The organism is Pseudomonas sp. R1-1 (assembly GCF_051132135.1).
GTDB lineage: Bacteria > Pseudomonadota > Gammaproteobacteria > Pseudomonadales > Pseudomonadaceae > Aquipseudomonas.
In genome coordinates this window covers 2,585,697-2,638,944 of sequence record NZ_CP071663.1, presented here as the reverse complement: position 1 = coordinate 2,638,944, position 53,248 = coordinate 2,585,697, and the positions used below count along the sequence as shown (strand labels likewise).

Here is a 53,248-nt window from a genome sequence, read left to right as displayed (position 1 = left end):
AATACGTCGCCCGACTCAGCGACTGCGTGGCCTGCCACAGCGTGCCGGGCGGCGCGCCGTTTGCCGGTGGCCTGGAAATGGCCACACCGCTGGGCGTGATCCATGCGACCAATATCACCCCGGATGCGGACACCGGGATTGGCCGCTACAGCCTCGCCGACTTCGACCGTGCGGTGCGCCATGGCGTGGCGCCGGGCGGCCGGCGTTTGTACCCGGCGATGCCGTACCCCTCGTATGCCAAGCTGAGTGATGACGACGTGCGTGCGTTGTATGGGTTTTTCATGAAAGGCGTGGCGCCGGTCAAGCAAGCCAACCAGCCGAGTTCGATCCCCTGGCCGCTGAACCTGCGCTGGCCGATTGCGATGTGGAACGGCGTGTTTGTCGACGCCGAACCTTACGCCAGCAAACCCTCACAGGATGCACAGTGGAACCGCGGCGCCTATCTGGTCCAGGGCGCCGGGCATTGCGGCAGCTGCCACACGCCACGCGGCTTGGCGTTCAACGAGAAAGCGCTCGATGAATCGGGCCAACCGTACCTCGCCGGTGCACTGCTCGACGGCTGGTATGCGCCGAGCCTGCGCGACGATCACAACACCGGACTGGGCCGCTGGAACGAGGCGGAAATCGTCCTGTTTCTCAAAACGGGGCGCAACCGCCATGCGGTGGTTTACGGCTCGATGACCGAAGCCTTCAACAACTCCACGCAGTTCATGAGCGACGAGGATCTGAGCGCCATCGCCCATTACCTGAAATCGCTGCCCGGCGACCCGCAACGTGATGGTCCGCCCTGGCAATACCAGCAAGCGTCTGCCGCGCCAAGCCTGGACAGCCCCGGCGCGCATACGTACGTCACGCGCTGCGCGTCTTGCCACGGTGTCGACGGCAAGGGGCAGGCCGAATGGATGCCGCCGCTGGCGGGTGCCACTTCGGCGCTGGCGAAGGAACAGGCATCCGCGATCAACATCACTCTTAACGGCTCGCAACGGGTCGTCGCAGCAGGCGTCCCAGACGCTTATCGGATGCCGGCGTTCCGCGAACAACTGTCGGATCAGCAGATCGCTGAGGTGCTGAGTTTCATGCGCAGTACCTGGGGCAATCAGGCCAGCGCGGTCGATGCCGCGTCGGTCGGCAAGCTGCGCGAACACACCGATCCGGCGAGCAGCAGTCCGATTATTTTGCAGATGCGTTAGCAGCGCTGAGACAGCAATTGCCGGTCCCGCGTGGGACCGGCATTTTACTGTCAATGAGAACGTCACAGGCTTTGTAAACCGGCGACTTGTCTCAATCCATCAATGCGGACTGGCCACCGGCCGCACGACAATCTCACTGACATCGACATCGTCAGGCTGATCAATCGCGTAAACCAGCGCGCGCGCAATCGCATCGGCACCCAGCGCTACGCTGCGGAACGCTCTCATTTCCTCACGCGCGACCTCATCGGAAATCGAATCGGCCAGCTCGGACTCGACCACACCCGGGCAAACCACGGTCACACGGATCTTGTCCGTTTCCTGACGCAGGCCATCGGAGATGGCCCTGACTGCGAATTTGGTGGCGCAATACACCGCTGCGGTCGGTGATACCGAGAGGCCGCCAATTGAAGAGATATTGATCACCTGTCCGAAGCCTTGCGCTTGCATTCCCGGCAGCACCGCGGCGATGCCGTGCAGCACGCCGCGCACGTTGACGTCGAGCATCTGATTCCATTCATCGACCTTCAGCGCAGCGAGTGGCGACAGCGGCATGACCCCGGCGTTGTTGATGATCACGTCGACTTTGCCGTGCTGCGCCTTGGCGAATTCAACGAAGGCCTGCATCGAGTTCATATCGGTCACGTCGAGTGCACGAGCGCTGGCCGAGCCGCCTTCGCTGCGGATTTCGCCGACCAGTTTTTCCAGGCGTTCGGTGCGGCGGGCACCGAGTACCACATGCGCGCCTTTGGCAGCGATCAGCCGTGCGGCAGCTTCGCCGATACCGCTGCTGGCGCCGGTGATCAGTACGACTTTGTTGTGGATGTTCGACATATCCGTTTCTCCTGCTCAGTGCATGGGAAGTCAGCCGGGCCGCAGGCTGCGGGGTGTTGGCTGGGTACGTCGAAAAGGTTAAGCGCGCAGGCGCGGTGGACGCGTGCCGAAAGCTGCGTGAGGTTTGCCTATTCGTGTCTGGGTGAGCGGTGATGGTTATCGGTGCTATTCAAGCACCGCGAAATTCGCTGGGCGTGACGCCCACTTCACGGCGGAACACCTGCGAGAAATGACTGGCGCTGGAATAGCCGACCTCCAGACCAATGTCGATCACGCTGCGCTGCGATTCGAGCAACAGTTGCCGCGCGCGGGCCATGCGCAAACGGATGAAATATTGCGAAGGCGCCAGACCGGTGGCGCGTTTGAACAGGCGACTGAAGTGGTATTCGCTGAGTTCGGCGAGCGCGGCCAATCTCGCCAGGCTGAATTCGTCGTCCATATGCGCAGTCATCGCATCGATGACTTTGCGCAGTTTGTAAGCCTGCAACGCATTGACCCGACGCCCCGCCTGAGACTCGGCCTGATAGGTGCGCAGCAGGTGCACCGCCAGCGCCTGGGCCAGCGACTGAACGAACAGTGGGCTGGGCGTGCGTTGCTCGATCAGTTCGCTGCGCAATTGCTGCATGACAAACGCAACGCGCGAATCCCGCGCGCCTGAAACATCGCGCAAACGCAGCGGCGCGCCGGCTTGCCCGGACAGCTCCCGCGAGGCACGTTCGATCAGCGGCAAGCCCAGATAAAGGTGCATGACTTCAAAGGTTTCGCCGCCGTGGGTCTGCCAGCGCATTTCATAAGGCTCCTCCGATTGAGTGAGGAAAAAGTCGCCGGCGCTGACCTCTGCCGCCTCCCACTCGCCACCCGGCGCACGCTCTTCCACTCGCGCCGCGCCGGCCAGAACCAACACCAGCAATGGCTCTACCACCGCGGGCACCGTGATCGGCTCGTTGATGCTGCGATGGCTGAACAGCTGAATCACGACATCGTCGACTTGCGGTCGCGAAGTCAGCGCGAGCGGCTCACCCGGCAGGTAATCAGCCATGGACTCGCCTGTTATGCGGATCTGAGTAGTATTCGCCATGAAACGACCCTTTCATTTCCGTGGTTGCAAAACCAGACGATAGCCCAGCCGTGAGCATATTGGGCGCAAAACTCCGATAGCCTCGGCAAGCCCGCGAAAGTTGTCACCCGCGCATTGCGAGACAGTTGAACCGTCGCCAGCGCCAAACGTTGCTGGCAAGGCAATCCTGACTGGATCACAACGTGGAGAAGATCATGAGCGAGATCAACAACAGCACGCCAAACGAAGTGATGGGCAAAGTGGCCCTGGTGACCGGCGCGGCCAGCGGCATCGGCAAGGCGATCGCCTTGTTGCTGCATGCCCGTGGCGCCAAAGTCGTTGCCGAAGACCTCAACCCCGCCGTGCAGGAACTGGCCCGCCCCGGCCTGGTGCCGCTGGTGGCCGACATCACCGAGGACGGCGCCGCCGAACGCGCGGTAGCCCTGGCCGTTGAGCAGTTCGGCCGTCTGGATATTCTGGTCAACAACGCCGGGATCATCATCAACAAACTGGTGGTCGACATGACCCGCGACGATTGGGAGCGCATTCAAGCGGTCAACGCCACCGCAGCCTTCCTGCACAGTCGCGAAGCGGTCAAAGCGATGATCCCGAACCAGTCCGGCGCGATCGTCAACATCGCCTCCTATGCATCCTATTTCGCCTTCCCGACCATCGCCGCCTACACCGCCTCAAAGGGTGCGCTGGCACAACTTACACGCACCCTGGCCCTGGAAGTGATCGGCCATGGCATTCGCGTCAATGCCGTTGGCGTCGGTGACGTGGTGACCAACATCCTCAACGACGTAGTCGACGATGGCCCCGCGTTCCTCGCGCAACACGGCGAAAACGCGCCCATCGGCCGCGCTGCGCAACCCGAGGAAATCGCTGAAGTGGTCACGTTCATCGCCTCGGATCGCGCCAGTTTCATGGTCGGCGCGGTGGTCATGGTCGACGGAGGCATGACCGTCACCGCAGGCTGACACGGCAACGGGCGCAGGCGAAAATGGCCGGCACGCGCAGCAGGATCAGGCAGATCTGCGGCAGTATCGGCCTAACACTGCGCCCTCCCCGCTGTGTAATCTGAAGATCAGCGACGGGTGCCGCTATGGCCCACGAATCTTTATGAGAGTTTGCTATGCAACCGAGCGATGCTTCCCTCTTGCAAAACACCGCCCTCTATCGCACTGAGCTGATCCGCGCACTGACCCAGCGCTTTGCCGAGCCGGGGATCTACGAAACCGCCATCGCGCCGCTGCATGTGATTCGCATGGACCAGCCTACCGAGCTGATCCACACCGTGCACAAACCGGCGCTGTGCCTGATTTTGCAGGGGCGGAAGGAAGTCGGCCTCGGCGAGGACTGCTACCGGTACGACCCGCTGAACTATTTGGTGGTCTCGGTCACGCTGCCGGTGTCCGGTCGGGTGTTGCAGGCCAGTCCGGAGTCGCCTTATCTGTGTATTCGTCTGGATTTCGAAGCCACTGACCTTGCGCAGGTGATCGCCGATGCGCCGCCGAAAGGCGTTCCGGACGAACCGGAGCGTGGGATGTTTCTGGAAACCATTGACGTGCCGCTGCTGGAAACCATGCTGCGTCTGGTGCGCCTGCTGGAGACCCCGCGCGACATCGGCATGCTCGCACCGCTGGCCCTGCGCGAGCTTTACTACCGTCTGCTGCGCGGCGTCCACGGGCGTCGGCTGTACGAACTGGCCATGGGCGATTCGCAAGCGCGCCGTGTTACGCGGGCGATCGACTGGCTGAACAGCCATTACACCCAGCCGCTGCGCATCGAAGAACTGGCGCGCATCGCCAACCTCGGCAGCTCCACCCTGCACCACCGCTTCAAAGCGATGACCGCGATGAGCCCGCTGCAATACCAGAAGCAACTGCGCCTGCAGGAAGCCCGCCGGCTGATGCTCGGCGAAGGGCTGGATGTGGCGAGTGCCTGTTATCGCGTGGGCTATGAAAGCCCCTCGCAATTTAGCCGTGAGTACAGCCGCCAGTTCGGCTCACCACCCTCGAAAGACATCAGCAGTGCGCGGCGCGTGGTTGATGCGCGAGCATGATTCGGAACATTACGAAACCGGCGACGGCAAACGCGGCATTCAGCGCGACCATTGCAAACGCTGTGTCGTCCTGCAGCCGGCTGAGCAGCAAACCGGCAACGGTCGCACCGGCCATTTGCGCGAAACCGATGAAACCTGCGGCCAGCCCGGCGCGGGTGGGATTGGGAATCACCGCGCCGGCGACGGAACCGGGCAGCACCATCCCCGCTCCCAGCGTGAGCAAGACCTGTGGCAGCATCAAACCGGTTACCGATGGGCCAGCGAATTGGTGAACGATCAACGATAGACTGGCGCCAACCGCAACCAGGCCGGTGCCGAGGGCAACGATCTTTTCCGGGCCGGACTTGATGATGGTGCGGTTGGTGTAGACAGCGCCGGCAATCAACCCGGAAACGATGCTGCCAAACACCAGCCCGTATTGCGTCGGGCTCAAGCCGAGCTGGCCCACGAATACCCGCGATGAGCCGGCGATGAAGCTGAACATCGCGCCGTAAGTGCAGGCGATGGCAACAGAGAAACTGCGCACGGACGAGCCTTTGAGCAGCGTTGCATAGTTGCCCAACAGCGTTTTCAAACGCCCGGCCTGCGGGTCACGTTGCAGGTGGGTTTCCTTGAAAAACAGCGAGGCGATCAACGCCAGTGCGCCGAACAATACCGTCGCCATGACCACCGCGCGCCAGCCGCCAGCGTGGGTGGCGATCAACCCGCCAATGACGGGTGAAAGCATGATCGCGCTGAGCATGCCGATCACCGTGATAGCCATGACCGGTCCGGCGCGCTCTTTCCACACATCGCGCACAATGCTGCGCGCCACCACCAGCGCAGCACAGGCACCCAGCCCCTGCAATGCACGACCGACGATGAACTCGTCCATGCTCTGCGCATACGCCATCCACAGCGAAGCCAGCACGTACGTCGCAACCCCGGCAAGCAGCAATGGTCGACGGCCGAGGCGGTCCGAAAGTGGCCCGAAAAACAACTGACCAATACCAAAAGCGGCGACAAACATCGACAGCGCCGCCAGCGAGGCACCCGGCGCAGCGCCCAGGCCGGACTCGAGATCGCGCAGGCTGGGAATCAGCAACTGCGTGGAAATTTCCCCGAGGCCGCAAAGCCCGATCAGGAGTGCAAGCAATACGCTGGAGCGACTGGATGTGTTCATGGCTGTGTCCAAAATGGAGGGGACGAATGCCCCGATCCATTTGGGGTCCTGGTTGTTTCAGGCGCCTTGGCCTGAACCTCCGGACAACAAACACGGACTGCACCGAAGGCGCAGCATTATGACCATAATAATTTTCGCCTGTAAATATGACGGCCGTAATTTCAGCAATTCGAAGAACACCCAGACATTCAACTCACAGGCACAGCAAACACCGCACTGGCGCGTGCCACCGTCCGCTCACCGACGTGCAGGCTGACGCCGGCGAAGGCCAACTGCCGACCTTTTTTAGAATGCTCAAGACGCACTTCCAGCCATTCATTGATCTGGACAGCTCCGAGATAATCCAGGGTCATGCTCGCCGTGATCAACGGCTGCGGAGGATCGCTGGAAAACGCCATGGCGTAACCCATACCGACATCGGCCAACGTCGCCAACACACCGCCATGCAAAGTGCCGCGGCCATTGGCGTGCCTGGCATCGGTCAATAATCCGAGTTCCAGTTGCAGACCACTGCCGCGCGCGTAGATCGGGCCGAGCAAATCGAGCAGTGGACTGCTGCGGGTGAATGGAGTGAAACCTTCGGGGATTGCTGTAGCGTTCATGCTTGCTCCCGGTGCCGGGCATTGGCCGGCTATATTGACCTGACTCGGTTTTAGGCGGAGTCAGGTCATCGAACCAGAACCATAGGTACACGGAATGTGCTGCGATAACTTGTCCGACGCTAATGGTCGATATCACTACAAGGAGTATGCGGATGGATATTCAGATTCGAAACGCGTCGGCGATAGATGCGCCAGCCATCAGTAATACAATCATCAACGCTTTGCGAGAATCCAACGCTCGGGACTACTCACCTGAAATCATCGAACAAGTGGTTCGAAGCTTTTCAGCTCCGGCGGTCATGAAAATGCTGACTGAGCGCCAAGTGATCGTCGCAACAGTCGAGGGTCATATCATCGCCACAGCGAGCCTCCAGGGGAACACCATTCGAAGCGTATTCGTCGACCACGGTTATCAAGGAAAGGGGATTGGAAGGCAGTTGATGGAGAGAATTGAATCGCTAGCCGCGAATACAGGTTTGAGCACTCTTAACGTGCCCTCCTCAATCACAGCCGAAGGCTTCTACGCTTCGCTGGGCTTCAGGAAAATCCGAGACGAATTTCACCAATCGGAGCGTACGATCATCATGGTAAAAACATTGAAGCGGCAACGCTAGCTTTTACAAGGCAGCACGATCAGCATGCAATGCCAGTGTGTCCTGGAAGATCAAACAGATGCCAAACCCAAATACCCGCCCTACCCCGGCGCCATTCCTCAAACCCGGAGAGTCCGTGGTTCTGTTCGATGGTGTCTGCAAACTCTGCAACGGCTGGGCGCGTTTCCTGATTCGTCACGATGAGCAGCGACGCGTGCGTCTGGCCGCGGTGCAGTCTCCCGAGGGCCAGGCGTTGCTGGCGTGGGCCGGGTTGCCGCTGGACCAGTTTGACACCATGGCGGTGATTCGCGATCGGCATTACTGGGAACGTTCGGATGCATTCCTCGAAGTGATCCGCCAATTGCCCGGCCGTTGGCAGCCGTTGCGCGTGCTGCGCATCTTGCCTCGCCGCCTGCGAGACTGGGCGTATGACCGCATCGCGCTGAATCGTTATCGGCTGTTCGGCAAGTACGACACCTGCCTGTTACCCAGTCCGGACCATGAGCTGCGTTTCCTTAAAATGTCCGCACTGCCATGCACCGAAAAATAGCAATCACAGGCATCGAAACTCTTCTTTTAGAAGTTCGGCAAACTTGTCTTTCGCACGATGCAACTCAACGTTTTTGTTCGATATAAAATAATTGGTAACCGGCAGCAAATCATCAAACGTGAAAGCACTAATGCTGCCGATCCTTTTGAATTGCTCAAAGATACCTTTCGGAACTAAAGACACACCGGCACCAGCACTGACACAACCGAGGATAGTGCCATAACTGGCGATACTGGTTACGGCACTTTCTACGCCATGCTTTTTCAGCCAACCAAGCAGTGCACCTCGATAAGGGCAACCTTCAGGCCACATGAATATATCGACCGCAGCCAGATCCTGCGGTTTGTTTATCCGCCCGGCAGCTGGAGAGGCAATCAGCACCAACTCTTCCTCGTATATTTCAATAACATGCAGATCCGGGTGATCGGGCCTTACCGCAACAATTGCGCCATCCAGTTCATGCTTGACTACATCGTTTGATAACTGCGACCAGTCTGCTGTGCGAAATTGCATTTGCACGGCTGGATAAAGTTGATGAAATTTCGATAACAGCCTCGGCAATCTACCCGTGGCGGAAGACTCTATAGCGCCAATTTTCAATATCCCTGAAGGCGCAGCTGATGGGTCCAGGACTCGTTGTGATTCCGCGCACAACGACAGGATCTTGTTAACGTAACCGAGAAACACACTCCCGGATGGGCTGATAACCAGCCCCCTGCCTTTCCTGATGAACAACGAAACCCCTAGCTCCCGCTCCAGTCCCTTGATCCGGTTAGTGATGTTGGAAGGGACACAGTGCAACAACTCAGCAGCGCGCACGATTCTACCTTGATCGGCAACCGTCTTGAACATCGTCAGCTGGGACAACTCCATGTCATTACTCATCAAAAGTGAATGATACGCACACTATAAGTCACTTGTAGCAAGCCCTCAAATCAGTTATTTCAATGCTTCTACAAAACCAAACGCAAGTTGGCCCATCTCGCAAAATAAAAGCATCGTACTTTAAGGAGTGCCTGCAATTGGAATTAAACAAAGTTTATTACCATGTCCATTGAGCAAGCTTTGATAGCGCTGGGTTTTTTCGCTTTCTGCGGGGGGTTGATTGATGCTGCGGTGGGTGGCGGTGGGCTCGTTCAGTTGCCAGCACTGTTGCATGCACTCCCCCAGCAAAGCCTGGCCACGGTTTTCGGCACCAATAAACTGGCTGTCCTGGCAGGAAATTTATCTTCCATATTCAGTTATGTGAAAAGAATAAAAATCCTGTGGCGATTGATGCTGCCGATCATGTGTTCGGCTTTTGTATTTGCCTTTCTTGGCGCCTTCTCCGTTTCAATCGTGCCGAAAAGACTCATGGAATTTGTTGTGTTTTTCATTCTCAGAGCCATGGCCATTTATACGTTCAGCGAAAAAAAATTAGGGCTGACGAGTTCAAATGTTAAATGTGGTCCAAGGGAAATCACATTAGGCGTTTTCTTTGGCGGCCTTATTGGTTTTTACGACGGCGTCTTTGGCCCTGGTAGCGGCAGCCTGCTTCTTTTCGTCTTCGTTAAAGTGTTTGGATTCGATTTCCTCAACGCCTCGGCCTCGGCCAAGCTGGTTAACCTGGGGACGTTCGGCGCGGCGCTGTTATTTTTTATACCGTCCGGCAATGTGTTGTGGACCGTCGGCGCTGTCGTCGCTCTGTGCAACATGCTGGGTTCTGTGACCGGCGTGTTCCTGGCCCTACGCTACGGAAGCGGATTCATCCGGATATTTTTCTTGATTCTGCTGGTTTTTTTAATCGGCAGGATGGGCTTGTCGTTATTTTCCTAGGGATCGACCGTAGCTGTTTGCCGGACCCGAATGACCAACGGCGGGGGTTCAAAACATACGTTCAAGCGCTACAGCCAATACCCCAGCAATTGAACCGGCGTCATCTTCGTCACCATCATCAGCTCGATGACAAACATCCCGGCGAATCCCATTACGCCCATCCAGAACCACGCGCGGTAAACGCTCGGATAACGCGCGTCGAGGACGGCGCCCGTCTCGCTCGCCTGCACGGCCATCTGGCACAGTCGTTTCTGCAGCAGCAGAACCGGCAGCCACAACGCCCCCACGCAGACGAAGATGATCAGCGACGTCAGCACCCATTCGGTGCTCATGCTCAGCCCGGAAAGACGCATCAGCGCATAGCCGGTAATGATCTGCACAAAGCCAGCCGGTGTGGTGATCCAGGTGTCGAAGCGCACCACCATGCGCGCGACGTGGGCGATAACCTGCGGGCTGGCCGTGCGGCTGGCGGCGATCAGGTAGAGGTAGGAACCCATGCCGAAACCGAAGAGGAAAATCGCCGCGATCACATGCAGGTATTTCAGGCAAAGATAGAGCATCAGCGTTGCCCGTCCGAGAACTGCACCGCCAGGCTCAGGTTATGCGGGTCGTTGATGGCAGTCAGGTATTCGTCGACGCTGATTTCACCCACGCAAGGGCGCGCGCCAGCGGCCGGTACATAGCCTTGGGCCATTTTGCTCGCCATAGCGACGGCGGCGCAGCTGGGGATTTCCGGGCCTTTATCGTTGAGGGCGGTGAGCTGCGCAGTCATCGACAAGGGTTGTCCGTCGAGCCCCAGCCCCTGCACATCGATGTACATCGCGCTTTTGCCATCGCCGAATCGCTCGAAACGCATGCCCAGCCGATGCAGCCGGGCCGCCCAGAGTGCATGGTCGCGGACCAGGCCGAGCTTCAATGCCTGCGCCAACAGACCATTGGCGAGGCCGCCGAGCTTGAGCCCGGCGCCGGCCTTGAAGCACAAGGTCTGCGCGCCATAGCGAGCGGCGAAGATGTCCATGTCCGGGACGTCGACGTTGGCCAGCAGGCGCGTGCCCAGTTGCGGCATCTTGCGCAAGGTCAAATCGAGCCAGCCGGAGACTTCATGAACCTTGCCGTTTTTCAATTGTTTGATCGGTTTGCCGGCGTAGGCCAACACGCCTTCGATGGTCGACAGCCCCGGCATTTTCGCCGACGAGGAAATCCCGTGCTCGATCGAGTCGATGCGCGAAAAGCGCTGGCGCTGTTCGTCGATGATCGCTGACGACAACGTCGGCACCGAACTGCAGCCGCTGAGGATCGCCACGCCCGCCTGCTTCGCCTTGGCATCGAGTACGCCGATGCCATTGACGAAGGTGCGGCAGTCGGCGAGGTCGCAGTAGTTGACGCCGGCCGCAATGCAGCTTTCGGCAACCGCGTAGGACTGCCCCTGAAACGGCCCGCCGGTGTGTACCACCAACTGAATATTCAGCGCACGCAATGCGTCGCTGAACGCCGCGCCCATCGCATCGCCGCACCAGCCCTCGCAGACCGCGCCGGACTGCGCCTGCAACTCATCGATCTTGCTGTGCAACTTGCGCGGATCACGTCCCGACAGCACCAGGCCAATGGACGGCATCGAGATCAGATGCCGGCACACGATGCTGCCAAAATTTCCGTAACCACCGACCACCATCACCCTGAACGGCATGCAATTCTTCCCTAAGTCAGTCCATTACACAGCGGGCAGGATATAGCGCCGATGATCGACGGGCCATCGCGCGGCACCATAAAACCTGTGGAGGATTGTGTCAGGTCAGGCAGATCTTGTGAGAATGACAGTGCGCCATCGCCAGCAGGCTGGCTCCACAGGGGGTTGGGTGACCCCGAAAATCTCGACTCACCACAAAACCTGTGGGAGCCAGCCTGCTGGCGATGGCGTCGGGTCAGGTAAGCCTTGGTCTCCGACAAACCGCTATCGCCAGCGGGCTGGCTCCCACAGGGGTTTAGCGTGTCATGAGGAAAATGGATTCACCGCAAATACTAAAATAAATGAACCCGACGAACCCGGCACCGCCTAACGCATAGACCATCAGGAGGTAGCCTATGCAAATCGAAACCGTGTGGATCGTACTGGCAGCAGTGCTGGTGCTGATCGAGCTGTGGGCCATCAATCGGGTGCGCAAGAGCGAGGGCAAATCGAGCAACAAAGGTGTGTGGATCGTGCTGATCGTGTTCGTGCCGCTGTTCGGTCTGATCGCCTGGGCATTGGCCGGGCCCAAGCATATTCGTCACGACACCGCGTCAAATCCGGGTCGCTGATCTTGCCAACGCTGGCCGCAAGCCTTTGGGTTTGCGGCCAGCGCGTTCAGGAATCCTGCGGGATCACCGATATCTTGCCGTTGCGTTCGATGATCGCGAACTTGATCTGATCGATCGTTTCAATGCCCTGGCTCGAGCGCGCAGCCTCCATCACATCCGCTTCCACCAGCCGCGCATGGCGCAATCGGCGATGCAATAGCTTGCCGTTCTCGACGATGATCGTCGGCTCGCCGTCGATCAGCCGTGACACCCAGCCCGAACGCTGCTTGAGCAAGGAAAAACCGACGTCGATCGCGATCAGCGAAACGATCACCAGCAGCGAATTGGTGATCGAGAAATCGTCGCCCAGCAAGGCCTGCTGCGTGGCTTCGCCGATGATCATCAGCAGTACGAAATCGAACGTGGTCAGCTCGGCCAGCGAACGCCGTCCGGCGATTTTGAACAACACCATCAGGGCCAGGTACATCGCTACTGCGCGCAACACGGAATCCATGGCGTCACCTACGGGAAGATGAATTGAACCAGCTCGACGCCTGCCGAGCCCGGCGATTCGATGCGGCTGCGGAACAGCCCGAGGCCGTCGCCGCGCAGGGTCAGGTACAACGTCGCCTGGCCCTGCCCGTCCGCCTGCAACCACAGGCGCATGCCCTGCGCCGAATTGCGCGAGCGCAGCGGTTGCGGCTGCAGGCTTTCGACACTGAAGCCTTCCAGCAGCTCGCCACCGATGTCGAGTTCCAGCGTGGCATCGGGTTTGCCGTTCAGGCTGATTTTCATCGCGTTGGTCGAGCCATTGCGATGGAACATTTCGTACTCGGCGCGCAGGTGGCCGTTGTCGCTGCTGACTTCCCGCGAACTGATGAGCCCGCGCGAAAACAACCCCAGTAGCCCGAGCACCACCAACAGCACCAGCACGTACCAGCCGCACCGCTCGAAGCGCCAGACCTTCGCTTGATAAGCCATGTCTTCGCGCACCGGGTAATCCCTGCTTTGCAAGTCCGGGTGATCGCGGTCGGTTTTCATCGGTTCAGCCTCGCTCGCCGCGCAGGGCTCGTTGATGGAAGTGCGGCAGTTGCTGCAAGGCGAATTGCGAAGCAATCTGCAGCACCTCTACACGCGAACCGGGAAACCATTGCTGACGCGTGAATACGGCGTGTTGACCGTCCAGTTGGAAGGCCCAGGCGAAACAGACGGTGCCGGCAGCGATGCCGTCGACGTCGTCAGGACCGAGAATCCCGGTGGTCGCAACGGCGACGTTGGCGGTGCTGTCACGCAACGCGCCGATGGCCATTTCCCGCGCGACTTCGACGCTGGTCAGGTTGAAGGTTTCGAGGGTGTGCGCACTGACATGCAGCAGCCGCTGCTTGGCCTGCGGTGAATACACTACATAGCCGCTCTCGATCAGTTGGCCGCTGCCCGGCACCTCCGACAGCAGCATGACAATGTTGCCGGCGGTGCACGATTCCGCCGTGGTGATGGTCAGCGAATGGTCGCGCAAATAGTCGACCGTTTCATTGGCAATGGACATGACGTTCACTCTTGGAATTATTGCCGGTTGACCGCATACCGCGGTGATCATTCCCACGTTCAGCGAGCCCGGTAGACGCCGGGCTCGCCGGTTCCCTCAAGTGGCGGGCACCCACGGTGGCGTCTCCGTGGTTTCCGCCAGCGGCACGTCGCTGCTGCCGGGCGTGAGGATCACCTTGCGGCAATTTTCCTGCTTCTTGTCGAAGAGCTTGTAGCCCTCGGCCGCCTGCTCCAGCGAGAGCCGGTGGGTGATGATCGCGTCGGGTTGCAGCGCTCCGGTTTCGATATGCCCGAGCAGCTCCGGCAGGTAGCGCTGGACATGGGTCTGGCCCATCTTGAACGTCAGGCCCTTGTCGAACGCATCGCCAAACAGGAAGCCGTGAATGAACCCGGCATACACACCGGGCACGCTGACCACCCCGCCACGCCGTACGGCGGCGATGCACTGGCGCAAGGCCTTACCGCTGCTGCCTTCGAGCTTGAGCGTGGCCAACACCGTTTCGGTGGTGCTGCCCTTGGCTTCGAACCCCACTGCATCGATCACCCCGTCGACACCACGATTACCGACCGTCTGCCGAATGATCGTGTCGGCCGGATCATCGTCCTCATCGAAGTTGATCGGGATCACGCCATAGGTGCGCTGCGCGTATTCCAGTCGATACGGGTGATGATCGACCATGAAGATTTGCTCGGCACCGAGCATTTTCGCGCACGCTGCGCTGAGCAGCCCGACCGGGCCGGCACCGTAAATGGCCACGGTCGAGCCCTTGCCGATTTGCGCATTGGTCACCGCTTGCCAAGCGGTCGGCAGAATGTCGGAAAGGAATAAAACCTTTTCGTCCGCCAGCGTGCCCGGCACCTTGAACGGCCCGGTGTTGGCCTTGGGCACGCGCACCAGCTCCGCCTGGCCGCCGGGAATGCCGCCGTACAAGCGGCTGAAGCCGAACAACGCCGCCGGCGGCGTAATGGACTTTTTGTTGAGGATTGCGCCGCGACCGGGGTTGGTGGTTTCGCACGCGGCATAGAGTTCCATCTGGCAGAAGAAGCAGCCACCGCAGGCGATCACGAAAGGGATTACCACGCGGTCACCGCGCTGTACCGCGGTCACCTCCGGCCCGGTTTCTTCGACGATGCCCATGAACTCATGGCCGAAGATATCGCCGTGTTCGACAGTGGGAATCTTGCCTCGGTACAAGTGCAAGTCGGAGCCGCAAATGGCGGTCGCGGTGACTCGCAGAATGATGTCGTCGGGGGCTTCGAGCTGCGGGTCCGGCACCGTCTCGACTCTCACATCGTGAGCGCCGTGGTAGGTCATTGCGCGCATGGCAAGGTCCTCTTCCTGATCAATGAAATGGCGTGAGTCTCTTCATTTCGGAAGCGCTGCGTTCTGCAGGAGTTCAGTGAAATTTTGCCGCAGCGGATCAATGGCTGCGGTGGCAGCAGGCTCGGTTTTGTTCAGATTGGTAATCTGCAAGGCGTGCACGATGCGCTTCATGCAGAGTGCACGAAGCGGTTTTGTCGCGGCTCCGGCAAAGCCTTGATCCAGCGCGGTTTGGCCGATCGGTGCAAGTTGGCACAGCTCATGCGTTGTAGACAGGGAATACACCGCACGGCCCATAGAGGCCTGTGTTCATACCGTGATAGCAGAGGCCAATAACTAATGAACGCCATCGACCTTCTCAAAGCCGACCATGAAAAAGTCAAAGACATCCTCAGCCAACTCAGCGAATCGACTGAACGGGCACTGAAGAAACGCGCCGAGCTGTTGGCCAAACTGGAGATGGAAGTCTCGATTCATACCCGTCTCGAAGAAGAAATCCTCTATCCCGCATTCAAGGAAGCGGGCAGCAAGGAAGAGGACGTGATGTATTACGAGGCCAAGGAAGAACACCGCACCGTGGATTCGCTGGTGCTGCCGGATCTGAAAGAGACCGACCCGGGCACGCCTGAGTTCGCTGGCCGGGTGAAGGTGGTCAAGGAGTTGCTTGAACACCATATCGAAGAAGAGGAATCGGAGATGTTTCCCAAGGCCAAACAGCTTTTGGGCAAAGCCAAGCTCGATGAACTGGGCGCGCAGATGGAGGCCATGAAGGCCAGTTACAAGAAGGAAATGGCTGCTTAAGGATTACGCGTGGTTTGGCCCGGCTTTGGCCGGGCTTTTTTTTGCCTGGCGCTCAGGGTGATGGCGAAATGTGTTCGGCTTGGGTACTGCGGTGCATTCTCCCCTCACCCCAGCCCTCTCCCGGAGGGAGAGGGAGCCGATTTCTGTTGGTTGCAGAATTAGCATTCAACACGGTATTCCGTGTCGACATCTCACGCCCAAACAACTCGGTCAGTCCCTCTTTGCCGAAAAGAGGGAGCCGATTTCTGTTGGTTGCAGAATTTGCATTCAACACGGTATTCCGCGTCGGCATCTCCGGGCTAAACAGTGCGGTCAGTCCCCTCTCCCTCCGGGAGAGGGTTAGGGTGAGGGGCTTTTGTCTTTTCGCTTGTCGCCCGCACTCACTACCCCTTATAACGACTGCTTTCATTTCAAGAACAAGAGACGTCAACCATGAGCAACGCCTGGAACGAAGGCTATTTCACCGACGAAGGCTACACCTACAGCTACAGCCGGGAGATCAACCCGGTGTTCCAGCGCTACTGCCTGTTGTTGCGCGGTTTTGCCAGTCTGGACAGTAACGACGGCTATCACTGCGAACTTGGTTTCGGTCAGGGCGTGTCGATCAATATCCACGCGACCGCCAATCCGGGCACGTTTGTCGGTACGGACTTTCATCCGGGCCAGGCGGCTTATGCCGTGGAGCTGGCCGCCGCAGCCAATAACGGTGCGCGCCTGTATGACGACAGCTTCGAACAGTTGCTGGCGCGCTCTGACCTGCCGCAGTTCGACAGCATCAGCCTGCACGGCATCTGGACCTGGGTCAGCCGCGACAACCAGAAGCTGATCGTCGAATTCACCCGTCGCCACCTCAAACCCGGTGGTCATCTGTACGTCAGCTACAACAGTTTCCCGGGCTGGTCGCCGTCGGCGCCGTTGCGTCAGTTGTTCAGTCTGCATGACCGCTTCGCTAACACTTCTGCACGTCCGGATCAGCGCATCGACGCTGCGTTGCAGTTTTCCGAGGCGCTGCTCGCGGCCAACCCGAAATACGCCGCGGCGGCGCCGAGTCTGGGTGCGCGACTGCAGAGCATCAAGGGCCAGGATCGTCAGTACGTCGCGCATGAGTATTTCAACCGCGACTGGAACTGCATGTACTTCGCCGACATGGTCGATGCCCTCGCACCTGCCAAGCTCGATTACGCGACGACCGCGGTACCGCTGGATTCGGTCGACCCGCTGAACCTGAGCGCGGAGGCGATGGATTTCCTCGAAACCATTGAGCACCCGGTCATGCGCGAGCAGGCGCGCGACTATTTCGTCAATCAGCATTTCCGCCGCGATCTGTACGTGCGCGGGGCCAACCGTCTGTCCGCGGCCGAACGCCGCGCGCATATGTTGCATACGCGTTTCGCACTGTTGCAACCGGCATCGAGCGTACCTGCCGCCGTCACCGGTCCGGCCGGCGAAGCCTCGTTGCAAGTGGAGATTTACGGCCCGGTGCTGGACGCGTTGGCAGACCAGGCCTATGCCGCAAAATCAATGCGCCAGTTGCTCGCAGCGGCAGCGCCGGTGACCTTCGACGATCTCGAACAAGCACTTGCCGTACTGGTCGGCATGGGGGTCGTTGCGCCGTGCCAGAGCGAAGCGGCCGAATCGCTGGTGCAAGACCGCTGCGCAGCGCTCAACCTGCAATTGTGCAAACGCTCGCTGTTCACCGCCAGGGTTCAAGTGCTGGCCAGCCCGGTCACCGGTGGTGGCGTGACGGTCAGCCGCTTCCAGCAACTGTTCCTGATTTCCGTCAAGCAAGGCAGAAAGCACCCGGCTGAATGGGCGCAGCTGGCGTGGAGTGTGATCAGCGAACAAGGCGAAGTGCTGATCAAGGGCGACCAGCCGTTGCTCACTGCCGAAGAAAATCTCGCTGAGCTGACCGAGCAGGCGCAGGCGTTTGCCGAGCAGTCGCTGGTGGTGCTCAGGGCGTTGAAAATCGCTTGAGATGCAGAATGCGCGGAAGCAGTAGCAGGTTAACCCTGCCGCTGCCAACGCGCGGTTTTATTGGCTGCGCTGCTTAATCGAAGGCGCCATTGACGATTTCGTAAATCAAACCGGTCGCTAGCGCGACAAGAATCAGATCCGTCCCCACCTGCTGCCATTCGTAGCCGTCGTAACGCGGCAAGTGGCCCAGCAGGCGACCGTCCAGTTTCTTCGCGATACCGGGTGGCAGCGGTTTGCCCCGCGCCAGATTCTTTTGAATACCCGGCGGCAGCGCCGGTCCCGGGCTCCAGTAGTCGCGATATCCACCAACAATTCCGAGGACGTTGCCGCGATCAATACTCGGACCACCCCCGTGGCCTTGATTGCCCTGGCCACCCTGATTGCCCTGGCCTTTCTGTTTACCGTGATCCTGCATGTTCTGCGGATTGCCTTTGCCGTTCCCCTGGCCTTTGCCGTTTCCGGGGTCGGCCGAAGCCACCGCAGACGCTAAAACCAGCGCAAGGGACGACGCCGTGGCAATCCATTTACGAGAGCTGGTCATGGGTACTCCTTCATGGCGGGAAGCTTCACTGTCATCTGGACGCTGAACCTCAGCTTAGTTTATTTCGCCGCGTTGACCATCGGTTAACCAAGCGGCCGGGCTGCAGACTGTGCGAGGCTTCACTGTTTCTCTAACAAATTGACATTGCCTTGGCCCGGCGCTTGGGTCAGGATTCGCGCCTTTTCAACCGTCAGCCGCGTATCCGTCCAGCGTACTGCGCCAGTCGCCCCCCACTTGCCTGCCGAGCACCCCAGATGAACCGCCAGAAGAAACTCAAGCAACTGTTCAAGGAAAAGGCCAAAAAGGCCAGTGCCAAACTGGCGCCGAAAAAGCCCAAGTACATCAGCAAGGCTGATCGCTTGAAACTGGCCGCCGAAGCCGCTGAGCCGGTTGAAAGCGGCGAGAGCGTTGCTTGACGCTCAGGACGCGTTACACGTCAGCCAGGCCCCCCAGAACAGGCTGCTGAAAAACCGCGTCGCCGCGCCAAACCCGGCCTCGCTCAGCAATGCCTGGACGGCGGCTTCGGAATGCGGCGGATCAGCTCCTTGCAGGATCTTGTCCAGTTTGGCCTGCACCTCATCAGCACTGGCGCCCTGCTGCCGCCAGCGTTGCGCCCAGGCCTGGAGCAATAACGGCTGGCTGGCGTAAGCGTAGTGATTGCCGGCGACGATCAGCGGCGCGCCTGGCTTCAGCCGGATCTGGATCGCGCGCAGAATGTCGCGTTTGGGTTGATCACCGTTGAGATGATGAAGCACGCCGATCAGGGTTGCCGCGTCGAACAAGATATCGGCAGGCAGATCTTCAACATGGCCCAGGTGTACTTGCGTTCTGTTCAGCAAATCATGGGCCCGCAACTGTTGCACAGCGGTATCGAGCATCGGCTCGGACGGATCAACCGCGATAAAACGCCACTGCGGCTCCAGCGCCGCCATCGCAATGATCTCTTGTGCCGTCCCGCCAGCGCCCACCACCAGAATAGTCGCCGCACGGTCCGTGCCAAGGCTGGCCGCCAGCATGCAGGCCGAGAGGTCATGGCAGGCATCGTACCCGGCCAAGGCAATGCGCGATTGTCTGGCATATTCACTGGCACGAGAGTTGTCGAATTTTCCGGCGAAGCTTTTCGAGGCTTGGCTCATGGCATTGCTCCTTGGTTTGGAGCAACGGTACGCCGGCGTTTCGGATAAGAAAAATTCATTGTTTTCATGCCCTGCATTCCACTCGGGAATGCAGGGGTATGGCTTTCTCGCTAGCTGACCCGCTCGATCAAACGCCCGAATGCGTGTGGTAAATCTTGCTGACAATCGTCCACTGCCCTTCCACCTTCAGCAGATTGAAAAAGTCGGTGAAACGGAAACCAGAAACGTTGTCGGTGTCGACTCGCGCGCTGGCGGCAGTACCGACGATATCGATCCGCACGATCGCCGCCTGAGCTTCGGGCGATGGGCGAAAGGACGTGTCGATCACGTCGTAGAGATTCTGGATCGCGCCGCCGACGAGGCGCTCGCCGTCGACACCAAACATCGTCGCCTGCGCGTTGAATGCCGGTTTCATCAGCGCGCTGTCAGCCTTCGCGCCACCCTCGTTGTACTGGTTGAGGACGGCGACGATCGCGTTGTATTCCTGCACGTATGTTGGGGTAGTCATGGTGGAGTTCCTGTTTTGAGTAAAGGCTGCCGCAAGCCAAAACCGACGCGGCAGCGGATGGTGATCAGGCGCTGGCGGTGGGCCAGTCGATGTAACCTTTGGCGCCGCCGCCGTAGTAGCTCTCCCGCGGCGCGATGGTCAGTTGGGTACCGCGACGCAAGCGCTCGACCAGGTCGGGGTTGGCGATGAACAAGCGGCCGAACGCCACCGCATCGATGCGGCCTTGCGCGCGTCGTTCGAGGGCCATTGGCAGGTCGTAGTTGTTGTTGCCGATGAACGGCCCGGTGAACTGCGCACTCAGTGCGTCCAGATCAATCCCTTCCGGCACGCTGCGCGACGTGGCTGTCGCCCCTTCGACGAAGTGCAGGTAGGCAAGATTCAATGGATTGAGTTGCCGGATGAGATAGCCGTAAGTCGCCATGACATTGCTGTCGGGCGGTGTGTTGCCGGCATCAGGGGTAACCGGCGACAGACGAATACCGACACGGTCGCTGCCCCACACGTCAATCACCGCGCGGGTGACTTCCAGGGTCAGGCGCGTACGGTTTTCGATGCTGCCGCCGTACTGATCGCTGCGCTGATTAGTCGAATCTCGCAGAAACTGGTCGAGCAGATAGCTGTTGGCCGAATGCACTTCCACGCCATCGAAACCGGCCTGTTTGGCGTTCTCCGCGGCACGTTGGTATTGCTCGATGATTCCGGCAATCTCCGCTGTTTCAAGTGCGCGCGGCATCGACACGTCAACGAAGCCTTTTTCGGTGTAGGTGCTGCCCTCAGCCTTGATCGCCGAAGGAGCCACAGGTGCCTGGCCGTCCGGCTGCAACTCGACACTGGAAAACCGCCCGACGTGCCACAACTGGCAGACGATCTTGCCGCCGGCGGCGTGCACCGCATCGGTCACCTTTCTCCAGCCAGCCACCTGATCCTGGGTCCAGATACCCGGTGTCATTGCATAACCGCGGCCCTGCGCAGAGATATTCGTCGCCTCGGCAATGATCAGTCCGGCTGTGGCGCGCTGGGCGTAATAGGTCGCGTGCAGGTCGTTGGGCACGCCGTCGTCGGCCATTCGGCTGCGCGTCAGTGGGGCCATGACGATGCGATTGGCCAAGTGCAGCGCGCCGAAGGTCACGGGTGAAAAAAGGTCGGTGTCAGCGGCGTGATCAGTCATTAAATCTCCAAAACATTAGACTGGTCGTCTACTGACCAGCGTTAAAAAAACGCCCCTGAGCCAGCGGGCGGTTGCTTGTTTCAAGCGTCCGTTGAGTAACCTTTCAATGGCAGGGCAGCGGCGATTCGTGTTTTACACTTGCCTCGGCGGTCCCCGGTTGCAATGCGGTTTTTTCCCACTTGGCGATCACCAGCGGCGCGATGGCGTTGCCCAGTACGTTCAGCGTCGTGGTACCGCTGTCGATGATCCGAAAAATGCCCGCGATCAGCGCCACGCCTTCCAGCGGCAGGCCGGCCGACGCCAGGGTCGCGGAGAGAATAATGATGGCAAAACCCGGTACGCCTGCCGCGCCCTTGGACGTCAGGACCATGGTCACCACCAGCAATATCTGTTGTGACAGCGACAGGTCGATGGCGTATAGCTGCGCGACAAAAATCGTCGCGACACCGAGAAAAATCGATGCCCCATCGAGGTTGAAGGCATAGCCCACCGGCACCACGAAACTGACAATCCGCCGCGGTACACCGTACTGCTCAAGTCGACTCATCAACTGCGGCATGACCGCTGCCGAAGCGGCACTGGAAAACGCCAGGATCAGCTCATTGCGGAAGTAGCCGATCAACTTGAAGATGTTTTCGCCGATGAGGCAGCAGATCCCGCCGAGTATCACCAAGGCAAAGACAACCAACGCCAGATAGACCACGCCGATCAACTTGAGCAACGGCAACAGTGAGGCAAAACCAAACGTCGCGACGGTCGCGCCGATCATGCCGAACACACCAATCGGCGCGTAGGCCATGACAATCGAAACCACCTTGAACATCGCATCGGAAATGCTCTGTACCAAAGCGATGGCGGGCGCACTCTGGTCTTTGGGCAGCGCGTTCAACGCCAGGCCGAACAACACCGCGAAGAACAACACCGAGAGCAATTTCGCTTCCGACATGGCCACCAGCACATTGTCCGGGACGATGTTCTGCAGGATCACCAGAGCACCTTTGGACGGCTCCAGTTTGATCGCGGCGGCGTTGTGCGAAATGCCGGAAATATCAGTGCCTGCGCCCGGTTCAAACACATTGGCAAAACACAGTCCGATGACGATCGCCAGTGCGGTGATCGCGAAGAAATAGCCCAGCGACTTGGCGCCCATACGACCGAACGATTTGTTATCGCCACCGCCGGCAATCCCCAGAATCATGCAACAGAACACAATCGGCACGACCACCATCTTCATCATTTTGATAAAGATGTCGCCGAGCGGTTTGAGGATCTCCGCGCTGACCCACGTCTGATACTGCGGATGGGTATTGAAATACCAACCGACGAGCACGCCAAGCAACAGCCCGGCAACGATTTGCCACACCAAGGGAATACGTTTCATGTCTAGCCTTCTTGTTGGAATGAACGGTCTGCGCGAACGGCAGTTGCTAGAGTCATGAGCATCCAGCTCACTTTGAGAAATGGCACAACGCTGTTGTGCCATGGCGGTTGTTACTTGGCGAAGAGCTGGCTCATATCCTTGAACGCTTTGAATTCCAGGGCATTGCCGCAGGGATCGAAGAGGAACATGGTGGCTTGTTCACCGACCTGGCCCTGAAAGCGGATGTACGGTTCGATCACGAACTGCGTGCCGAACGACTTCAGGCGTTCTGCCAGTGCCTCCCATTGTTGCCAGCCGAGAATGATGCCGAAGTGCGGCACCGGTACGTCATGGCCGTCAACCGGGTTGCTGTGCACGCTCTCTTGGGAGGCGGTTTTCGGATGTTCGTGAATCACCAGTTGATGGCCGTAAAAGTTGAAGTCGACCCATTGCGTGCTCGAGCGTCCTTCTTCAAGACCAAAGACTTCACCGTAAAAAGTGCGCGCCGCGGCCAGGTCATAAACAGGGATAGCGAGGTGAAAAGGCGAGAGAGTCATCAGAGCTCCAGGATCGTTTTTGTTGGTTGGCGAACAAGTCCCAGCGACATCGTCTCTTGTGGTTCAGCCGGTGCCGGGATGAAAAACATCCTAGGACGAAAAACCCAACATAAAAATCAATATATATTTCTCAGATTCACAACTAATATTTGTGAATGATCAAAGAACTGAAAACACTCATTGCCGTGGCGCGCGAAGGCACCTTCGCGGCGGCCGGTAACCGGATCGGCCTGACGCAGGCCGCGGTCAGCGCGCAGATGCAGCGCCTCGAAGCCGAACTCGGTTTCGAGCTCTTCGACCGCAAGGGCCGCTCGGCGCACCTGAACAAAATGGGCCAGCAGATCCTGCTGCAAGCCCAGGACTTGCTCAGGCTCTACGACAACCTCGGTTCGACCGCGGTGGGTTTGCCGCCCAGTGTGCTGGTCAACCTTGGCGCGATTGCCTCGGTGCAACGCTCGTATCTGCCGGATGCGCTGGCGCGCTTTCACCAACAATGCCCGTACTGCCGGACCCGGGTGATTCCGGGCCTGTCGATGGAACTGGTGAATCTGGTGGATACCGGCGAAATCGACATGGCCGTGGTCATTCGCCCGCCCTTCTCGCTGCAGAGCGACTTGCGCTGGACCACCCTGGCCCTTGAGCCATATCGGCTGATCGTGCCGCGCGAAGTGGCGGGCGATGACTGGACGCAATTGCTCTCCAGCCAGCCGTTTATCCGCTATGACCGCTCCTCCTTTGGCGGCAGACAGGTCGACCGCTTTTTGCGCCAGATGCATTTCAACCTGCGCGAAGTCTGTGAGCTGGACGAACTGGAGGCGATCATCAAACTGGTCGAAAACGGCGTCGGTGTGGCACTGGTGCCACAGACGTCGCCGGATTTCGAATGGCCTGCCGGGGTCCGCGCTTTCGATTTGGGGCAACACACCTTCCATCGTGACATCGGCCTGGTTCATCGGGCGCGGCAGACCTTCACCGAGCCGGTGCGGGTCCTTGCCGAATTGATCAGCACTCAGCTCAAGCCGGGCAGCGAGCAAGCCTGATCGGTCCAACCATTAACTGCGTCAATAACAACCATTAACTCAATGAAGTTCTCTTATCAGTGCTGCGGCGTAAGATCGGCTCCAGACCCAACCACTACCCAACGGAGCACACAATCATGAAACGCCAAGCCCTTTTCAGCATCGCTTTCTCGCTCTTCGCACTGAACGCTTTCGCCGCTACCCCTGCACAGCCGCTGGTGGCCGAAGGCGGTTCCGACCGCTTGCTGGAACAACGCACCGCTGCTGCCACACAAACCGATCCACTGTTCAGCGATGCCGTCGCCGCGACCGAAACCGATCCGCTGTTCAGCGACGCCGTAGCCGCCACTGAAACCGATCCGCTGTTCAGCGACGCTATAGCCGAAGGCGGTTCTGACCGTCTGATCGAACGCCGCGCCGTCTGAATGCCGCGTTTCACTGCGGTCACCGAAGAAAAGCCCGACCTCGCCGTCGGGCTTTTTGCGTTCAGGGGTTGCTGAACACCACGCAACCGCCTGCGCTCAACTAACCTTGAGTGACCTCATGCGGGAGCAAACAAACCATGTCCCTCGCTCTCCGATTTTTGCTCGCCCCGACGGCTTCGTTATTGCTTGCCATGAGCGCTCATGGGCAAACCGAGGTCGACCCGCAGCAACCACCCGCCCTGCTGCCGCTGGTTTCCGAAGCCGCGCCCAGGCTGATGGCCTACCCGCCTCTCGCCGAGCCGCTGGCCCGTGGCGTGGTGATCATTCAATACCGCACCGAACACACGCGGATCATGCCGGTGTTCGGCAAAGCGGCAGTGCCGGTATCGCCGCGTCTGGGTCATCTGCATGTCACCGTTGATGACTGGAAAGGTACCTGGGCTCACACCAGTGAAGACCCGATCATCCTGGTCGGCCTGACGCCAGGTGCGCACAAGGTACTGCTGGAGATTGCCGATCCGACGCACACCGTGCTGACCAGCACGACGGTGAATTTCGTCGTGCCTGCCAATCAACCCTGAGCGCAATCAGCGGCCGGCGCGCAAACTTTTCCCCCGCTCTCGGGTTGATCACCTACCCTCATAGACTGTCTGGTCGATTCGAGCCGCCCCACCATGCGCGACGCCTTGAAATGGATGTTGTTGGTCGCCCTCACGCTGCTCGGTAGCAGCAGCCTGGCGCTGTGGGCGGAGGATTTGCCGGCGCCAGCGCCGACTACCACCGCGCCATTGCCGGTGATTGCGCAAAGCGATTTGCAAGCCTTGCAGCAGCGCCTCGACGGGCTCAAGCAGCAGATCTCTGCGGCGAACAATTACAACCAGCTCGAAGGTCCGCAGGATCGGGTCCAGACGTTCATTCTCGATATCGATCGATTGTCGGCTGCGCTGTTGCCGCAACAGGCGCAACTGGCGGTGCAACTGGGCGTGTTGGGGGCTGCGCCGGACACCGATGTGGCCGCCGAGCAAGCCGACATCATCGCTCAACGAGCCACGTTGACGGCGCAGAAAACCAGACTCGACAGCACCCTGAAAAGCCTTGCCGCGCTCAAGCAGAATGCCGCGGACCTGATCACCCAGATTGCCGGTATTCGCCGTACGCTGCTGGAAAGCGAATTGACGTTGGGCACCCACAGCGTTCTGCATCCCGGCTTCTGGTTGCCGCTGCTCGATCCCAGCGCGGATGATCGGCAGCGACTGCAGTTTTTCGTCGACCAACTACGTCTGTCCTGGGCCAGCGTGTGGCTGCCCGGCGAGCGCTTTTACACCAGCCTGCTGGTATTTCTGGCCTTTATCGTCTGGACATTCGGACGCCGGCTGGCCGAGCGCGGCCTGACCTGGCTGTGCATTCATCGCGTGCCGGAGGGACGGCTGCGGCGCAGCGCGCTCGCCTTTGCCTCGGCGCTGGCAACCATCGCCACCACCGGCATCGCCCTGCAAATTCTGTTTTATGCCTGCACCCGGCATCAGCCGTTATCGCCAGTGCTGCAAACCTTCTCCGAAGAGTTTGAAAAGGTTGTGTATGCCTGCGTGCTGATTACCGGTCTGAGCCGCGCGCTGCTGTCGACCGAGCATCCCTCGTGGCGTTTGCCGGCGATTGCCGATCCGGTCGCTCTGGCGCTCAAGCCCTACCCGCGCATCCTCTCCTGCACGTTGCTGGTATTGGTGACTTTGGTGCAGGTCAGCAACGCCACCGGCATGAGCAGTCAGATCGTGATCACCGGGCGCGGGATCATCGCGATGGTTGTGCTGGCGATTGTCCTGACGTTGCTGCTGCGGGTCGGCAAGGTGCGCAAGGCGCTGGTCGCGGCCAACGATGCGGCGGCGGCCAACAGCACGTTTGCCGGGATCATCTACACCGTCGCCAGCGTTTCGATTCTGGTCTCGGCACTGGCCCTGCTCGCCGGCTACGTTTCGCTGGCGCGGTTCATCAGTTATCAGTTGGTCTGGGGTTTTATTGTCCTGTCCGGTTTCTACCTGCTGATCCAACTGGTCAAGGACCTCTGCGAGCACGTGTTTTCACCCCGCCATGCCAGCGGCAAGGCACTCAAGCAACTGCTCGGCATCGGCGATCGGCGCCTCGATCAAGTGGCGATCCTGCTGTCCGGCTTCAGCCGTGCCGCGCTGATGTTGCTGGCGGTGATCAGCCTGTTCGTCGGCGGCATCGGCACCACGCTCGGGCAACTGCTGAGCAACATCATGGTCATCCTCGGCGGCGCCGGGCTGCGCAAGCTGAACATCGTCCCCGCGCACCTGCTCAACGCCGTACTGGCCTTGATTATCGGCATCTGGCTGATCCGCACCCTCAGTCGCTGGCTGGACCACGAATTCCTGCCCAAGACCGAGATGGACCCCGGCATGTGTGCGTCGCTGAGCACACTGTTTTCCAACATCGGTTACGCGCTGGTGATTCTGCTGACCCTGTCGTCGCTGGGTGTGCAGTGGACCAATCTGGCGTGGATCGTCAGTGCCTTATCGGTGGGTATCGGTTTCGGTTTGCAGGAAATCGTGAAGAACTTCGTGTCCGGGCTGATTCTGTTGACTGAACGGCCGGTGAAGGTTGGCGACCTGATCAGCATCAGCGGCGTCGAAGGCGACATTCGCCGGATCAACGTACGCGCCACGGAAATCCAGCTCAGCGACCGCTCGATCGTCATCGTGCCCAACTCGCAATTGATCTCGCAGAACCTGCGCAACGTCACCCTGGGCGGCAGCGCGCAAGGCGTGGCATCGCTGGAGCTGATGTTCCCGCTGGACATCGACCCTGAGCAGGTGAAAGATCTGCTGCTCGACACCTACCGCGAGAACGAAACCTTGCTGGATAAACCGGCGCCGTTCGTGCGCTTCAGCAAGCTGTCGCCGGACGGGATCACGCTGACGGTGACCGGGTATGTGGCCAGCCCGAGGATTGTCGGGGTGACTAAAAGTGATCTGTTGTTTGAGATTTTGAAGCGTCTGGGTGCGGCGGGCATCGCGCTGGCGAAACCGCCGGCGGCGAGTTGATATAGCCCCCCGGCAATCAGCCTTTACGCGTGACCACACGTCGATGGCAGTCGGCCGGCGTCAGCACCTTGCCGGACGAGGAGCGCACAGCGATGGTTTCCACCGGTTCGGCTGAATCGTTGTCGAGCAACACCGAGTGGCTTTCGCCTTGGGCGAACAAAAAGCGCTCGCCCCACTGGCGCAGGCTGACGACGATCGGAAACACCGCACGGCCCATGTCGGTCAGCACATATTCCTTGTAGGCGCTGCCATCGGCGGCCGGCTGCATTTGCAGCACGCCCAGTTCGACGAGCATTTTCAGTTTCACCGTGAGGATGTTTTTCGCCAACCCCAGGCGCTTCTGGAATTCGCTGAAGCGGCGCACATCGTCGAACGCGTCGCGGATGATCATCAGCACCCAGCGATCGCCAATGGCCTCAAGTGTTCGGGCGACCGGGCATTCGCTCTGCGCCAGTAAAGTCTGTCTGGCCATGAATCTCCCAGGGAAAGCAAGGTTGAAAAAGGTTCTGGCGTCAGACGAAAACGTTCTGCGCAATGTGGTTGCATTTAACAACCGACATCGCTAAAAATCAACGCATCGGTTTTCATTCGAAACCACATGAACCAAGGATGGACTGATGCCGTACGAACCACATCCCCCGCTGAAAATGGACGTTGAAGCCAAGAAAGCGAGCGGAGGCCAGACACGGATTTCGCATTCGCGTGTCACCGCGCCCCTCAGCCGCTATCAAACCCTGCTCTTCGCAATCACCTGCGCCATGGCCGTGGCCAACGTCTACTTCGCCCAGCCATTGCTGGAGTCAATGGCGGCGAGCCTTGCCGTGTCGCCCGGCACGATCGGCATCGTTGTCACCGCGACTCAGGCCGGCTATGCCGTCGGATTGTTGTTCATAGTGCCGCTGGGTGACTTGCTCGATCGCAAGAAACTCATTCTTACGCAGATGCTGCTGTCGGCCGTGGCCTTGTGTGTGGTGGGACTCGCCGGCAACTGGGGCATGCTGCTCGGTGCCATGGTGCTGGTGGGCCTGATGGCGGTGGTGGTGCAGGTGGTCGTGGCCTATGCCGCCTCGCTGGCCAGCCCAGAACAGCGCGGCGTAGCCGTCGGCACGGTCACCAGCGGCGTGGTGCTGGGCATTTTGCTGGCGCGCTTCGTTTCGGGTGTGGTCGCCGATCTGGCCGGCTGGCGTGGCGTGTATTTTGTCTCGGCAACGCTGATGATCGGCATGGCGCTGGTGTTGTGGCGCACCCTGCCCGCCTCCGCAACGCCGCCGGCCAACGGCAGTTACGGGCAGTTGCTGCGTTCGGTGTTTCAGCTGTACCTGACCGAGCGCACGCTGCGGGTCAGAGGCACCTTCGCCCTGCTGATCTTTGCCGCCTTCAGCGTGCTGTGGACCTCGATGGTATTGCCGTTGAGCGCGCCACCGCTGTCGCTGACGCACACACAGATCGGCCTGTTCGGCCTCGCCGGGGTGGCCGGTGCGCTGGCAGCCGCGCGGGCCGGCCGCCTGGCGGATCAGGGACGCGGCAATCGCACCACTGGCATCGCCCTGGCGCTGTTGACCCTGTCATGGCTGCCCACCGCGTTCGGCGAAAGCTCATTGCTGGCCATGGTCGCGGGTGTGGTGCTGCTGGACTTCGCCGTACAAGCGGTACACGTCACCAACCAAAGCCTGATTTTTGCCGCACGCCCGGATGCGCAAAGCCGTCTGGTCGGCGCCTATATGTGTTTCTACTCGGTCGGCAGTGGCCTCGGTGCGATAGCGGCCACCTACACCTATGCGCACTTTGGCTGGGTCGCTGTTTGTGTCTTGGGTGCGGCGATTAGCGCCGCAGCGTTGGTGTACTGGTTATTGCTGATGGTCGTCCGCGACTGACGCTGACAAAGCTTCCTCTTTGCGAATCCGGCTGTCGCTGCGACAGCCTCCATTTCTTCCAGGGCAATTGATCGATGAAACCACTGCACGTAGCACTGGCTGTACTGATAACCGCCATCTGGGGCGTGAACTTCTCGGTAATCAAACTCGGCCTCGCCACAGTTGACCCGTTCATCCTGGCGGGCATCCGCTTCAGTCTGTGCGCGCTGCCGGCGATTTTGTTTATCCGCAAGCCTGATGTTGCCTGGCGCTACATCGTTGGTTACGGGTTGGTGTTCGGCATCGGTCTGTGGGGTGTGGTCAACCTCGGAATAAAGGCCGGACTGTCAGCAGGCATCGCGTCGCTGGTTCTGCAGTTCAGTGCGTTTTTTACGATCGTGCTCGGCAGCTGGGTGTTCAAGGAAGCGCTGAGCCGTTTCCAGCTTCTGGGCATGCTGATCGCGCTGGGCGGTTTGCTGTGCATCATCACCATCAGTGACGGTTCGGTGAGCCTGCCCGGTGTGCTGTTGGTACTGCTCGGCGCCGCTTCGTGGAGTGTCGCCAATATCATCAACAAGAAGGCCAGCACCCGCGATGTATTTGCTTTTCTGGTGTGGTCCAGCGCGTTCGCACCGCTCCCGCTGTTTGCCCTCGATTACGCGGTCAACGGCAGCGCCGGTTATGCCGCGTTCGTCCATCAGGTAGACGGCACCGCAGTGTTGTCGATCCTGTTTCAGGTCTACCCCAACACGCTGTTCGCCTACTGGATCTGGAACTCGCTGCTAAAAACCTATCCGGTGTCCACGGTCGCGCCGCTGTCGCTGCTGGTACCGATTTTCGGCATGCTGGGGTCGGTGCTGCTCTTCAACGAAAGCGTACCGCTCAGCAAGGTGCTGGCTGTTGCGCTGATCGTGCTCGGGCTGGCGGTGGGTCTGTACGGCCAGCGCATGTTCGCTGCCCTGCGCGCGCGGTTCCCGGAATCGGCAGCACCCTGAAAGGCTGCGCTGCCCGTTTGTGCACAAATCTTCTAAACGCCCGCGCCCATTGCGCGGTATTTTATCCAGCCGCATGTTGCCCAATCGAACCCTGGAGGCCTCGTGGAAAAACGCAACTGGATCGAGCTGTCCCAGGACGTCGACACTGGCATCGAGTCGATTCGCGCGCACTTTGAAGGGCATGCCTACGACCCGCACTGGCACGACAGTTTTCTGGTCGGCGTCACTGAGCAAGGCGTGCAGCAATTCAATTGCCGGCGCAGGCGCCATCGCAGCACGCCGGGCCAGGTGTTTCTGCTGGAACCGGGGGAAATTCATGACGGCCATGCGCCGACCGAGGACGGCTTTACCTATTCGATGCTGTACCTCGACCCGCACTGGCTCGAGCGCGAAGTGCATGCGCTTTACGAAGACGCGCCGTCGAACAGTCAGCCGGGGTTTGCCGATACGCTGAGCCACGACCCGCGTCTGGCCACTGCGATTGTCCAGGCCTTTCATGCCCTGCACGACGGCGATTTGCGCATCGTCCGCCAGACCGCCATCGACGGACTGCTCGGCTCGCTGACCCGCCACCTCGACTGGCGCAAGCGTCAGCCGATTGATCCGCGCCTGCCGCTGGTGGCGCAGGTCGCGCGGGATTATCTGCACGCACATGCCTTTGAAGACATCGGCCTGGATGATCTGGCGAAGATTTGCGGGGTCGACCGGTTTCGCCTGAGCCGCGCGTTCAAGGCTGCTTTTGGCCTGGCCCCGCATGCCTATCTGATCCAGTTGCGCCTGGCCAAGGCGCGGCAGTTGCTGGCGCGCGGTGAGACGCCGGCCGAGGTTGCCTGTGTGCTGGGGTTTGCCGATCAGAGTCACCTGGGCCGCTGGTTCCGCCGCGCCTACCAATTGACCCCGGCGGACTACCGCAAGCGCTGCTCAAACCTTCCAGACTGAGGCGCGCCGACTGCCGATCATGCAGGCCTGTTCAACTTTCAGGACCTGCGCATCATGGCCTCATTACTGCCCTTTCTGCTGTTCGCTTTCGTCGCTTCGATCACCCCCGGACCAACCAATATTCTGGTGCTCAGCCACAGTTCCCGGCAGGGCCTGCTCGCCACCCTGCCGATCATCTTCGGCGCCTGCACTGCGGCGGCGCTGATTGTGCTGATGGTGGGCCTGGGTGCCGGCGAAACGCTGTTGCGGTACCCGCTGGTGCAACACGCCATGGCCTGGGGCGGCGTGCTCTGGCTGAGCTGGCTGGCCTGGCAGATTTTTCGCAGCCCGCCGCCGTCGCTGGATCCGGCTCAGCAACAGGATTCAGGCCTGAGCGTCTTCGGCGCGGCGCTGCTGCAACTGGTCAATCCGAAGGTGTGGATGATGGCCGTGGCGGTGGTCAGCGTGTTCGTGGGCGGCGGCGACAAGACCTTGCGTCTGCTGGTGCTGTCGCTGGCCTTTCTGTTGGTGTCGCTGCCGTGCATGACCTTGTGGGCGCTGCTCGGAGTGGGCAGCAGGCGATTGATCGGCTCCCCACAAGCGTTCAAACGCATGAACGCGGTACTGGCGCTGTTATTGCTGCTGTCGGCATGGCTCACCATTCTGATCTGAAACACGCTGTACAAGCTTCTGCAGATGCAATACTGATTTTATTGACCTTCTGGACTGGTGTCCCAACCGAGATCTCGATAACTGGTTTTATCGTGCTCTGGAAAGTCGGTCGTCCATATTCCCCAATCCATGTACTCGTAGTACTTGGTCATCGCGTCGAAATAGCTATTGGCGGAGACCTCCCAAACGAGCTTCGATCCCGGTTCAAGCAGCGCTCGCGCCTCTTCACCATGAGGCCCGGATACAACGAACAATTCTGAGCCATCAGGCTCCAGCCACAGTTCATGATTCACTATTTTTCTCGCTTCCTTAGCAGATGATCAGTGCGCCGTCGCCTGCCGATACTCGCGCGGGGTGAACCCGGTCGAGGCCTTGAACTGGCGAGTGAAGGCGCTGTGGTCGGTGTAGCCGCATTGCAGCGCCACGTCGGTGATTGGCAAATCAGTGTGCAGCAAGCGATGCGCGTGTTCCAGGCGGACTTTCTGGATCATCTGCCGCGGCGTCAGATGGAATACGCGTTTGCAATAGCGCTCCAGTTGCGCCACGGAGATGCCGGCGATGCGCGTCAGTTCGCCCAGCGTCACCCGGCGATTGAAGTTGGCGCGGATGTGCTCGTCGACCGCCGCCAAACGCTCGAACGCCGGGTGGGTTTCGCTGGCTGATTGCAGGTCCACGGAAATCCCGACCAGGCCGATGATTTCTCCGTCACGGTTGTACAGCGGCTGTTTGTACGTCAGGCACCAGCCCGGTTCGCGGCTGCCATACAGATGCAGTTCGAGCTGATCCTGCAGCACAAACCCTTCTTCCAGCACTTTGCGATCCTGCTCGGTGTAGCCCGGCCCCAGTTGCGCCGGGAACACCTGCGCACTGGTCTTGCCGAGCAACGGGCGCAAATCCTTCAAGCCGCAGCGCTGCACCAGCGTGCGATTGGCGAGGACATATCGCGCTTGCAGATCCTTGATGAAAATCGCCGCGTTGGGAATCACGTCGAGCATCGGTAACAGCAGCGCGGCGCTGGCCACCAGGTCTTCGAGGGTGTGCGGGCGCTGGCCGTTGTCGCCCTGGGCCAGGATCGAAAGCGCGCTGTGCATCAAAGAGAGTCCTCGGTTCGTGGATCGGCCAGGCGCCCGATCTGCGGCGGTCGCGTGCAGATTGCAACATCGCCAGAAGCCTGACGAGCGTGGCGTTCCAGCAGCCCCATTGTGCTGAATTCGTCATCGATGCCGCGCTAAAACATCAATCGCTGCTCGGTTGTCAGGTGCAAAGTCTGCACGTGCGAGTGACGCAACTGCCTATCCAATAACTCACAAGAAGGCGATGCCATGTCAGGCCAAGGCAAGTTCAAAAAACAGCTTTCACTGATCGACCTCACGTTCATCGGGCTCGGTGCAATCTTCGGTTCCGGCTGGTTGTTCGCCGCCAGTCACGTTTCGGCGATTGCCGGCCCGGCGGGGATTTTTTCCTGGTTGCTGGGCGGGTTTGCCGTGCTGTTGCTGGGCATCGTGTATTGCGAGCTCGGTGCTGCACTGCCCCGCGCCGGCGGCGTGGTGCGTTACCCGGTGTATTCGCACGGGCCGTTGCTCGGCTACCTGATGGGCTTCATCACGCTGATCGCGTTTTCCAGCCTGGTGGCGATCGAAGTGGTCGCTTCGCGCCAATACGCGGCGGCGTGGTTTCCCGGCCTGACCAAGGCCGGCAGCGGCGACCCGACGATACTCGGCTGGCTGGTGCAGTTCGGCCTGCTCTGTGTGTTTTTCCTGCTCAACTACCGCAGCGTCAAGACCTTCGCCAAGGCGAATAATCTGGTGAGTATTTTCAAGTTCATCGTGCCGCTGCTGGTAATCGGCGTGCTGTTCACCTTCTTCAAACCGGAGAATTTCCAGGTGCAGGGTTTCGCCCCGTTCGGCTTGTCCGGCGTGGAAATGGCGGTGTCGGCCGGCGGGATCATATTTGCTTACCTGGGCCTGACGCCAATCATCTCGGTGGCCAGCGAAGTGAAGAATCCGCAGCGCACCATCCCCATCGCGCTGATCCTCTCGGTGCTGCTGTCGACGCTGATCTACGTGCTGCTGCAAATGGCTTTTCTCGGCAGCATCCCCACGGAAATTCTCGCCAACGGCTGGGCCGGGGTCAGCAAGGAATTCGCCCTGCCGTACCGCGACATCGCATTGGCGCTGGGTGTCGGCTGGCTGGCGTATCTGGTGGTTGCCGACGCGGTGATTTCGCCCAGCGGCTGCGGCAACATCTACATGAACGCCACGCCGCGGGTGATCTACGGCTGGGCGCAGACCGGCACGTTCTTCAAGGTTTTCACCCACATCGATGAGAAGTCCGGGATTCCGCGCCCGGCGCTGTGGCTGACCTTCGCCCTGTCGGTGTTCTGGACCCTGCCGTTCCCGTCGTGGGAGGCGCTGATCAATGTGGTCTCCGCCGCGCTGGTGCTGAGCTACGCCGTGGCCCCGGTTTCGGTGGCCGCACTGCGTCGCAATGCGCCGGACCTGCCGCGGCCATTCCGGGTCAAGTGCATGGGCGTGCTCGGCCCGGTGTCGTTCATAATCGCCGCGCTGATTGTCTACTGGTCGGGCTGGAACACCGTGTCGTGGCTGCTCGGCCTGCAGATCCTGATGTTCGTGGTGTACCTGCTCTGCGCGCGTTTTGTGCCGACCGCGCACCTCAATCTGGCGCGGCAGGTGCGCTCCTCGGCGTGGCTGATCGCCTTCTACGCGGTGACCATCGTGCTGTCGAAACTCGGCACGTTCGGTGGCCTCGGCATCCTCGCCCATCCGTTCGACACGCTGGTCGTGGCGGCCTGCGCGACCGGTATTTATTACTGGGGCGCGGCGACCGGTGTGCCGGCGCATCTGCTGCGTCTGGACGAGGACGACGAGGAAAGCGAAGTCGCCGCCGCCAGCACCAACGTCCATTCGTGCCCGCTCGGCGCCTACTGAAATCACTTAAGGGACATGCCCATGAAACGATTGCACGTGATCGACTCGCACACCGGCGGCGAACCCACCCGGCTGGTGATGGACGGTTTTCCCGCCCTGCCCGGCGCGACCATCGCCGAACAACGCGATGCCCTGCGCAGCCAGCATGATCAGTGGCGCCGCGCCTGTCTGCTGGAACCGCGCGGCAACGACGTACTGGTCGGCGCGCTGTATTGCCCGCCGGTATCGGCGGATGCCACCTGCGGGGTGATCTTCTTCAACAACGCAGGTTATCTGGGCATGTGCGGTCACGGCACCATCGGCCTGATCAATTCGTTGCAGTACCTGGGCAAGATCCAGCCCGGCGAACACAGGATCGACACGCCGGTAGGTCCGGTCAGCGCCACCCTGCACGAGGATGGCAGCGTCACCCTCGGCAACGTGCCCGCCTATCGCTACCGCAAGCAGGTGGCGGTGGACGTGCCGGGTTTTGGCCAGGTACGCGGCGACATCGCTTACGGCGGCAACTGGTTTTTCCTGGTCTCCGAACACGGCCAGACGTTGACCATGGACCACGTCGAACACCTCACCACCTATACCTGGGCCATGCTCAAAGCCCTTGAAGATCAGGGCATTTACGGTGAGGACGGCGCGGTCATCGATCACATCGAACTGTTCGCCGATGACGATGAGGCCGACAGCCGCAACTTCGTCATGTGCCCCGGCAAAGCCTATGACCGCTCACCGTGCGGCACTGGCACCAGCGCCAAACTCGCCTGCCTGGCTGCCGACGACAAGTTGCAGCCCGGCGCACTCTGGGTGCAGGCGAGCATCACCGGCAGCCAGTTCGAAGGCCGCTTCGAATGGGCAGGCGAGCGCATTCGCCCGTTCATCACCGGCCGCGCCTACATGACCGCCGACAGCACCCTGCTGATCGACGAACAGGATCCGTTCGCGTGGGGCATCTGAGTCGCCACGCTGGTTTTTCACCTCACTTTGAATGCTGTGCCAAGGAGTCAAAATAATGAGCGACAACATCTTCACCGGTTGCATGCCGGCCCTGATGACCCCGTGCACCGCCCAGCGCACCCCGGACTTCGACGCGCTGGTGGCCAAGGGTCGCGAGCTGGTCGATATCGGCATGAGCGCTGTAGTCTATTGCGGTTCGATGGGCGACTGGCCTTTGCTCACCGAAGCCGAGCGTCAGCAAGGCGTGGCGCGGCTGGTCGCGGCCGGCGTGCCGACGATTGTCGGCACCGGCGCAGTGAATTCCCGCGAGGCGATATCCCATGCCGCGCACGCTGCCAAAGTCGGCGCGCAAGGCCTGATGGTAATTCCGCGAGTGCTGTCGCGTGGCGCTTCCGCGGCGGCGCAAAAGGCGCATTTCTCGGCGATCCTGCAAGCCGCGCCGAACTTGCCAGCGGTGATTTACAACAGCCCCTACTACGGCTTCGCCACCCGCGCCGAGCTGTTCTTCGAACTGCGGCGCGAGCACCCCAACCTGATCGGTTTCAAGGAATTCGGCGGCGGCGCCGACCTGCGTTACGCCGCCGAGAACATCACCTCCAAGGACGATGACGTGACCCTGATGGTCGGCGTCGACACCCAGGTGGTGCACGGTTTCGTCAACTGCAACGCGACCGGCGCGATCACCGGCATCGGCAACGCCCTGCCGCGTGAAGTGCTGCAATTGGTGGCGCTGAGCAAGCAAGCGGCCAACGGCGACGCCCGGGCACGGCGACAAGCGCGGGAGCTGGAGTCGGCACTGGCGGTGTTGTCATCGTTCGATGAGGGCTGCGATCTGGTCCTGTATTACAAGCATTTGATGGTGCTCAACGGCGATAAGGAATACACCCTGCACTTCAACGAAACCGACGCCTTGAGCGACTCGCAACGGCGTTACGCCGAACAGCAATATGCGCTGTTCCGTCACTGGTACGAAAACTGGTCGGCGGAGCAGGACTTCGCCTGACCTGCGCCATTGCACCTGCCGCGCAGCCCTGGGGCTGGCGGCAGTCTCTCCTCTTTTTTCAGGAACCCACCATGGCAAATAACCCCGCGCACGACATCGCCGTGGTCGGTGCCGGCATCATCGGTGTTGCCTGCGCGCTGCGTCTGGCCCGCCAAGGGTTGCGCGTGGTCGTGATCGATCAGCAGCCGCCCGGCCACGGCGCTTCGTTCGGCAATGCGGGGCATCTTGCGACCGAGCAGGTGTTCCCGATCGCCGACGTGTCGATCCTCAAACGCCTGCCGGGCATGCTGCTCGATCCGATGGGGCCGTTGCGCCTGGACTGGCGCTACCTGCCGCGCGCGCTGCCGTGGTTCACCCGGTTGTTGCTGAATCTGCGCGCGCAGCCATTCCACAATACGGTCGCCGGTTTGCGTGCGCTGAATGAAAGCAGCCTGGCGGCGTGGCAGCGTTTGTTCGGCGATATCCAGCGCAGCGACTTGCTAAAGGTCGACGGTTCATTACTGGTGTACGAACGCGGCGAATCACGTCAGGCAATCGAGGCGTTGCAGCAAAGGTTGCACCAGCAACAAGTGCCGGTGGATGTCTGGCAGGCCGGCGCCATTCGCGACACCGCGCCACAACTCAGCGAACGGATTCAGGGTGGCTTGTTCTTCCCCCGCACCGGGCATTTCATCGATCCCTACCGCGTAGTGACCGCGTTGGTCGATGCGGCCAAGGCTGGCGGCGTGAGCTTTTTACAGCAGCGGGTAGCGGGTGGTCAGGTGCAGGACGACGGCGTTCGCCTGCACACCGACAACGGGCCAATCAGCGCCCGCCGCGTGCTGATCGCCTGCGGCGCTCATTCGGCGCCACTCACCGCCGCCCTCACCGGCGTAAAAGTCCCGCTGGACACCGAGCGCGGTTATCACCTGATGCTGCCGCATGAAACCGGGCGACTGCCCTTCCCTGTCACCTCGCTGGAACGCAAGTTCATCATGACGCCCATGGCTGACGGCTTGCGCCTGGCCGGCACGGTGGAATTCGCCGGTTTGCACAAGCCAGCCGATATGCAACGCGCCTGGCAATTGCACCGTTTGAGTCAGGGCCTGTTTCGCGAGGATTTGAGCACTGAAGCGGCAATGACTTGGATGGGCTTTCGCCCTTCGCTGCCGGACTCGCTGCCAGTGATCGATCAGGTTTGCGAGGGCAAAGTGTTGCTCGCGTTCGGTCATCAGCACCTGGGCCTGACCCAGGCGGCAGTCACTGCCGAAATGCTGGTGCAGATGGCCTGCCCGGCTTCGACCCCGGCGCCTGATTTGCCGAAGGGTGATCGTTATCGATTGGCGCGTTTCTGATGGAACGCGTCAGTTGACGTGCTTGAGCGCCTCGCCGTGATGCATGGCCAAGTGACCGGTCTTGTCGCTCTTGACCTCGTACTGCGGCGAGTCTTTTGAGGCTGGTCGATGGCGGCCCATGAACTCAGTATCGCGGGTATGCACCTTGACCACCGTGCCGTGAATCTCCCCGGCCTCGGAGTTCCAGCGCACCACATCGCCGACCTTGAATGAAGCGCTCATGTCGATTTCCTCGTGTCGGATTGTTGTGCTGTTGATCTTCTGGCGCCCGAGAAAATTCAACAAAGCGTGCTTCAACGACTCAGCCGACCATCGGCAGGCGAAAAAATCGAACGGCACAATTTCCCTGCGCCTCCAACCTGTACGCCGATAAAACAGCGCACGACGAGAGGTGTGAAATGAACAACGACCCGAACCTGCAAGGCGGTAGTGGTGAGCATGATCCGCTGCCGACAACCCCGGATCCGTTGAGCCCGGGCCGCACCGAAGTCGATCCGATGAAGGATCGCGGTATCGATGAACTGCCCGACAACGAAGGCGAGATTCCGCTGGACGATGACAGCGCCGGTCTCGACCCGGAACGGGTGCGCCGGGAAACCGACAATGCGGAAATGGATGATCAACCGAACCCGCGTTGAATCGACGTGGCAGCGCTGTGCTTATGCAGCGCTGCCACGAAGCGAACGGATCGATGACTTAGTCGTAAAACGCCTCAACCGCCACCCGGCTACCGACAAAGAAACTGTCCGCCACCAGGCGCAACGGCTGCACATCAAGGTCACTGGCCTTGTCGACGATCAACTGCTGGAAGTGTCGATACACCGCGGCGTATTCGCCCTCTTCCGAGACCGTCTGGCGCACCCCATCGATGCTCAGCAGCGCGCCGCCGTTATCGAGGCGCAGCACGCCCTCGGCGCAGCGCACTTCGATGCTCCACAGTTCGTCATGACCGTGGTCGAAGTCGAATTCGGCGCGGACGTCGAGGTGGCGTGCGTCGGACATTTTGATCGAGGCGGCAATCGGCGATTGGCAGTTGTTCGGCACGCGCAACTCGGCGGCTTCGACAAACAGTGGCAGCGCCAGCAGGTGGATGACGATCGACAAGGCGTTGATGCCCGGATCGAACACGCCGAGGCCGCCGGGTTGCCAGATCCACGTCTGGCCGGGGTGCCATTTGCGCACGTCTTCTTTCCAGTCGATCTGCACGCTTTGCAGGGTGCGCGAGGCGAGCCAGTCACGGGCGGCTTCGATGCCGGGGGCGTAGCGCGAGTGCCAGGCAAACAAGGCACTGACGCCTTGCGCCTGCGCCTGATCGACCAAGGCCAGCGCCTCGCCCAGGGTGGCGCAGGGCGGCTTTTCGACCAGCACGTGCTTGCCGGCGGCCAAGGCTTCCTGGACCAGTGCGAAGCGACCTTGCGGTGGTGTGCAGAAAGCGATCGCATCGACCGCCGGGCCGTTGGCCAGCAACTCGGTCAATGACTGGAAGTTTTCGACGCCGACGCAGGGTTTGCCTTGGGTGGCGACCGAGACCAGCTGGAATCCGGGATTGGCGGTGATCGCCGGTACGTGTTGATCCTGGGCAATCTTGCCGTAGCCCACCAGACCGAGACGGATTGGTTGCATCAATGACTCCGCTTTTGTTTTGTTTTAGTCAGCTGACGCGTTTCAGTCAGCGCGTCGGCAGATTACCTGCAAATCGCCTGAGCGTCTGTCGGCGCAACGTCACAAACTCACAAGGCCAGTGGCGCCTCGCAGGATCAGGCAAGCATCGCACAGGATTGCACCATGACCGGACACGCCATACCCGCAAGAATAACCTCACGATAAACCGATGGAGGATGTTCCCATGCTTGTACACGCTTACGGTGCCCACGCCGGCGACAAACCCCTTGAGCCGCTGCAGATCAAGCGCCGCGCGCCAGCCGCCCACGACGTACAGATCGACATCGCCTTCTGCGGCATCTGCCACTCCGACCTGCATCAGGTCCGCGCCGAATGGGCCGGCACGCAATTCCCTTGCGTACCGGGTCATGAAATTGTCGGCCGGGTTGCGGCGGTGGGGGCGCATGTTGCGGACTTCAAGGTCGGTGATCTGGTCGGCGTCGGCTGCATCGTCGACAGCTGCAAACACTGCGACGACTGTGAAAGCGGGCTGGAGAACTACTGTGACGGCATGATCGGCACCTACAACTTCCCGACCCCGGATGAGCCGGGCTGGACGCTGGGTGGTTACTCGCAAAACATCGTCGTGGACGAGCGTTATGTCCTGCGCATCCGCCATCCCGAGGCGCAACTGGCGGCTGTCGCGCCACTGCTGTGCGCGGGCATCACCACCTACTCGCCGCTGCGCCACTGGAACGCCGGCCCGGGCAAGAAAGTCGGAGTGGTCGGTATCGGCGGGCTGGGGCACATGGGTATCAAACTGGCGCACGCGATGGGCGCGCATGTCGTCGCTTTCACCACCTCCGACTCCAAGCGTGACGCGGCCAAAGCTCTGGGCGCCGATGAAGTGGTGGTGTCGCGCAACGCCGAGGAAATGGCTGCGCATGCCAAGAGTTTCGATTTGATCCTCAACACTGTCGCCGCGCCGCATGACCTCGACGCGTTTCTGGTCCTGCTCAAGCGTGACGGCGCCCTGACGCTGGTTGGCGCGCCCGCCTCGCCGCACCCGTCGCCCAACGTGTTCAATATGATCACCAAGCGCCGCACCATCGCCGGTTCGATGATCGGCGGGATTGCCGAGACCCAGGAAATGCTCGATTTCTGCGCCGAGCGCGGCATCGTTTCGGACATCGAACTGATCGGCGCCGAGCAGATCAACGACGCCTATGAACGCATGCTCAAGGGTGACGTGAAATATCGCTTCGTGATCGACAACGCAACGCTGGCCGGCTAACCCCGCGCGCCCATCGTCAGCCTGGCGCTGGCGATGGGCGCAGGGATTTTGTCGGCGGAATTTGACAGCTCAAGCGCGGCTCGCCAGAGTCGCACCCCTTTGCCTGCCGTCGAGCCGCAGGCTGGTGTTGAAAGGGGTTGCCGTTGAACGAACAGACATTGTCCCTGCGCCTTGAGCGCGTGGCTGCACACGTGCCGGTCGGTGCGCGGCTGGCCGATATCGGCTCGGATCACGCTTATCTGCCGGTCGCCTTGCTGCGCCGCGGCCTGATCAGCGCAGCAGTGGCGGGCGAAGTCGCATTGACGCCGTTCCAGGCGGCGCAACGTACGGTGCGTGAAAACGGCCTGCAGGCGCACATCAGCGTGCGTCGCGCCAACGGACTGGCGGCAATCAGCGCTGACGACGGCATCACCGCTGTCAGCGTCTGCGGCATGGGCGGCGAAACCATCCGCGACATCCTTGAAGCCGGCAAGGCCCACCTCAGCGGCAAGGAACGCCTGATCCTGCAACCCAACGGCGGCGAACAACCCTTGCGCCAATGGCTGATGGAACACGGCTACCGCATCCTCAGCGAAGAAGTGCTGCACGAAAACCGTTTCGACTACGAAGTCATCGTGGCCGAGCGCGACGGCCCGGTGAGCTACACCGCTCAGCAACTGTACTTCGGCCCGCTGCAGATGCAGACGCGCAGCCCGGCCTTCATCCGCAAATGGCAGCACCGACTGCGCCTCAAGCATAAAACCCTGACCCGTCTCGCCCAGGCGCGGCAGACCGTGCCGCAGGAAAAGCTGGAAGCCCTCGCGCAACAGACGCGCTGGATCGAGGAACTGCTCGCCTGAATTCCTTCCCCCTCGAACCGTGATCAGCACGCTTTGATTAGATACACCGCATCACAAATGAAGTACCGCAAGCCCCATTTATCAATTCAACCCCGCCCCCTAAAGTCCACTCCAACAGCGGCCCTTCACTCCGAGGGGCCAGCGACTGGAGATAGCTCACATGCCTTTCATCAGCGTTCGTATCACCCGCGACGGCGTCACCCGCGAGCAGAAAGCCCAGGTCATCCAGGAAATCACCGAGACCATGACCCGCGTGCTGCACAAGGACCCGCACCTGACCCACATCGTCATCGAAGAAGTCGACACCGATAACTGGGGCTATGCCGGCATCAGCACCACCGAGTACCGCAAGCAACTGGCGGATTCGCAGTCATGAGCCGCACGGTAAAAATCGACTTCGTCTCGGATGTCGTCTGCCCCTGGTGCGCCCTTGGCGCCACCGCGCTGGAACAGGCGATCAGCAATCTGGCCGGCGAAGTCGAGGTGCAACTGACCTACAAACCGTTCGAGCTGAACCCGGACATGCCCGCCGAAGGCGAGCACGCCATTGCCCACATGATGCGCAAATACGGGCGCAGCGCCGAGCAAGTGGCGGACCGCAACGCGATGATCATCGAGCGCGGCGCGCAGATCGGTTTTCATTTCGACCTGGAAAAACGCAGCCACTTTCACAACACCTTCGATGCCCATCGCCTGCTGTTCTGGGCCGCATCACAAGGGCTGCAACGCCAACTGAAGCAAGCGCTGCTCAAGGCGTACTTCAGCGACGGCCAGAACCCGAACGACCACGCCACGCTGGTCACTCTGGCCGGCGCCGTCGGCCTCGACAGCCAGCGAGCGCAGGCTGTGCTGGCGAACGGCGAATTCGCCGAGGAAGTGCGTGAACTCGAACGGTTTTACCAGCGGCGCGGCATCGACTCGGTTCCGGCCATGGTCATCGATGACCAACAGCTGATCGCCGGTTCGCAGTCCGTCGCTTATTACGAGCAAGCGTTACGCCAGGCCGCGCAGGTTCCGGCGCACGCCTGAGATTTTGCCAGTCGCTATCCAACCCATTCAGATTGCATAGAGGAAACATCATGAACACGTCCAACAAAGTTGTAGTGATCACCGGCGCCTCGCAAGGCATTGGCGCAGGTCTGGTAAAAAGCTTCCGCGAGCGCGGTTACAAAGTGGTCGCGACCTCGCGCTCGATCCAGCCATCGACAGACCCGGACATTCTCGCCGTCGCCGGTGACATCGCCGACCCGCAAACCGCCGAGCGGGTTATCCGTGAAGCGGTGAGCCGTTTTGGCCGGATCGATACGCTGGTCAACAACGCCGGGATCTTCGTCGCCAAACCGTTCACCGAATACAGCCACGCCGACTATGCGCAGGTCGTGGCGACCAACATGAGCGGCTTCTTCTACATCTCGCAACTGGCTGTCGCCGAAATGCAGAAGAACGCCAGCGGTCACATCGTCAGTGTCACCACCAGTCTGGTCGATCATGCGATTGACGGCGTGCCGTCGGTCCTCGCTTCGCTGACCAAGGGTGGCATCAACGCAGCGACCAAATCGCTGGCCATCGAGTACGCCAAGCGTGGCATTCGGGTCAACGCGGTGTCGCCTGGCATCATCAAAACGCCGATGCACGGCGAAGAAACCCACGCCGCCCTTGGCAGCCTGCACCCGATGGGCCACATGGGCGAGATCGATGACATCGTCCAGGCGATTCTGTACCTCGACACGGCGAACTTCGTCACCGGCGAAATCCTTCACGTTGACGGTGGCCAAAGCGCTGGGCACTGATCGCTCCCCGCTGCACCGCCGGTGTGTACCGGCGGTGCCGCTTCGTGAGATAACACCGAGGATCACATGTCAGGCAAACCTCGGTGTCCCCACATGAAGCGCCATTTTGATGACCTGCAGTTGGGCAGTATCGAACTGTTCTGCCTCGCCGCCGAGGCCGGCAGCTTCACCGCCGCCGCGCAACTGGCCGGGGTCACTCCAGCCGCTGTCAGCCGGTCGATTCTGCGTCTGGAACAACGCTTGGGTTCACGCCTGTTTGCCCGCACCACCCGGAGCATTCGCCTGACCGAAGCCGGGCGCAACTTCTTCCTCCAGTGCAGCCAGGCCCTGACCCAACTGGTCGAGGCACAGCAGGAAGTCATGGGCGCGCAGACCACGCCGTCGGGTCTGTTGCGCATCAGCCTGCCGACCACCTACGGTCATCACCGCATCCTGCCGCTGCTACCAAAATTCCGTGCGCTGTATCCGCAGGTCAGCGTCGATATCCACTTGGGCAACCGCAACATCGACTTCGTCGGCGAAGGCTACGACCTCGCTATCCGCGTTCGCGCCCAGCCCGATTCAAGCATGATCGCGCGCCTGCTCGAAGACGCGAAACTGGTGGTGGTCGCCTCTCCCGATTACCTGCGCAAGGCCGGCACACCGCACACCCTTGAAGACCTGGTGCAGCACGACTGCATTCAGTTCGAATTGCCGAGTAGCGGCCGGCGCATCTCCTGGCTGTTCCAGGAAAACGGTGAGGACCGCGAAGTCATGTCCGACGGCGGCTACTCCTGTTCCGACGATGTACTTGGCGGCGTGACCCTCGCCAGGCACGGCGCCGGGGTGTTTCAGACCTACAAGTTCATCGTCGAAAAAGAGCTGGCCGACGGCAGCCTGATCGAGGTGTTGCAGCCCTACGCCGGGCGTTCACGACCTTACACCCTGCTCTACCCGCACGGCCGTTATGTGCCGCAGCGGGTGCGCGCGTTTGTCGATTTTCTGTTGCAGTATCGGGAAGAGTGGGCGAGCGCCTAGGTTGGCGAAGTGAATTCGACTGTGGATTCGCGACCGCAAATCAACTCGCCCCCGGTCCGATCAACATGCTTTCGATCTCGGCGCCCGGCATCATTTGCTGGAGGCCTTCGATGAGTTTGTCGCCGGCTTCGGTGAGTGCTTCCAGCGGCATCTCGGGCAGGCTTTCGAGGATGAACCACATCTGCTGCACCTGGGCATCGAGGCGGGTTCTGACGCCCTGGCGCCAGTTCCAGCGGCGGCAGGTCACGCCTCGATCGTCGCGCCAGACCACTTCACCGGCGTCGGGGAATTCATGGGCCGGGACTCCCTCCTTCATGGTGTCGAACGGTTCGCTGCCGTCGGCCACGACAAGGCGCGGTGCGCCGACGTAGGCCTGGGCATTTTCGCCGCCGACCGGGATCGCGTAGGCCAGGCTGATGGCGTTATAGAGATCAACCACCGGGTCGATGCTTGGCAGGCTACCGTCGCGCAGCACGCGTTTGCGCAGTGCCTCGGCCGAGCACGGTGTACGTTGCGGCTTGGCGCCGAAGCGGCGAAACACCTCGGCCCACGCCTGCAAGTGCGCCGCCGCCCAGTGCGGACCGCCCGCCGTCACCGTCTGACAGGCGTTGGCCAGCGCTTCGCCGGCAATCAGCGGGCGGCTAATCGGCGCCGCTTGCACGACAATACTCAACGCTCTGAAGCCCGGCGCCAGTTGCGCAACAGCCGGATCGATTGACGGCACGACAGACAGCATCCCAGAATCCCCTTAAATCTGAATTTCAAACGATGCTAGCGACCAATGACCAAAAAAGTCAATATATCGACCGAGGCCGGCGCCGACGTCCAGAGCGTAAGCGAAGCCGTTGCGCGCACCCTCAAGCACGCCCGTAAAACACAGAACATGACCCTCGACGAACTGTCGCGCCGTGCCGGCGTGAGCAAGGGCATGGTGGTCGAAATCGAAAAATGCGCAGCCAACCCGAGCATCGCCCTTCTGTGCAAGATTGCCGCCGCGCTGGGGCTTTCCGTGGCGGACTTCGTCAACGTCGCCGACACGCCCGCAGCACATTTGATCGGCAGTCAGGACATCCCCACGTTATGGCACGGCGAACTCGGTGGATCGGCGCGATTGCTGGCCGGCACCAGCGGCCCGAACATGCTCGAATTGTGGCGCTGGGAAATGTTCCCCGGCGAACGCTACAGCTCCCCCGGCCACCCGCAAGGCACCACCGAACTGTTTCACGTCGAGAAAGGCACGTTGCGGCTCAAGGTTGGCGCGGCGGAACTGATCATCGGCCCAGGCTGCTCGGCCGTGGCCAGGACCGATGTGCCGCATGAGTATGCCAATCATGGGAAATCCAAGCTGGTGTTCACCATGTCGGTGACGGAGATTCATCAGGCGGTTCGACCGTGAGTTATCTATATGAACGCTGATCGTTCCCATGCTCCTGCGTGGGAATGCCTCTTGTGACGCGCTGCGCCACGCTTTGGACGCAGAGCGTCCGGGGCTGCATTCCCACGCGGAGCGTGGGAACGATCATCACGCCTGAGTTCGCCTGGATATCCTGGATCGGCGTAACGTTAAAGGGCAACTCGGTCAGTCTCCTCTCCCTCTGGGGGAGGGTTAGGGTGAGGGCTCTACGCCTGCGCCTGCGCCTGCGCTGTCATTGCGGCTTGGGATGTTCCTGCGAAAGCGAGTTCGTCGCGTCGACATCCGCCATGTCTTCATCAACCGGCGCTTCGTCATCGGCCGGCAGCGGCACCTCGGGATTTTTGCGCGGGGAGTCGTGCCCGGCCTCGTTGTCCGTCGTGCGTGTTGCGCCTTGCTGCGACTGATTGCCCGGTGCGTTTTCGTCAATGTCCATGTCTGCTCTCCGTAGTGACTCACAGTGGTTAAAACTGAGAAAAGCCCGGGCCGGGCAAGTGCCCAACGCTGGACGAACGGTGCATCGCCGGGCCGTCAGCCGTCCGCTCAGTTCGATGGAACCGCTGTTTGCTGCGTGTTTTCCAATGCACAACCCTCCACGGAGAATCCGCACATGGACACTCTGGTCTCGACCCTCAAGGAGTACGCCGAACCGCTGCCGAATGTTGGCAGTGACGCCTTTGCCGACCTCTTCGACCGCTACGCCGATGCCCAGGTGGTGCTGATCGGTGAAGCCAGCCACGGCACTCACGAATTCTACGAAGCACGCGCGGCGATCACCCGGCATCTGATTGCCCATCATGGTTTCACCATTGTCGCGGTCGAGGCTGACTGGCCGGACGCCGATCAGATTGATCGCTGCGTGCGCGGCCGAGGCAAAGGGGCGTGGCACGACGCGGCGTTTGCGCGTTTCCCGACCTGGATGTGGCGCAACACCGATGTGCAGGCGTTTACCCGCTGGTTGCAGCAATACAATCAAGCGCAGCCGGCAGAGCAGCGCGTGGAGTTTCGCGGACTCGACGTGTACAGCCTGCGCAGTTCGATTCGCGAGGTGCTGGGGTTTCTGCAAGACACCGACCCGGCCATGGCCCGCGAAGCACAACAGCGCTACGCCTGCCTGAATCCCTGGCACGATGACCCGGCACTCTACGGGCATTTCACTGAAGTCGGCGGCATGGCCACTTGCGAACGCGCCGTGCTCGAGCAACTTCAGGCCCTGTTGAGCGAACGCCTGAGCCTGATGGAAAACGACGGCGAAGCGCTGTTCAACGCCACCCAGAACGCCCGCGTCGTGCGCGCTGCCGAGCAATATTATCGAGCGATGTATCGCGGCAGCCGCGAGTCGTGGAACCTGCGCGACCGGCACATGTTCGAGACCCTGCAAGCGTTGCGCATGCGCCAGGCGCACGAGGCGAAAGCGATCGTCTGGGCGCACAATTCGCACATCGGCGATGCCCGCGCCACGCAAATGGGCGACAGCGGCCAACTGACCCTCGGCCAGCTGTGCCGGCAAGCCTTTGGCAAAGACGCGGTGCTGATCGGCATGGGCACCGATCAGGGCAGCGTGGCTGCCGCCGACGACTGGGACGCGCCGATGCAAATCAAAAATGTGCTTCCCGCCCTGCCGCGCAGTTGGGAGCGCGCCTGTGTCGAAGCCGCTTGCCCGCAAGCGTTGTATGACTGGCGCACGGCAGATCGCGCCGAGTTGCGCGAAGCCCTCACGCGGCGCCTGCTGGAACGCGCGATCGGGGTGATCTACCGGCCGCAGACCGAACGACAAAGCCACTACTTCGAAGCGACACTGAGCGAGCAATTCGATGCATATTTGTGGTTCGCGCAAACCACGGCGATTACACCGCTGTCGAGCCCCGAGTCATCGAGTCATGAAGAGGACACGTTTCCGTTTGGGGTGTGAACGGTATCGGTACAGCAACATAAATCCGCGTGGCGGCTGGCTTGCCAGAGAGCCGTTTGTAAGACTCTTTACCGATTTTGTCCTATCCCTGGACAAATGCCGAAAGCTCTCGCCGCAACTTCCGTTGTGTCCTACAGCCAGCCTGAATGGATAGTTCTATGGTGAGGGCCTTGATCAAATACAGGGGTGAACTGATGATCATCGTTGCGCTGGCCGAAGCTAAAAACAATCTATCGAAACTCGTCGATGCTGCCGCTGCCGGACAAGTCATCACGATTGCCAAGGATGGCCGGGCGATGGCTCGCCTCGTACCAGCAGGAAAACCGAGCGCACGGCGTATCGGCGCCATGAAGGGCAAACTGGTGTTACCTGTGGATTTCGACTCACCATTGCCCGATGACATGCTGGGCTGTGAAGGATCTTGAGTTGAAGCATGAAACGAGAGGTTTATGTGATGGGGTCGAGCGCGGAAAGTGTTGCGAGTGAGGTTCGCCAATTGGCTAAAAAACATCGAGTAACCGCAGAGCGTGACGGCCTAAGCCGCATGGCAGTCACCATCACGCAGCTGGCAGGTGATACCGTCGAACTCGACGGCATTGAGCAGTTGCTCGTCAATCTTAAACGCAGAGGTGTTCTCAACAAAGCGCAAATCATGGCGCTGCAGGGACGTTATCTGAAGGAAAAAAGGCGTTTCAAAAAGCAGCTCAGCGCATGACATTCGATCCGTTGGCGATTTCGAGACTGAGGGCATCTTCAAAACTCGCTCAAACTCAAAAAAGCCCGCTTTCAAAGCGGGCTTTGTTGTGTAGCGATACCGATTACTTCTGCTGCGCCGTCAGCGCCGTATAGCTGTTCATCAGGTTGCGATAGTTGGGAATACGCTGCGACAACAGGTTGCCCAAACCTTCGATATCGTTGCGCCAGTCGCGGTGCAGCTCACAGGCCACCGAGAACCAGTTCATCATTTGTGCGCCGGCCTGGGTCATGCGGCTCCATGCGGCTTGTTGCACTGTGGTGTTGAAGGTGCCCGAAGCGTCGGTGACCACGAACACATCAAAACCTTCGGCCAGTGCCGACAGCGTCGGGAACGCTACGCAGACATCGGTGACCACGCCAGCAATGATGATCTGCTTGCGGCCGGTGGCCTTGATCGCTTTGACGAAATCTTCGTTGTCCCAGGCATTGATCTGGCCTGGGCGAGCGATGTACGGCGCGTCCGGGAACATCTCTTTCAGTTCCGGGACCAGCGGGCCGTTCGGGCCTTGTTCGAAACTGGTGGTGAGAATGGTCGGCAGGTTGAAGAACTTCGCCAGGTCGGCCAGGGCCAGCACGTTGTTCTTGAACTCGTTGGGCGAGAAGTCCTGCACCAGGGAAATCAGACCGGTCTGGTGGTCAACCAGCAGCACGATGGCGTCGTCTTTGTTCAGGCGGTTGTAAGTTGGAGTGGTCATGGTTGGCTTCCCTTTTCAAGTTTGAAGTGTGTTGTTGCGTTCAAGTTGGGTACAGATTACTGACCCAGCGAAAAGGGATAAATCGGCTGAAACGCGTTTCACCGTCCACTCAGAGTGGACAATGTTTACTCATTCTCATCCTCCGAAGCCGGCGGCAACGACGCCAGCATCTGCGCGTGACACACCGCAAGAATTTCATCGGCCAGCACCGAATCATCCGGGCACGCCCGAGACAGCATCACCGCGCCCACCGCTTGCGCCAGCAGTCCGATCATCTTCAAACGCGCCGCGTCCGGCGCTGCTGCAGGGTCAGTCGGGTACTTGGCGCCCAGCGTCTGCAACGTGCGCTCAATACCGTCGGCGAAGGTTGCTTTCAATTCATCAGGCTGGCGGGCGGCGTCACCGCAAAGCGCGGCCATGGTGCAGCCGTCGCCACGTCCGTCGCGGTGCTCGCGCGACAGGTAGAGGTCGATGAAGCCTTTGATGTCGAGGGTTTCGGCGGTCGCCAGTGATCGCCCCAGGCTGTTGGCGGAGGCTTCGGCCATCAAATCCGCTTTCGAGCCGAAGTGCTTGTAGAAGCCGCCGTGGGTGAAACCGGCCGCCGCCATCAGATCAGCCACACCGACGCCGTCAAACCCTCGCTCACGAAACAGCTCGGACGCCGTCTCGACGATGTGTTCACGGTTGGCCTGTGCCTGGGCTTTGCTGACTCGCATGAGCGGTACCTCTTTGCGCTAAAAATCATCCGTTGATGATACATAGATGTTAGCCATAATCAAAACCGTTGACAGCTTAGATTTAGGTCATCATCCTAAATCCACTTACAGCTTTCCCACACCTTCCCCAACCGCTGTCTTCGCAAAGAGATAAACCCATGACCACTCGCCCTGCAGTCCTGATCACTGGCGCTTCCACCGGTATCGGCGCGGTCTACGCCGAACGTTTCGCCCAACGCGGGCATGATCTGGTGCTGGTCGCCCGCGATGCTGTACGCCTCGACGCACTGGCGGCCAAACTGCGCAGCGAGCACAGCGTTGCCGTCGATGTAATCCCGGCCGACCTGACCCGACTCAGCGATCTTTCCACCGTCGAAGCGCGCCTGCGTGATGACGCGCGCATCGGCATCCTCGTCAACAACGCCGGTGCCGCGCAGTCCGGCAGCTTTATCGAGCAGAGCACCGACAGCGTGGCCAATCTGGTCGCCCTCAACACCACCGCCCTGGTACGCCTCGCCAGTGCGATCGCGCCGCGTCTGGCCAAGGCCGGTGACGGAGCGATCATCAATATCGGTTCGGTGGTCGGATTGGCGCCGGAATTCGGCATGTCGGTTTACGGTGCGACCAAGGCGTTTGTGCTGTTCCTCTCGCAAGGCCTGAGCCTGGAACTGACGCCGCTGGGCGTGTACGTGCAAGCCGTGCTGCCCGCCGCAACCCGCACGGAAATCTGGGACCGCGCTGGCATCGACATCAACACCCTGAGCGAAATCATGGAAGTCAGCGATCTGGTCGACGCCGCACTGGTCGGTTTCGATCGCCGCGAGCCGGTGACCATTCCACCGCTGCACGAAGGCCAGCGCTGGGATGACCTGCAAACCGCGCGTCAGGGCTTGCTCGGGCAGATTCGCCAATCCGCGGTTGCCCAGCGTTACCTGCCATGAAAGCTTTTCTCATCGACCGCTACGGCAAACACAACGGGCACATTAGCGACGTCGCCGAGCCCGCACCTGGGCCTGATGACGTACTGATCGAGGTGCACGCGGCGAGCGTCAATGTGCTTGATTCGAAGATCCGCCGCGGTGAATTCAAGTTGATCTTGCCGTACGCGATGCCATTGGTACTGGGTAACGATGTCGCCGGTGTGGTGATCTCGACCGGTGCCGCGGTCACGGCTTTCAAGCCGGGTGACGAGGTCTATGCACGGGTGCCGGAACAGCGCATCGGCACGTTCGCCGAGCGGATTGCCGTGGATCACCACGCGGTCGCGCGCAAGCCTGCCAACCTCAATATGAAACAGGCCGCGGCGATCCCATTGGTGACGCTGACGGCATGGCAGGCACTGGTCGACATTGCGCAACTGCGCGCGGGGCAGAAAGTGCTGATTCATGCCGGTTCCGGCGGCGTCGGCACGGTCGCCATTCAACTGGCCAAACACCTCGGCGCGTTTGTGGCGACCACCACCAGTACGGCGAATGTCGAGTGGGTCAAGGCACTCGGCGCCGACGTGGTGATCGACTACAAACACCAGCGTTTCGAGGATGAGTTGCGCGGTTACGATGTGGTGCTCAACAGCCTCGGTGCCGATGTGCTGGAGAACTCACTGAAAGTGCTCAAGCCCGGTGGCCAGCTGATTTCCATCTCCGGCCCGCCCACTGCGGAATTCGCCAAGGCGCAAGGTCTGGCCTGGCCGCTGCGGCAAGTCATGCGCTTGTTGAGCCTGAAGATCCGTCGCAAGGCTCGCCAGCACAACGTCAGTTACAGCTTCCTGTTCATGCGGGCCAACGGCGCGCAGCTGCGCGACATCAGCGCGTTGATCGAGGCCGGCAAGCTGGCGCCGGTGCTGGATCGCAGCTTTGCCTTTGAGTCGACGGCGCAAGCGCTGGCCTATGTCGAACAGGGCCGCGCCAAGGGTAAAGTCGTTGTGCGGATGAAATAGCCGCATGCCTGTCGATGACGTTGCCGGCTATGCCGAAGATTCGCCTGCCCACACACAGCAGTTCGGCACAACTGCGCCCGAGGAGGCGCAAACGCTCGAGACCGAGCCGCCAGCCGCCCTGCTCGACCCGGCCGCCATCGTCTGGCGGCCCTTGTTGCTCCTGCCCTGACACGTTGCCCGTCAGGTATTCAATGGCGTTTGCGGCGTATCCGGGTTGAGCTGGCGGCGGCGGAACTGTCCCGGCGGCTGGCCGTGAATCTGCCGGAAACGCCGGGAGAAATACGCCTCGTCGGCAAAGCCGCACAAGCGCGCCACCTCGCCCACGGAGCGGGTGCTGTTGAGGAGGAAATTGCGCGCTGCGTGCATCCGCCGCTCGAGCACCAGTTCGGTGAAGGTCTTGCCGATTTCCTTGCGCAACCAGTGGGTCAGATAGGTCGGTGACAGGTACGTTGCCGCCGCCACTTTGATCAGATTCAGGTCGGGGTCGGCGATATTCTTGCGCAGGTATTCGAACATGCGGCTCAGCGCATCGCGTCGGCTGACCTCGGCGGCGTTTTCTTCGGCCAGACGCTTGAGCGGCTCGGCATACAGAAAACACACGCTGCCGATCAACTGCAGCAACAAGCCCTTGAGCATCTCCCGCGTGCCGAACTGGCGATTCTCGTCGAGGCGGCGCATCTGCTCGATCAGCGCACAGACACCGGTGAAATCGGCGTCCGCGAGAATGAAATCCAGATGCTCCTGAAAGCGGAACGGCGACAGCTCCGGCGCCAGCAGGATCGACACCTCTTCGAGGTCCATCGGGTCGCACTGCAAGTGCGGCAACAGGAAGGTCTGGGAGAAATTGATGACGATGAAATTGCTCTCCGCCGGGTGCGGAATCACATGCACACGGTGCGGCAGGATGAACGCCAGGGTGTTGCGCGGGAACGGACGTTCGACGTTGCCGATGTGCTGCACGGTGTCGCCGCCGAGGTTGATCTGGATCTGAAAGTATTCGTGGCGATGCGGCGCGGTTTCGGCGCGGCGGCCCTTTTTGTCGCGAATGTA

The 53,248-nt window shown here is 60.6% G+C and carries 64 protein-coding genes (2 of these 64 only partly in view); 36 read left to right on the top strand and 28 right to left on the bottom strand.

The genetic code is table 11. The features are described from left to right. Positions 1-1,190, top strand: partial view of a c-type cytochrome gene (locus tag J3P75_RS12000; protein WP_434710672.1) — the 3' portion only. Its footprint begins 163 nt before the window's first position; only the last 1,190 of its 1,353 coding nucleotides appear in the window; its start codon lies off the left edge, out of view; it ends in the stop codon at positions 1,188-1,190. Positions 1,191-1,289: 99 nt separating this feature from the next. Here the strand turns inward: J3P75_RS12000 and J3P75_RS11995 are convergent, their stop codons facing one another. Next, entirely contained in the window at positions 1,290-2,024 is a 735-nt protein-coding gene (locus tag J3P75_RS11995) for an SDR family oxidoreductase (protein ID WP_434710670.1), read from the bottom strand. A gap of 169 nt (positions 2,025-2,193) precedes the next feature. Further along, positions 2,194-3,063, bottom strand: coding sequence for a helix-turn-helix domain-containing protein (locus J3P75_RS11990; protein WP_434710668.1), 870 nt, complete (start codon positions 3,061-3,063; stop codon positions 2,194-2,196). Between the two features lie 233 nt (positions 3,064-3,296). Here J3P75_RS11990 and J3P75_RS11985 point away from each other — a divergent pair, with 233 nt between their 5' ends. Together J3P75_RS11985 and J3P75_RS11980 are read left to right on the top strand one after the other, a co-directional pair. Next, positions 3,297-4,061, top strand: coding sequence for an SDR family NAD(P)-dependent oxidoreductase (locus tag J3P75_RS11985; RefSeq protein WP_434710667.1), 765 nt, complete (start codon positions 3,297-3,299; stop codon positions 4,059-4,061). Between the two features lie 155 nt (positions 4,062-4,216). Beyond that, positions 4,217-5,146, top strand: a complete 930-nt coding sequence (locus tag J3P75_RS11980; RefSeq protein WP_434710665.1) for an AraC family transcriptional regulator N-terminal domain-containing protein — start codon at positions 4,217-4,219, stop codon at positions 5,144-5,146. Here J3P75_RS11980 and J3P75_RS11975 read toward each other — a convergent pair. Continuing rightward, positions 5,109-6,308, bottom strand: coding sequence for a multidrug effflux MFS transporter (locus J3P75_RS11975; RefSeq protein ID WP_434710663.1), 1,200 nt, complete (start codon positions 6,306-6,308; stop codon positions 5,109-5,111). The two genes, J3P75_RS11980 and J3P75_RS11975, sit on opposite strands and share 38 nt — an antisense overlap. Before the next feature lie 188 nt (positions 6,309-6,496). Next, positions 6,497-6,910: a PaaI family thioesterase gene (locus tag J3P75_RS11970; protein WP_434710661.1), complete on the bottom strand. Its 414-nt coding sequence runs from the start codon at positions 6,908-6,910 to the stop codon at positions 6,497-6,499. Positions 6,911-7,062: 152 nt separating this feature from the next. Between J3P75_RS11970 and J3P75_RS11965 the strand changes: the two genes are divergently transcribed. Beyond that, positions 7,063-7,524, top strand: coding sequence for a GNAT family N-acetyltransferase (locus J3P75_RS11965; RefSeq protein ID WP_434710659.1), 462 nt, complete (start codon positions 7,063-7,065; stop codon positions 7,522-7,524). A 58-nt stretch (positions 7,525-7,582) separates the two neighbouring features. Continuing rightward, a complete protein-coding gene (locus J3P75_RS11960) occupies positions 7,583-8,053 on the top strand; it encodes a thiol-disulfide oxidoreductase DCC family protein (RefSeq protein ID WP_434710657.1) in 471 nt (156 codons plus the stop codon). A gap of 3 nt (positions 8,054-8,056) precedes the next feature. On the opposite strand, the gene J3P75_RS11955 is transcribed toward J3P75_RS11960, so the two are convergent. Beyond that, positions 8,057-8,926 (bottom strand): LysR family transcriptional regulator, encoded by an 870-nt coding sequence (locus J3P75_RS11955; RefSeq protein WP_434710655.1) that lies wholly within the window; start codon positions 8,924-8,926, stop codon positions 8,057-8,059. Positions 8,927-9,100: 174 nt separating this feature from the next. On the opposite strand from J3P75_RS11955, the gene J3P75_RS11950 reads away from it, so the two are divergent. Further along, the gene (locus tag J3P75_RS11950) at positions 9,101-9,868 is read left to right on the top strand and encodes a sulfite exporter TauE/SafE family protein (protein ID WP_434710654.1); all 768 of its coding nucleotides are present in this window, start codon (positions 9,101-9,103) and stop codon (positions 9,866-9,868) included. Positions 9,869-9,936: 68 nt separating this feature from the next. Here the strand turns inward: J3P75_RS11950 and J3P75_RS11945 are convergent, their stop codons facing one another. Next, entirely contained in the window at positions 9,937-10,428 is a 492-nt protein-coding gene (locus J3P75_RS11945; protein WP_434710652.1) for a DUF2269 family protein, read from the bottom strand. After that, positions 10,428-11,555 carry a saccharopine dehydrogenase family protein gene (locus tag J3P75_RS11940; protein ID WP_434710651.1) on the bottom strand — a complete coding sequence of 376 codons (1,128 nt, stop codon included), beginning with the start codon at positions 11,553-11,555 and terminating at the stop codon, positions 10,428-10,430. The genes J3P75_RS11945 and J3P75_RS11940 overlap by 1 nt, the downstream gene beginning before the upstream one ends. Positions 11,556-11,950: 395 nt before the next feature. Between J3P75_RS11940 and J3P75_RS11935 the strand changes: the two genes are divergently transcribed. After that, entirely contained in the window at positions 11,951-12,166 is a 216-nt protein-coding gene (locus J3P75_RS11935) for a PLD nuclease N-terminal domain-containing protein (protein ID WP_090283927.1), read from the top strand. Between the two features lie 46 nt (positions 12,167-12,212). Here J3P75_RS11935 and J3P75_RS11930 read toward each other — a convergent pair whose 3' ends face one another. The 5 genes from J3P75_RS11930 to J3P75_RS11910 form a co-directional block, all read right to left on the bottom strand. After that, positions 12,213-12,659: a DUF421 domain-containing protein gene (locus J3P75_RS11930; RefSeq protein ID WP_336355618.1), complete on the bottom strand. Its 447-nt coding sequence runs from the start codon at positions 12,657-12,659 to the stop codon at positions 12,213-12,215. A gap of 8 nt (positions 12,660-12,667) precedes the next feature. Then, positions 12,668-13,186 (bottom strand): hypothetical protein, encoded by a 519-nt coding sequence (locus tag J3P75_RS11925; protein ID WP_434710649.1) that lies wholly within the window; start codon positions 13,184-13,186, stop codon positions 12,668-12,670. A 4-nt stretch (positions 13,187-13,190) separates the two neighbouring features. Next, positions 13,191-13,691 carry a CinA family protein gene (locus J3P75_RS11920; RefSeq protein ID WP_434710647.1) on the bottom strand — a complete coding sequence of 167 codons (501 nt, stop codon included), beginning with the start codon at positions 13,689-13,691 and terminating at the stop codon, positions 13,191-13,193. 96 nt (positions 13,692-13,787) lie between these two features. Next, positions 13,788-15,014 (bottom strand): zinc-dependent alcohol dehydrogenase, encoded by a 1,227-nt coding sequence (locus J3P75_RS11915; RefSeq protein ID WP_434710645.1) that lies wholly within the window; start codon positions 15,012-15,014, stop codon positions 13,788-13,790. A 42-nt stretch (positions 15,015-15,056) separates the two neighbouring features. After that, the gene (locus J3P75_RS11910; RefSeq protein WP_434710643.1) at positions 15,057-15,308 is read right to left on the bottom strand and encodes a hypothetical protein; all 252 of its coding nucleotides are present in this window, start codon (positions 15,306-15,308) and stop codon (positions 15,057-15,059) included. A gap of 42 nt (positions 15,309-15,350) precedes the next feature. Between J3P75_RS11910 and J3P75_RS11905 the strand changes: the two genes are divergently transcribed. Beyond that, the gene (locus tag J3P75_RS11905; protein ID WP_203418381.1) at positions 15,351-15,812 is read left to right on the top strand and encodes a hemerythrin domain-containing protein; all 462 of its coding nucleotides are present in this window, start codon (positions 15,351-15,353) and stop codon (positions 15,810-15,812) included. A 432-nt stretch (positions 15,813-16,244) separates the two neighbouring features. After that, positions 16,245-17,786 (top strand): class I SAM-dependent methyltransferase, encoded by a 1,542-nt coding sequence (locus J3P75_RS11900; protein ID WP_434710641.1) that lies wholly within the window; start codon positions 16,245-16,247, stop codon positions 17,784-17,786. A gap of 73 nt (positions 17,787-17,859) precedes the next feature. Here the strand turns inward: J3P75_RS11900 and J3P75_RS11895 are convergent, their stop codons facing one another. Further along, complete coding sequence (locus J3P75_RS11895; RefSeq protein WP_434710639.1) at positions 17,860-18,327, bottom strand: anti-virulence regulator CigR family protein; 468 nt, start codon at positions 18,325-18,327, stop codon at positions 17,860-17,862. Positions 18,328-18,581: 254 nt separating this feature from the next. Between J3P75_RS11895 and J3P75_RS11890 the strand changes: the two genes are divergently transcribed. Next, the gene (locus tag J3P75_RS11890) at positions 18,582-18,743 is read left to right on the top strand and encodes a DUF2986 domain-containing protein (RefSeq protein ID WP_434710637.1); all 162 of its coding nucleotides are present in this window, start codon (positions 18,582-18,584) and stop codon (positions 18,741-18,743) included. Between the two features lie 3 nt (positions 18,744-18,746). Here J3P75_RS11890 and J3P75_RS11885 read toward each other — a convergent pair whose 3' ends face one another. From J3P75_RS11885 to J3P75_RS11865, 5 genes are all read right to left on the bottom strand, one after another. Further along, the gene (locus tag J3P75_RS11885) at positions 18,747-19,463 is read right to left on the bottom strand and encodes a class I SAM-dependent methyltransferase (RefSeq protein ID WP_434710636.1); all 717 of its coding nucleotides are present in this window, start codon (positions 19,461-19,463) and stop codon (positions 18,747-18,749) included. A 127-nt stretch (positions 19,464-19,590) separates the two neighbouring features. Next, entirely contained in the window at positions 19,591-19,971 is a 381-nt protein-coding gene (locus tag J3P75_RS11880) for a nuclear transport factor 2 family protein (protein ID WP_434710634.1), read from the bottom strand. A 64-nt stretch (positions 19,972-20,035) separates the two neighbouring features. After that, complete coding sequence (locus J3P75_RS11875; protein ID WP_434710633.1) at positions 20,036-21,139, bottom strand: alkene reductase; 1,104 nt, start codon at positions 21,137-21,139, stop codon at positions 20,036-20,038. A 103-nt stretch (positions 21,140-21,242) separates the two neighbouring features. After that, positions 21,243-22,520, bottom strand: coding sequence for a cation:dicarboxylate symporter family transporter (locus J3P75_RS11870; RefSeq protein WP_434710631.1), 1,278 nt, complete (start codon positions 22,518-22,520; stop codon positions 21,243-21,245). A gap of 110 nt (positions 22,521-22,630) precedes the next feature. Beyond that, the gene (locus J3P75_RS11865) at positions 22,631-23,056 is read right to left on the bottom strand and encodes a VOC family protein (RefSeq protein WP_090283955.1); all 426 of its coding nucleotides are present in this window, start codon (positions 23,054-23,056) and stop codon (positions 22,631-22,633) included. 155 nt (positions 23,057-23,211) lie between these two features. On the opposite strand from J3P75_RS11865, the gene J3P75_RS11860 reads away from it, so the two are divergent. The 4 genes from J3P75_RS11860 to J3P75_RS11845 all read left to right on the top strand — a co-directional run bounded on the left by J3P75_RS11860 (position 23,212) and on the right by J3P75_RS11845 (position 27,559). Further along, positions 23,212-24,096, top strand: a complete 885-nt coding sequence (locus J3P75_RS11860; protein ID WP_434710629.1) for a LysR family transcriptional regulator — start codon at positions 23,212-23,214, stop codon at positions 24,094-24,096. A gap of 116 nt (positions 24,097-24,212) precedes the next feature. Continuing rightward, on the top strand, positions 24,213-24,500 hold the full coding sequence (locus tag J3P75_RS11855; protein ID WP_434710627.1) for a hypothetical protein: 288 nt from the start codon (positions 24,213-24,215) through the stop codon (positions 24,498-24,500). Between the two features lie 137 nt (positions 24,501-24,637). After that, positions 24,638-25,081 (top strand): DUF6130 family protein, encoded by a 444-nt coding sequence (locus J3P75_RS11850; protein ID WP_434710625.1) that lies wholly within the window; start codon positions 24,638-24,640, stop codon positions 25,079-25,081. A 93-nt stretch (positions 25,082-25,174) separates the two neighbouring features. Continuing rightward, positions 25,175-27,559 (top strand): DUF3772 domain-containing protein, encoded by a 2,385-nt coding sequence (locus tag J3P75_RS11845; RefSeq protein WP_434710623.1) that lies wholly within the window; start codon positions 25,175-25,177, stop codon positions 27,557-27,559. Between the two features lie 16 nt (positions 27,560-27,575). Here the strand turns inward: J3P75_RS11845 and J3P75_RS11840 are convergent, their stop codons facing one another. Then, positions 27,576-28,031: a winged helix-turn-helix transcriptional regulator gene (locus J3P75_RS11840; protein WP_434710622.1), complete on the bottom strand. Its 456-nt coding sequence runs from the start codon at positions 28,029-28,031 to the stop codon at positions 27,576-27,578. A gap of 145 nt (positions 28,032-28,176) precedes the next feature. On the opposite strand from J3P75_RS11840, the gene J3P75_RS11835 reads away from it, so the two are divergent. The 4 genes from J3P75_RS11835 (at position 28,177) to J3P75_RS11820 (ending at position 31,997) form a co-directional block, all read left to right on the top strand. Beyond that, positions 28,177-29,433, top strand: a complete 1,257-nt coding sequence (locus tag J3P75_RS11835; RefSeq protein ID WP_434710620.1) for an MFS transporter — start codon at positions 28,177-28,179, stop codon at positions 29,431-29,433. Between the two features lie 74 nt (positions 29,434-29,507). Beyond that, a complete protein-coding gene (locus tag J3P75_RS11830; protein WP_434710619.1) occupies positions 29,508-30,407 on the top strand; it encodes an EamA family transporter in 900 nt (299 codons plus the stop codon). Positions 30,408-30,509: 102 nt separating this feature from the next. Continuing rightward, positions 30,510-31,346: an AraC family transcriptional regulator gene (locus J3P75_RS11825; RefSeq protein ID WP_434710618.1), complete on the top strand. Its 837-nt coding sequence runs from the start codon at positions 30,510-30,512 to the stop codon at positions 31,344-31,346. 54 nt (positions 31,347-31,400) lie between these two features. Then, positions 31,401-31,997, top strand: coding sequence for a LysE family translocator (locus J3P75_RS11820; protein ID WP_434710616.1), 597 nt, complete (start codon positions 31,401-31,403; stop codon positions 31,995-31,997). Between the two features lie 38 nt (positions 31,998-32,035). Here the strand turns inward: J3P75_RS11820 and J3P75_RS11815 are convergent, their stop codons facing one another. Together J3P75_RS11815 and J3P75_RS11810 are read right to left on the bottom strand one after the other, a co-directional pair. Next, a complete protein-coding gene (locus tag J3P75_RS11815) occupies positions 32,036-32,290 on the bottom strand; it encodes a hypothetical protein (RefSeq protein ID WP_434710615.1) in 255 nt (84 codons plus the stop codon). Between the two features lie 27 nt (positions 32,291-32,317). Further along, positions 32,318-33,088, bottom strand: coding sequence for a helix-turn-helix domain-containing protein (locus tag J3P75_RS11810; RefSeq protein ID WP_434710613.1), 771 nt, complete (start codon positions 33,086-33,088; stop codon positions 32,318-32,320). Between the two features lie 231 nt (positions 33,089-33,319). Between J3P75_RS11810 and J3P75_RS11805 the strand changes: the two genes are divergently transcribed. The 4 genes from J3P75_RS11805 (at position 33,320) to J3P75_RS11790 (ending at position 38,230) form a co-directional block, all read left to right on the top strand. After that, a complete protein-coding gene (locus tag J3P75_RS11805) occupies positions 33,320-34,945 on the top strand; it encodes an APC family permease (protein WP_434710611.1) in 1,626 nt (541 codons plus the stop codon). A 21-nt stretch (positions 34,946-34,966) separates the two neighbouring features. Further along, a complete protein-coding gene (locus J3P75_RS11800; protein ID WP_434710609.1) occupies positions 34,967-35,893 on the top strand; it encodes a 4-hydroxyproline epimerase in 927 nt (308 codons plus the stop codon). 55 nt (positions 35,894-35,948) lie between these two features. Beyond that, a complete protein-coding gene (locus J3P75_RS11795) occupies positions 35,949-36,896 on the top strand; it encodes a dihydrodipicolinate synthase family protein (RefSeq protein ID WP_434710607.1) in 948 nt (315 codons plus the stop codon). Between the two features lie 71 nt (positions 36,897-36,967). Next, a complete protein-coding gene (locus J3P75_RS11790) occupies positions 36,968-38,230 on the top strand; it encodes an NAD(P)/FAD-dependent oxidoreductase (RefSeq protein WP_434710606.1) in 1,263 nt (420 codons plus the stop codon). A 9-nt stretch (positions 38,231-38,239) separates the two neighbouring features. On the opposite strand, the gene J3P75_RS11785 is transcribed toward J3P75_RS11790, so the two are convergent. Further along, positions 38,240-38,452, bottom strand: coding sequence for a DUF2945 domain-containing protein (locus J3P75_RS11785; RefSeq protein ID WP_434710604.1), 213 nt, complete (start codon positions 38,450-38,452; stop codon positions 38,240-38,242). A 176-nt stretch (positions 38,453-38,628) separates the two neighbouring features. Between J3P75_RS11785 and J3P75_RS11780 the strand changes: the two genes are divergently transcribed. Continuing rightward, a complete protein-coding gene (locus J3P75_RS11780; protein ID WP_434710602.1) occupies positions 38,629-38,868 on the top strand; it encodes a hypothetical protein in 240 nt (79 codons plus the stop codon). 58 nt (positions 38,869-38,926) lie between these two features. Here the strand turns inward: J3P75_RS11780 and J3P75_RS11775 are convergent, their stop codons facing one another. Next, positions 38,927-39,853 (bottom strand): Gfo/Idh/MocA family protein, encoded by a 927-nt coding sequence (locus tag J3P75_RS11775; RefSeq protein WP_434710600.1) that lies wholly within the window; start codon positions 39,851-39,853, stop codon positions 38,927-38,929. A gap of 223 nt (positions 39,854-40,076) precedes the next feature. On the opposite strand from J3P75_RS11775, the gene J3P75_RS11770 reads away from it, so the two are divergent. The 6 genes from J3P75_RS11770 to J3P75_RS11745 all read left to right on the top strand — a co-directional run bounded on the left by J3P75_RS11770 (position 40,077) and on the right by J3P75_RS11745 (position 44,772). Beyond that, positions 40,077-41,126: an NAD(P)-dependent alcohol dehydrogenase gene (locus J3P75_RS11770; protein ID WP_434710599.1), complete on the top strand. Its 1,050-nt coding sequence runs from the start codon at positions 40,077-40,079 to the stop codon at positions 41,124-41,126. 143 nt (positions 41,127-41,269) lie between these two features. Beyond that, positions 41,270-41,965 (top strand): tRNA (adenine(22)-N(1))-methyltransferase, encoded by a 696-nt coding sequence (locus tag J3P75_RS11765; protein WP_434710597.1) that lies wholly within the window; start codon positions 41,270-41,272, stop codon positions 41,963-41,965. A 160-nt stretch (positions 41,966-42,125) separates the two neighbouring features. Then, positions 42,126-42,341, top strand: coding sequence for a tautomerase family protein (locus tag J3P75_RS11760; RefSeq protein ID WP_208940829.1), 216 nt, complete (start codon positions 42,126-42,128; stop codon positions 42,339-42,341). Beyond that, the gene (locus J3P75_RS11755; RefSeq protein ID WP_434710594.1) at positions 42,338-42,994 is read left to right on the top strand and encodes a DsbA family oxidoreductase; all 657 of its coding nucleotides are present in this window, start codon (positions 42,338-42,340) and stop codon (positions 42,992-42,994) included. The genes J3P75_RS11760 and J3P75_RS11755 overlap by 4 nt, the downstream gene beginning before the upstream one ends. A gap of 50 nt (positions 42,995-43,044) precedes the next feature. Continuing rightward, positions 43,045-43,755: an SDR family NAD(P)-dependent oxidoreductase gene (locus J3P75_RS11750; RefSeq protein WP_434710592.1), complete on the top strand. Its 711-nt coding sequence runs from the start codon at positions 43,045-43,047 to the stop codon at positions 43,753-43,755. 93 nt (positions 43,756-43,848) lie between these two features. Continuing rightward, the gene (locus tag J3P75_RS11745; protein ID WP_434710591.1) at positions 43,849-44,772 is read left to right on the top strand and encodes a LysR family transcriptional regulator; all 924 of its coding nucleotides are present in this window, start codon (positions 43,849-43,851) and stop codon (positions 44,770-44,772) included. A gap of 40 nt (positions 44,773-44,812) precedes the next feature. On the opposite strand, the gene J3P75_RS11740 is transcribed toward J3P75_RS11745, so the two are convergent. Next, complete coding sequence (locus tag J3P75_RS11740) at positions 44,813-45,508, bottom strand: B3/B4 domain-containing protein (RefSeq protein WP_434710589.1); 696 nt, start codon at positions 45,506-45,508, stop codon at positions 44,813-44,815. Between the two features lie 45 nt (positions 45,509-45,553). Between J3P75_RS11740 and J3P75_RS11735 the strand changes: the two genes are divergently transcribed. Continuing rightward, a complete protein-coding gene (locus J3P75_RS11735; RefSeq protein ID WP_434710587.1) occupies positions 45,554-46,168 on the top strand; it encodes a helix-turn-helix domain-containing protein in 615 nt (204 codons plus the stop codon). A gap of 250 nt (positions 46,169-46,418) precedes the next feature. Here J3P75_RS11735 and J3P75_RS11730 read toward each other — a convergent pair whose 3' ends face one another. Further along, positions 46,419-46,619 (bottom strand): hypothetical protein, encoded by a 201-nt coding sequence (locus J3P75_RS11730; protein WP_434710585.1) that lies wholly within the window; start codon positions 46,617-46,619, stop codon positions 46,419-46,421. Between the two features lie 174 nt (positions 46,620-46,793). Between J3P75_RS11730 and J3P75_RS11725 the strand changes: the two genes are divergently transcribed. The 3 genes from J3P75_RS11725 (at position 46,794) to J3P75_RS11715 (ending at position 48,810) form a co-directional block, all read left to right on the top strand. Further along, entirely contained in the window at positions 46,794-48,095 is a 1,302-nt protein-coding gene (locus J3P75_RS11725) for an erythromycin esterase family protein (RefSeq protein WP_434710583.1), read from the top strand. 194 nt (positions 48,096-48,289) lie between these two features. After that, the gene (locus tag J3P75_RS11720) at positions 48,290-48,520 is read left to right on the top strand and encodes a type II toxin-antitoxin system Phd/YefM family antitoxin (protein WP_434710581.1); all 231 of its coding nucleotides are present in this window, start codon (positions 48,290-48,292) and stop codon (positions 48,518-48,520) included. 8 nt (positions 48,521-48,528) lie between these two features. After that, entirely contained in the window at positions 48,529-48,810 is a 282-nt protein-coding gene (locus J3P75_RS11715; RefSeq protein WP_434710579.1) for a hypothetical protein, read from the top strand. A gap of 103 nt (positions 48,811-48,913) precedes the next feature. Here the strand turns inward: J3P75_RS11715 and ycaC are convergent, their stop codons facing one another. Both ycaC and J3P75_RS11705 read right to left on the bottom strand, forming a co-directional pair. Beyond that, the gene (ycaC, locus tag J3P75_RS11710; RefSeq protein WP_126364192.1) at positions 48,914-49,546 is read right to left on the bottom strand and encodes an isochorismate family cysteine hydrolase YcaC; all 633 of its coding nucleotides are present in this window, start codon (positions 49,544-49,546) and stop codon (positions 48,914-48,916) included. A 125-nt stretch (positions 49,547-49,671) separates the two neighbouring features. Continuing rightward, entirely contained in the window at positions 49,672-50,262 is a 591-nt protein-coding gene (locus tag J3P75_RS11705; RefSeq protein ID WP_434710577.1) for a TetR/AcrR family transcriptional regulator, read from the bottom strand. Between the two features lie 158 nt (positions 50,263-50,420). Between J3P75_RS11705 and J3P75_RS11700 the strand changes: the two genes are divergently transcribed. From J3P75_RS11700 to J3P75_RS11690, 3 genes are read left to right on the top strand one after another with little or no spacing between them, the layout of a single operon-like run. After that, positions 50,421-51,203 (top strand): SDR family NAD(P)-dependent oxidoreductase, encoded by a 783-nt coding sequence (locus J3P75_RS11700; protein ID WP_434710575.1) that lies wholly within the window; start codon positions 50,421-50,423, stop codon positions 51,201-51,203. Further along, positions 51,200-52,198, top strand: coding sequence for an NADP-dependent oxidoreductase (locus tag J3P75_RS11695; protein ID WP_434710573.1), 999 nt, complete (start codon positions 51,200-51,202; stop codon positions 52,196-52,198). The genes J3P75_RS11700 and J3P75_RS11695 overlap by 4 nt, the downstream gene beginning before the upstream one ends. 4 nt (positions 52,199-52,202) lie before the next feature. Next, positions 52,203-52,367: a hypothetical protein gene (locus J3P75_RS11690; protein WP_434710571.1), complete on the top strand. Its 165-nt coding sequence runs from the start codon at positions 52,203-52,205 to the stop codon at positions 52,365-52,367. Positions 52,368-52,378: 11 nt separating this feature from the next. On the opposite strand, the gene J3P75_RS11685 is transcribed toward J3P75_RS11690, so the two are convergent. Next, a protein-coding gene (locus J3P75_RS11685; RefSeq protein WP_434710569.1) for a helix-turn-helix transcriptional regulator crosses the window boundary here: on the bottom strand, positions 52,379-53,248 show its 3' portion. The gene runs 63 nt beyond the window's last position; 870 of the gene's 933 nt are visible here — the last part of the coding sequence; its start codon lies off the right edge, out of view — the gene reads right to left on this strand; it ends in the stop codon at positions 52,379-52,381.

Coding starts and splice junctions, on each gene's coding strand:
- J3P75_RS11995 (WP_434710670.1), bottom strand. CDS start 2,024: ATGTCGAACATCCACAACAAAGTCGTACTGATCACCGGCGCCAGCAGC.
- J3P75_RS11990 (WP_434710668.1), bottom strand. CDS start 3,063: ATGGCTGATTACCTGCCGGGTGAGCCGCTCGCGCTGACTTCGCGACCG.
- J3P75_RS11985 (WP_434710667.1), top strand. CDS start 3,297: ATGAGCGAGATCAACAACAGCACGCCAAACGAAGTGATGGGCAAAGTG.
- J3P75_RS11980 (WP_434710665.1), top strand. CDS start 4,217: ATGCAACCGAGCGATGCTTCCCTCTTGCAAAACACCGCCCTCTATCGC.
- J3P75_RS11975 (WP_434710663.1), bottom strand. CDS start 6,308: ATGAACACATCCAGTCGCTCCAGCGTATTGCTTGCACTCCTGATCGGG.
- J3P75_RS11970 (WP_434710661.1), bottom strand. CDS start 6,910: ATGAACGCTACAGCAATCCCCGAAGGTTTCACTCCATTCACCCGCAGC.
- J3P75_RS11965 (WP_434710659.1), top strand. CDS start 7,063: ATGGATATTCAGATTCGAAACGCGTCGGCGATAGATGCGCCAGCCATC.
- J3P75_RS11960 (WP_434710657.1), top strand. CDS start 7,583: ATGCCAAACCCAAATACCCGCCCTACCCCGGCGCCATTCCTCAAACCC.
- J3P75_RS11955 (WP_434710655.1), bottom strand. CDS start 8,926: ATGGAGTTGTCCCAGCTGACGATGTTCAAGACGGTTGCCGATCAAGGT.
- J3P75_RS11950 (WP_434710654.1), top strand. CDS start 9,101: ATGTCCATTGAGCAAGCTTTGATAGCGCTGGGTTTTTTCGCTTTCTGC.
- J3P75_RS11945 (WP_434710652.1), bottom strand. CDS start 10,428: ATGCTCTATCTTTGCCTGAAATACCTGCATGTGATCGCGGCGATTTTC.
- J3P75_RS11940 (WP_434710651.1), bottom strand. CDS start 11,555: ATGCCGTTCAGGGTGATGGTGGTCGGTGGTTACGGAAATTTTGGCAGC.
- J3P75_RS11935 (WP_090283927.1), top strand. CDS start 11,951: ATGCAAATCGAAACCGTGTGGATCGTACTGGCAGCAGTGCTGGTGCTG.
- J3P75_RS11930 (WP_336355618.1), bottom strand. CDS start 12,659: ATGGATTCCGTGTTGCGCGCAGTAGCGATGTACCTGGCCCTGATGGTG.
- J3P75_RS11925 (WP_434710649.1), bottom strand. CDS start 13,186: ATGAAAACCGACCGCGATCACCCGGACTTGCAAAGCAGGGATTACCCG.
- J3P75_RS11920 (WP_434710647.1), bottom strand. CDS start 13,691: ATGTCCATTGCCAATGAAACGGTCGACTATTTGCGCGACCATTCGCTG.
- J3P75_RS11915 (WP_434710645.1), bottom strand. CDS start 15,014: ATGCGCGCAATGACCTACCACGGCGCTCACGATGTGAGAGTCGAGACG.
- J3P75_RS11910 (WP_434710643.1), bottom strand. CDS start 15,308: ATGGGCCGTGCGGTGTATTCCCTGTCTACAACGCATGAGCTGTGCCAA.
- J3P75_RS11905 (WP_203418381.1), top strand. CDS start 15,351: ATGAACGCCATCGACCTTCTCAAAGCCGACCATGAAAAAGTCAAAGAC.
- J3P75_RS11900 (WP_434710641.1), top strand. CDS start 16,245: ATGAGCAACGCCTGGAACGAAGGCTATTTCACCGACGAAGGCTACACC.
- J3P75_RS11895 (WP_434710639.1), bottom strand. CDS start 18,327: ATGACCAGCTCTCGTAAATGGATTGCCACGGCGTCGTCCCTTGCGCTG.
- J3P75_RS11890 (WP_434710637.1), top strand. CDS start 18,582: ATGAACCGCCAGAAGAAACTCAAGCAACTGTTCAAGGAAAAGGCCAAA.
- J3P75_RS11885 (WP_434710636.1), bottom strand. CDS start 19,463: ATGAGCCAAGCCTCGAAAAGCTTCGCCGGAAAATTCGACAACTCTCGT.
- J3P75_RS11880 (WP_434710634.1), bottom strand. CDS start 19,971: ATGACTACCCCAACATACGTGCAGGAATACAACGCGATCGTCGCCGTC.
- J3P75_RS11875 (WP_434710633.1), bottom strand. CDS start 21,139: ATGACTGATCACGCCGCTGACACCGACCTTTTTTCACCCGTGACCTTC.
- J3P75_RS11870 (WP_434710631.1), bottom strand. CDS start 22,520: ATGAAACGTATTCCCTTGGTGTGGCAAATCGTTGCCGGGCTGTTGCTT.
- J3P75_RS11865 (WP_090283955.1), bottom strand. CDS start 23,056: ATGACTCTCTCGCCTTTTCACCTCGCTATCCCTGTTTATGACCTGGCC.
- J3P75_RS11860 (WP_434710629.1), top strand. CDS start 23,212: ATGATCAAAGAACTGAAAACACTCATTGCCGTGGCGCGCGAAGGCACC.
- J3P75_RS11855 (WP_434710627.1), top strand. CDS start 24,213: ATGAAACGCCAAGCCCTTTTCAGCATCGCTTTCTCGCTCTTCGCACTG.
- J3P75_RS11850 (WP_434710625.1), top strand. CDS start 24,638: ATGTCCCTCGCTCTCCGATTTTTGCTCGCCCCGACGGCTTCGTTATTG.
- J3P75_RS11845 (WP_434710623.1), top strand. CDS start 25,175: ATGCGCGACGCCTTGAAATGGATGTTGTTGGTCGCCCTCACGCTGCTC.
- J3P75_RS11840 (WP_434710622.1), bottom strand. CDS start 28,031: ATGGCCAGACAGACTTTACTGGCGCAGAGCGAATGCCCGGTCGCCCGA.
- J3P75_RS11835 (WP_434710620.1), top strand. CDS start 28,177: ATGCCGTACGAACCACATCCCCCGCTGAAAATGGACGTTGAAGCCAAG.
- J3P75_RS11830 (WP_434710619.1), top strand. CDS start 29,508: ATGAAACCACTGCACGTAGCACTGGCTGTACTGATAACCGCCATCTGG.
- J3P75_RS11820 (WP_434710616.1), top strand. CDS start 31,401: ATGGCCTCATTACTGCCCTTTCTGCTGTTCGCTTTCGTCGCTTCGATC.
- J3P75_RS11810 (WP_434710613.1), bottom strand. CDS start 33,088: ATGCACAGCGCGCTTTCGATCCTGGCCCAGGGCGACAACGGCCAGCGC.
- J3P75_RS11805 (WP_434710611.1), top strand. CDS start 33,320: ATGTCAGGCCAAGGCAAGTTCAAAAAACAGCTTTCACTGATCGACCTC.
- J3P75_RS11800 (WP_434710609.1), top strand. CDS start 34,967: ATGAAACGATTGCACGTGATCGACTCGCACACCGGCGGCGAACCCACC.
- J3P75_RS11795 (WP_434710607.1), top strand. CDS start 35,949: ATGAGCGACAACATCTTCACCGGTTGCATGCCGGCCCTGATGACCCCG.
- J3P75_RS11790 (WP_434710606.1), top strand. CDS start 36,968: ATGGCAAATAACCCCGCGCACGACATCGCCGTGGTCGGTGCCGGCATC.
- J3P75_RS11785 (WP_434710604.1), bottom strand. CDS start 38,452: ATGAGCGCTTCATTCAAGGTCGGCGATGTGGTGCGCTGGAACTCCGAG.
- J3P75_RS11780 (WP_434710602.1), top strand. CDS start 38,629: ATGAACAACGACCCGAACCTGCAAGGCGGTAGTGGTGAGCATGATCCG.
- J3P75_RS11775 (WP_434710600.1), bottom strand. CDS start 39,853: ATGCAACCAATCCGTCTCGGTCTGGTGGGCTACGGCAAGATTGCCCAG.
- J3P75_RS11770 (WP_434710599.1), top strand. CDS start 40,077: ATGCTTGTACACGCTTACGGTGCCCACGCCGGCGACAAACCCCTTGAG.
- J3P75_RS11760 (WP_208940829.1), top strand. CDS start 42,126: ATGCCTTTCATCAGCGTTCGTATCACCCGCGACGGCGTCACCCGCGAG.
- J3P75_RS11755 (WP_434710594.1), top strand. CDS start 42,338: ATGAGCCGCACGGTAAAAATCGACTTCGTCTCGGATGTCGTCTGCCCC.
- J3P75_RS11750 (WP_434710592.1), top strand. CDS start 43,045: ATGAACACGTCCAACAAAGTTGTAGTGATCACCGGCGCCTCGCAAGGC.
- J3P75_RS11745 (WP_434710591.1), top strand. CDS start 43,849: ATGAAGCGCCATTTTGATGACCTGCAGTTGGGCAGTATCGAACTGTTC.
- J3P75_RS11740 (WP_434710589.1), bottom strand. CDS start 45,508: ATGCTGTCTGTCGTGCCGTCAATCGATCCGGCTGTTGCGCAACTGGCG.
- J3P75_RS11735 (WP_434710587.1), top strand. CDS start 45,554: ATGACCAAAAAAGTCAATATATCGACCGAGGCCGGCGCCGACGTCCAG.
- J3P75_RS11730 (WP_434710585.1), bottom strand. CDS start 46,619: ATGGACATTGACGAAAACGCACCGGGCAATCAGTCGCAGCAAGGCGCA.
- J3P75_RS11725 (WP_434710583.1), top strand. CDS start 46,794: ATGGACACTCTGGTCTCGACCCTCAAGGAGTACGCCGAACCGCTGCCG.
- J3P75_RS11720 (WP_434710581.1), top strand. CDS start 48,290: ATGATCATCGTTGCGCTGGCCGAAGCTAAAAACAATCTATCGAAACTC.
- J3P75_RS11715 (WP_434710579.1), top strand. CDS start 48,529: ATGAAACGAGAGGTTTATGTGATGGGGTCGAGCGCGGAAAGTGTTGCG.
- ycaC (WP_126364192.1), bottom strand. CDS start 49,546: ATGACCACTCCAACTTACAACCGCCTGAACAAAGACGACGCCATCGTG.
- J3P75_RS11705 (WP_434710577.1), bottom strand. CDS start 50,262: ATGCGAGTCAGCAAAGCCCAGGCACAGGCCAACCGTGAACACATCGTC.
- J3P75_RS11700 (WP_434710575.1), top strand. CDS start 50,421: ATGACCACTCGCCCTGCAGTCCTGATCACTGGCGCTTCCACCGGTATC.
- J3P75_RS11695 (WP_434710573.1), top strand. CDS start 51,200: ATGAAAGCTTTTCTCATCGACCGCTACGGCAAACACAACGGGCACATT.
- J3P75_RS11690 (WP_434710571.1), top strand. CDS start 52,203: ATGCCTGTCGATGACGTTGCCGGCTATGCCGAAGATTCGCCTGCCCAC.